This window comes from Mycobacterium sp. TY814 (genome assembly GCF_030755175.1).
Taxonomy (GTDB): Bacteria; Actinomycetota; Actinomycetes; order Mycobacteriales; family Mycobacteriaceae; genus Mycobacterium.
The window spans coordinates 576,716-634,386 of the sequence record NZ_JAUFRY010000002.1; the positions used below are offsets into that span (position 1 = coordinate 576,716).

General features: G+C 67.2%; 47 protein-coding genes (2 of these 47 running past the window's edge). 26 read left to right on the forward strand and 21 right to left on the reverse strand.

Translation table 11 applies throughout. The features are described 5' to 3' along the window. The 5 genes from QXH22_RS16285 to QXH22_RS16305 all read right to left on the reverse strand — a co-directional run. A protein-coding gene (locus QXH22_RS16285; RefSeq protein WP_306248459.1) for a hypothetical protein crosses the window boundary here: on the reverse strand, positions 1-175 show its 5' end (the start). Its footprint begins 203 nt before the window's first position; only the first 175 of its 378 coding nucleotides appear in the window; the start codon lies at positions 173-175; its stop codon lies off the left edge, out of view. A gap of 89 nt (positions 176-264) precedes the next feature. Further along, a complete protein-coding gene (locus tag QXH22_RS16290; RefSeq protein ID WP_306276899.1) occupies positions 265-3,054 on the reverse strand; it encodes an RND family transporter in 2,790 nt (929 codons plus the stop codon). A gap of 35 nt (positions 3,055-3,089) precedes the next feature. Next, positions 3,090-3,488: an MmpS family transport accessory protein gene (locus QXH22_RS16295; RefSeq protein WP_306248698.1), complete on the reverse strand. Its 399-nt coding sequence runs from the start codon at positions 3,486-3,488 to the stop codon at positions 3,090-3,092. A gap of 35 nt (positions 3,489-3,523) precedes the next feature. Continuing rightward, positions 3,524-3,961 carry a hypothetical protein gene (locus QXH22_RS16300; RefSeq protein ID WP_306276296.1) on the reverse strand — a complete coding sequence of 146 codons (438 nt, stop codon included), beginning with the start codon at positions 3,959-3,961 and terminating at the stop codon, positions 3,524-3,526. Between the two features lie 120 nt (positions 3,962-4,081). Next, positions 4,082-5,737, reverse strand: a complete 1,656-nt coding sequence (locus QXH22_RS16305) for a (2,3-dihydroxybenzoyl)adenylate synthase (RefSeq protein ID WP_371934274.1) — start codon at positions 5,735-5,737, stop codon at positions 4,082-4,084. Between the two features lie 145 nt (positions 5,738-5,882). Here QXH22_RS16305 and mbtG point away from each other — a divergent pair, with 145 nt between their 5' ends. Together mbtG and QXH22_RS16315 are read left to right on the forward strand one after the other, a co-directional pair. Further along, positions 5,883-7,175, forward strand: coding sequence for an NADPH-dependent L-lysine N(6)-monooxygenase MbtG (gene mbtG, locus QXH22_RS16310; protein ID WP_306248466.1), 1,293 nt, complete (start codon positions 5,883-5,885; stop codon positions 7,173-7,175). Beyond that, positions 7,156-7,365, forward strand: a complete 210-nt coding sequence (locus QXH22_RS16315) for an MbtH family protein (protein ID WP_306276298.1) — start codon at positions 7,156-7,158, stop codon at positions 7,363-7,365. The genes mbtG and QXH22_RS16315 overlap by 20 nt, the downstream gene beginning before the upstream one ends. On the opposite strand, the gene nbtC is transcribed toward QXH22_RS16315, so the two are convergent. The 4 genes from nbtC to QXH22_RS16335 are packed head-to-tail and all read right to left on the reverse strand — an operon-like array spanning position 7,362 to position 13,128. Beyond that, positions 7,362-10,385: a nocobactin polyketide synthase NbtC gene (nbtC, locus tag QXH22_RS16320; RefSeq protein ID WP_306276900.1), complete on the reverse strand. Its 3,024-nt coding sequence runs from the start codon at positions 10,383-10,385 to the stop codon at positions 7,362-7,364. The two genes, QXH22_RS16315 and nbtC, sit on opposite strands and share 4 nt — an antisense overlap. A gap of 11 nt (positions 10,386-10,396) precedes the next feature. Then, positions 10,397-11,689 (reverse strand): polyketide synthase, encoded by a 1,293-nt coding sequence (locus QXH22_RS16325; protein ID WP_371934242.1) that lies wholly within the window; start codon positions 11,687-11,689, stop codon positions 10,397-10,399. Then, entirely contained in the window at positions 11,686-12,444 is a 759-nt protein-coding gene (locus QXH22_RS16330; RefSeq protein ID WP_306276299.1) for a thioesterase II family protein, read from the reverse strand. Before QXH22_RS16330 ends, QXH22_RS16325 begins: the two co-directional genes overlap by 4 nt. A gap of 45 nt (positions 12,445-12,489) precedes the next feature. Beyond that, positions 12,490-13,128, reverse strand: coding sequence for a GNAT family N-acetyltransferase (locus QXH22_RS16335; protein WP_306276300.1), 639 nt, complete (start codon positions 13,126-13,128; stop codon positions 12,490-12,492). 236 nt (positions 13,129-13,364) lie between these two features. Here QXH22_RS16335 and QXH22_RS16340 point away from each other — a divergent pair, with 236 nt between their 5' ends. From QXH22_RS16340 to QXH22_RS16350, 3 genes are read left to right on the forward strand one after another with little or no spacing between them, the layout of a single operon-like run. Then, positions 13,365-18,380 (forward strand): non-ribosomal peptide synthetase, encoded by a 5,016-nt coding sequence (locus tag QXH22_RS16340; protein WP_306276901.1) that lies wholly within the window; start codon positions 13,365-13,367, stop codon positions 18,378-18,380. A gap of 9 nt (positions 18,381-18,389) precedes the next feature. Further along, positions 18,390-22,913, forward strand: coding sequence for a non-ribosomal peptide synthetase (locus QXH22_RS16345; protein ID WP_306276301.1), 4,524 nt, complete (start codon positions 18,390-18,392; stop codon positions 22,911-22,913). After that, on the forward strand, positions 22,910-26,425 hold the full coding sequence (locus QXH22_RS16350; protein WP_306276302.1) for an amino acid adenylation domain-containing protein: 3,516 nt from the start codon (positions 22,910-22,912) through the stop codon (positions 26,423-26,425). The genes QXH22_RS16345 and QXH22_RS16350 overlap by 4 nt, the downstream gene beginning before the upstream one ends. Here the strand turns inward: QXH22_RS16350 and QXH22_RS16355 are convergent. Then, entirely contained in the window at positions 26,422-27,798 is a 1,377-nt protein-coding gene (locus QXH22_RS16355; RefSeq protein WP_306276303.1) for a SagB family peptide dehydrogenase, read from the reverse strand. The two genes, QXH22_RS16350 and QXH22_RS16355, sit on opposite strands and share 4 nt — an antisense overlap. 190 nt (positions 27,799-27,988) lie before the next feature. Between QXH22_RS16355 and QXH22_RS16360 the strand changes: the two genes are divergently transcribed. Next, entirely contained in the window at positions 27,989-28,489 is a 501-nt protein-coding gene (locus tag QXH22_RS16360) for a hypothetical protein (RefSeq protein ID WP_306248478.1), read from the forward strand. 63 nt (positions 28,490-28,552) lie between these two features. Here QXH22_RS16360 and QXH22_RS16365 read toward each other — a convergent pair whose 3' ends face one another. Beyond that, positions 28,553-28,861, reverse strand: a complete 309-nt coding sequence (locus tag QXH22_RS16365) for a type II toxin-antitoxin system VapB family antitoxin (protein WP_306248480.1) — start codon at positions 28,859-28,861, stop codon at positions 28,553-28,555. A 170-nt stretch (positions 28,862-29,031) separates the two neighbouring features. Between QXH22_RS16365 and hrcA the strand changes: the two genes are divergently transcribed. The 4 genes from hrcA (at position 29,032) to QXH22_RS16385 (ending at position 32,601) form a co-directional block, all read left to right on the forward strand. Next, on the forward strand, positions 29,032-30,063 hold the full coding sequence (hrcA, locus tag QXH22_RS16370; protein ID WP_306248483.1) for a heat-inducible transcriptional repressor HrcA: 1,032 nt from the start codon (positions 29,032-29,034) through the stop codon (positions 30,061-30,063). 71 nt (positions 30,064-30,134) lie between these two features. Further along, positions 30,135-31,286, forward strand: coding sequence for a molecular chaperone DnaJ (dnaJ, locus tag QXH22_RS16375; RefSeq protein ID WP_306248484.1), 1,152 nt, complete (start codon positions 30,135-30,137; stop codon positions 31,284-31,286). A 15-nt stretch (positions 31,287-31,301) separates the two neighbouring features. Then, on the forward strand, positions 31,302-32,084 hold the full coding sequence (locus QXH22_RS16380; protein ID WP_306276304.1) for a 16S rRNA (uracil(1498)-N(3))-methyltransferase: 783 nt from the start codon (positions 31,302-31,304) through the stop codon (positions 32,082-32,084). Further along, entirely contained in the window at positions 32,077-32,601 is a 525-nt protein-coding gene (locus tag QXH22_RS16385; protein WP_306276305.1) for a nuclear transport factor 2 family protein, read from the forward strand. Before QXH22_RS16380 ends, QXH22_RS16385 begins: the two co-directional genes overlap by 8 nt. On the opposite strand, the gene QXH22_RS16390 is transcribed toward QXH22_RS16385, so the two are convergent. After that, a complete protein-coding gene (locus QXH22_RS16390) occupies positions 32,590-33,228 on the reverse strand; it encodes a maleylpyruvate isomerase family mycothiol-dependent enzyme (RefSeq protein WP_306276306.1) in 639 nt (212 codons plus the stop codon). The two genes, QXH22_RS16385 and QXH22_RS16390, sit on opposite strands and share 12 nt — an antisense overlap. Beyond that, on the reverse strand, positions 33,218-34,102 hold the full coding sequence (locus QXH22_RS16395; RefSeq protein ID WP_306276307.1) for an alpha/beta hydrolase: 885 nt from the start codon (positions 34,100-34,102) through the stop codon (positions 33,218-33,220). The genes QXH22_RS16390 and QXH22_RS16395 overlap by 11 nt, the downstream gene beginning before the upstream one ends. A gap of 70 nt (positions 34,103-34,172) precedes the next feature. Here QXH22_RS16395 and QXH22_RS16400 point away from each other — a divergent pair, with 70 nt between their 5' ends. From QXH22_RS16400 to era, 5 genes are all read left to right on the forward strand, one after another. After that, a complete protein-coding gene (locus QXH22_RS16400) occupies positions 34,173-34,832 on the forward strand; it encodes a TetR/AcrR family transcriptional regulator C-terminal domain-containing protein (RefSeq protein WP_306276308.1) in 660 nt (219 codons plus the stop codon). A 53-nt stretch (positions 34,833-34,885) separates the two neighbouring features. Beyond that, positions 34,886-35,944 (forward strand): PhoH family protein, encoded by a 1,059-nt coding sequence (locus QXH22_RS16405; RefSeq protein ID WP_306248496.1) that lies wholly within the window; start codon positions 34,886-34,888, stop codon positions 35,942-35,944. Positions 35,945-35,962: 18 nt separating this feature from the next. Continuing rightward, on the forward strand, positions 35,963-36,499 hold the full coding sequence (ybeY, locus tag QXH22_RS16410; protein WP_306248499.1) for an rRNA maturation RNase YbeY: 537 nt from the start codon (positions 35,963-35,965) through the stop codon (positions 36,497-36,499). Then, positions 36,496-37,782 carry a hemolysin family protein gene (locus QXH22_RS16415; protein ID WP_306248501.1) on the forward strand — a complete coding sequence of 429 codons (1,287 nt, stop codon included), beginning with the start codon at positions 36,496-36,498 and terminating at the stop codon, positions 37,780-37,782. The genes ybeY and QXH22_RS16415 overlap by 4 nt, the downstream gene beginning before the upstream one ends. A gap of 73 nt (positions 37,783-37,855) precedes the next feature. Then, positions 37,856-38,755 carry a GTPase Era gene (gene era, locus QXH22_RS16420; protein WP_306248502.1) on the forward strand — a complete coding sequence of 300 codons (900 nt, stop codon included), beginning with the start codon at positions 37,856-37,858 and terminating at the stop codon, positions 38,753-38,755. Here era and QXH22_RS16425 read toward each other — a convergent pair. Beyond that, a complete protein-coding gene (locus QXH22_RS16425; RefSeq protein ID WP_306248504.1) occupies positions 38,744-39,061 on the reverse strand; it encodes a hypothetical protein in 318 nt (105 codons plus the stop codon). The two genes, era and QXH22_RS16425, sit on opposite strands and share 12 nt — an antisense overlap. A 1-nt stretch (position 39,062) precedes the next feature. Further along, the gene (locus QXH22_RS16430; protein WP_306248506.1) at positions 39,063-39,719 is read right to left on the reverse strand and encodes a DJ-1/PfpI family protein; all 657 of its coding nucleotides are present in this window, start codon (positions 39,717-39,719) and stop codon (positions 39,063-39,065) included. Positions 39,720-39,795: 76 nt separating this feature from the next. Between QXH22_RS16430 and QXH22_RS16435 the strand changes: the two genes are divergently transcribed. Then, positions 39,796-40,740 carry a GlxA family transcriptional regulator gene (locus QXH22_RS16435; RefSeq protein WP_306248508.1) on the forward strand — a complete coding sequence of 315 codons (945 nt, stop codon included), beginning with the start codon at positions 39,796-39,798 and terminating at the stop codon, positions 40,738-40,740. A gap of 15 nt (positions 40,741-40,755) precedes the next feature. On the opposite strand, the gene QXH22_RS16440 is transcribed toward QXH22_RS16435, so the two are convergent. Further along, a complete protein-coding gene (locus QXH22_RS16440; RefSeq protein WP_306248510.1) occupies positions 40,756-42,732 on the reverse strand; it encodes a PE domain-containing protein in 1,977 nt (658 codons plus the stop codon). A 206-nt stretch (positions 42,733-42,938) separates the two neighbouring features. Beyond that, positions 42,939-44,438 (reverse strand): amidase, encoded by a 1,500-nt coding sequence (locus QXH22_RS16445; protein ID WP_306248512.1) that lies wholly within the window; start codon positions 44,436-44,438, stop codon positions 42,939-42,941. Between the two features lie 61 nt (positions 44,439-44,499). Here QXH22_RS16445 and recO point away from each other — a divergent pair, with 61 nt between their 5' ends. From recO to QXH22_RS16460, 3 genes are read left to right on the forward strand one after another with little or no spacing between them, the layout of a single operon-like run. Beyond that, positions 44,500-45,297, forward strand: a complete 798-nt coding sequence (gene recO / locus QXH22_RS16450; protein WP_306248514.1) for a DNA repair protein RecO — start codon at positions 44,500-44,502, stop codon at positions 45,295-45,297. Next, positions 45,281-46,180 (forward strand): decaprenyl diphosphate synthase, encoded by a 900-nt coding sequence (locus QXH22_RS16455; RefSeq protein WP_371934243.1) that lies wholly within the window; start codon positions 45,281-45,283, stop codon positions 46,178-46,180. The genes recO and QXH22_RS16455 overlap by 17 nt, the downstream gene beginning before the upstream one ends. Next, positions 46,180-46,590, forward strand: coding sequence for a hypothetical protein (locus tag QXH22_RS16460; protein WP_306276311.1), 411 nt, complete (start codon positions 46,180-46,182; stop codon positions 46,588-46,590). The genes QXH22_RS16455 and QXH22_RS16460 overlap by 1 nt, the downstream gene beginning before the upstream one ends. A gap of 18 nt (positions 46,591-46,608) precedes the next feature. On the opposite strand, the gene QXH22_RS16465 is transcribed toward QXH22_RS16460, so the two are convergent. Both QXH22_RS16465 and QXH22_RS16470 read right to left on the reverse strand, forming a co-directional pair. After that, positions 46,609-47,007 carry a Fur family transcriptional regulator gene (locus QXH22_RS16465; RefSeq protein WP_306248520.1) on the reverse strand — a complete coding sequence of 133 codons (399 nt, stop codon included), beginning with the start codon at positions 47,005-47,007 and terminating at the stop codon, positions 46,609-46,611. Then, positions 47,004-47,402, reverse strand: coding sequence for a metalloregulator ArsR/SmtB family transcription factor (locus QXH22_RS16470; protein WP_306276312.1), 399 nt, complete (start codon positions 47,400-47,402; stop codon positions 47,004-47,006). Before QXH22_RS16470 ends, QXH22_RS16465 begins: the two co-directional genes overlap by 4 nt. 176 nt (positions 47,403-47,578) lie before the next feature. On the opposite strand from QXH22_RS16470, the gene QXH22_RS16475 reads away from it, so the two are divergent. The 7 genes from QXH22_RS16475 to QXH22_RS16505 all read left to right on the forward strand — a co-directional run bounded on the left by QXH22_RS16475 (position 47,579) and on the right by QXH22_RS16505 (position 54,974). Further along, entirely contained in the window at positions 47,579-48,994 is a 1,416-nt protein-coding gene (locus tag QXH22_RS16475) for a glycine--tRNA ligase (RefSeq protein ID WP_306276313.1), read from the forward strand. A gap of 942 nt (positions 48,995-49,936) precedes the next feature. Then, positions 49,937-51,118, forward strand: a complete 1,182-nt coding sequence (locus tag QXH22_RS16480) for a PPE family protein (protein WP_306248526.1) — start codon at positions 49,937-49,939, stop codon at positions 51,116-51,118. Between the two features lie 79 nt (positions 51,119-51,197). Continuing rightward, the gene (locus QXH22_RS16485; protein ID WP_055579135.1) at positions 51,198-51,482 is read left to right on the forward strand and encodes a WXG100 family type VII secretion target; all 285 of its coding nucleotides are present in this window, start codon (positions 51,198-51,200) and stop codon (positions 51,480-51,482) included. A gap of 233 nt (positions 51,483-51,715) precedes the next feature. Further along, a complete protein-coding gene (locus tag QXH22_RS16490) occupies positions 51,716-52,912 on the forward strand; it encodes a PPE family protein (RefSeq protein WP_306248528.1) in 1,197 nt (398 codons plus the stop codon). Between the two features lie 960 nt (positions 52,913-53,872). Then, positions 53,873-54,202, forward strand: coding sequence for a hypothetical protein (locus QXH22_RS16495; RefSeq protein ID WP_371934244.1), 330 nt, complete (start codon positions 53,873-53,875; stop codon positions 54,200-54,202). A 129-nt stretch (positions 54,203-54,331) separates the two neighbouring features. After that, positions 54,332-54,628: a type VII secretion system ESX-5 protein EsxJ gene (esxJ, locus tag QXH22_RS16500; RefSeq protein WP_306248531.1), complete on the forward strand. Its 297-nt coding sequence runs from the start codon at positions 54,332-54,334 to the stop codon at positions 54,626-54,628. Between the two features lie 61 nt (positions 54,629-54,689). Further along, on the forward strand, positions 54,690-54,974 hold the full coding sequence (locus QXH22_RS16505; protein WP_065142966.1) for a WXG100 family type VII secretion target: 285 nt from the start codon (positions 54,690-54,692) through the stop codon (positions 54,972-54,974). A 152-nt stretch (positions 54,975-55,126) separates the two neighbouring features. Here QXH22_RS16505 and QXH22_RS16510 read toward each other — a convergent pair whose 3' ends face one another. Together QXH22_RS16510 and QXH22_RS16515 are read right to left on the reverse strand one after the other, a co-directional pair. Next, positions 55,127-57,130, reverse strand: a complete 2,004-nt coding sequence (locus QXH22_RS16510) for a TPM domain-containing protein (RefSeq protein WP_306276317.1) — start codon at positions 57,128-57,130, stop codon at positions 55,127-55,129. 55 nt (positions 57,131-57,185) lie between these two features. Beyond that, a protein-coding gene (locus tag QXH22_RS16515) for an esterase family protein (protein WP_306276318.1) crosses the window boundary here: on the reverse strand, positions 57,186-57,671 show its 3' portion. It continues 468 nt past the right edge of the window; the window shows 486 of its 954 coding nt (coding positions 469-954); its start codon lies beyond the right edge, outside the window; it ends in the stop codon at positions 57,186-57,188.

The window sequence follows — 57,671 nt, forward strand, 5'->3', positions numbered from 1 at the left end:
GTGGCAGCTTCAGGATCCACACCGACAGTGCCGCCTGTCCCACGGAAAACAGAGCTACCGCGAGAATGAACGCACCCGCCGACAAAGAGGACCCTGGAACCACCCACACGGCGAGTAACAGTCCGATCGCCCACGCCGCCATCAATACCAAATCACGCAGCAATCCTTGCCTCATGAATTAAGTCTATGACTCTCCTGAGGCTCGGCCTATAGTCCGAGAAACAATTCTCCTCGAGCCTGAATCGTTAGCGAGAATCCCAAAACTCAGCTGACGCTCTGCCGCCCGGGCCGCAACGGGCGGGAACGCACCAGTGTCGGCCACCAGAACCACGGCCCGAGAATCCTGATGAGGCAGGGCACGACGAACGAACGCACGATCAGCGTGTCGAGCAGCAGGCCGATGCACACCGTGGAGCCCATCTGACCGATGGTGCGCAGGTCGCTGCTCAGCATCGCCAGCATGGTGAATGCGAACACCAGCCCCGCGGACGTGACGACACCACCGGTGCTGCCGAGCGCACGGATGAGACCGGTGTTTATCCCGGCGTGCACTTCGTCCTTGACCCGCGCGATCAACAGCAGGTTGTAGTCAGAACCGACCGCCACCAGGATGATGAACGTCAGCGGCAAAATCAGCCAATGCAGGTGCAGGCCGATGAGATGCTGCCAGAAGAGCACGGAAAGCCCGAACGCGCCGGCGTAGGAGAATGCCACCGTGGCGGGAATAACCATGGCGGCGAACAAACTTCGCGTAATCACCATCATGATCAAGAAGATCAGCACGAAAGCGGCGATCGCCGCGATGAGTAGGTCGTTGGCGGCGTAGGCCTTGATGTCCTTGTCGTTGGATCCCGAACCGCCGATATAAACCCGCGCGCCGGCCAGCGAGGTCTCTTTGAGGATGGTGGTGATGGCGCCGGGGAACTGGTCGACGTGTTCCACCCCTTCGGGGCCCATGGCATTCCCCTCGTGGGTGACGATGAACCGCGCGGCCTTGCCGTCCGGTGACATCAGCAGCTTTATGCCGGTCTTGACGTCTTCGTTGTCGAAACCTTCCCGGGGAATATAGAAAAAGTCGTCACTGCGGGCGGCGTCGAAATCCAGGCCCACGTTGACCGAGTCGTTGAACGTCTGATCCGTCTGCATCGCCTGCAGGTCTGCGGATCCGTAGGACTTGACCAGGAGCGCGGCCAACGCCTCGGTGTCATCGGCGGTCAGTTTGAGCTGAGTGATGATCTGCGGCACGATCCTGTCGATCGCCTCGATGGAGGCTTTGGCGGCGTTGATGTCTTCGGCCAGCTTGTCGATGTTGTCGAGCGCGTCGAACACCGATCTGAACGCCCAGCAGACGGGGATGTCGAAACAGTGGCGTTCCCAATAGAAGTAACTCTTGATCGGCCGGAAGAAATCGTCGAGATTGGAGATCTGCGAATTCATCTGGTCGGTGATCTGTTGCAGATCCGCCACGGTGAGCGCTGTCTGATGCAGCTGGTCCGACATCTGCTGGAAGAAGTCAATCTCCTTGCGCAACACCGCGACAGAGTGAGTTTGGATCTGGGCTTGTTCGTCGGTGTTGGCGTTCTGCTGCATGCTGAACGGGAGCTGTTGACCGCTCCCGCTGCCCTGAGTGGTGAACAGATAGGGAATCTTGGCATGTTCCAGCGGCCGACCCATGGGCCTGGTGATGCTTTGCACCATCGCGACTCCCGGCAGTCGGATGAGACTTCGGGCCACCCGGTCCAGCGAGATGAAATCGGCCGAGTTTCGCATGTCATGATCCGTCTCGATCATCAACATCTCGGAGAACAGCTTGCTTTTGGGGAAGTGCCGGTCTGCCGCCGCAAAGCCGAGGTTGGCGGGTGCATCGGCCGGCTGGTACTGACGGTCGTCGTAATTCTGCCGGTAGGTCGGCACAAAGACCGCCCCGATCATGACGATGGCGGAACTGGCCGCCAGGATCGGCACCGGCCAACGCACCACGCTCGCCCCGATCCGGCGATACAGGGTGGCCTTTGCCTTCGATTTCGGATCGAAGAGACCGAACAGGCTGCCCACGGTCAAAATGGCCGGCCCGAGCGTCATCGCCATCGCGATGGTGAACAGCATGCTGATGGCAACCGCCGGCCCCATCGTGTGGAAGTAGTTGAGCCGCGCAAAAGTCAGGCAGTAGCAAGCGCCCGCGATGGTCAGCCCCGAGCCGATGACGATGGGCGCGACACCCTTGTAAGCGATGTAGTACGCGTCTTCCCTGCTTTCGCCGGCCTGTCGTGCCTCGTGATACCGGCCGAGCAAGAAGATGCCGTAGTCAGTCCCCGCCCCCAGAGTCAGCGCGATCACGATGTTCACGGCGAACGACGAGAGTTCGATGTAGCCGAAGTGGCCGAGGGTCGAGATCACACCCTTAGCGACCAGCATCTCGATCAACACGCCGGCCAGAGGCACCAGCAGGGTGGAGAAGCGGCGGTAGACCAGCAGCAGCATCGCCAGGATCAGGAAGATCGTCACGATGGTGACGTTGTTCAGGCTTGCGTTCGCGATGCTCAGCGTGTCCGACGCGAGCGGAGCCGCGCCGCTGACGTACACCTTGAGCCCGGGTGGCGGCGGGTCCTTCTTGATGATGTCCCGAACGGCATTGACCGACGCATTGGCTTGTATCTGGCCGATGTCGCCGGCCAGGCGAAGCAATACGTAGGTGCACTTGCCATCGACGCTTTGCGCTCCCGCCGCCGTGAACGGCTTGCCCCACAAATCCATCACGTATTGCACATGTGCGGTGTCGCGCTTGAGCCGAAGCATCAGATCGTCGTAGTAGTGATGGTCCTGGTCGCCCAGCAGCCGGTCGGCTTCGAACACGACCATGGTCAAGTTGGTCGAGTTGGATTCGTGGAACTTCTCCCCGATATGCAGCAACGCCCGCTGCGACGGGGCGTAATGCGGGACCATCGGTCCGGCGAGCTCCTCGGCCACCTTCTCTACCTGCGGCACAAAGGTGTTCGTTGTCACGGCGATCAGCGCCCAGCAGACGATGATCGGGATAGCAAGGGCGCGAACCATTCTCGGGAAGAACGGACGTTTGCGCCGGTGCTCGCTCATGCGGACTTCACTATGCAGAAGACATGGGCGTCCTGATGGTCATCGGACTGCTCGTTGCGGACCACACCATCCACCCGGATCCGGCAGCCGAGCTGACCGCCGTGAACCTGCGCCGAGATGCTGCCCGAAACCACGGTGAGCGTGGTCGTTTCGGTGTGTGACCACGGCAACGTCGTGATGTCGACCCGATGCGGATGCCCGTCGACGTCCGCGTAGACGAGCATCCCCCCGTCCCCGACGGAGCCGAACAACTCATAGGTGAGCTGTTTGGGGTTGAAGTCCGGGGGTGCCTGCGGCCCGTTGACGGTGGGGACGGGGGCGGGCTCGGAGAACTGGTGCACCTTCCACATGCCAATCAGGCCGGCACCGACCACGACGACGGCGACCAACGGCATCCAGGCGCGCTGCAACACAGCCCGGCGGGTCGCCATCAGGCCGGCACCGCCGTCCGCAGCGGTCTTTTCAGTCTCCTGCTGCTGAGCATGCGAAGCGCGAGGTTGGTGGAGGTCAGCATCGGGATCACTCCGAGAAATGTCCGCTCGGAGGGTCTGGCTCCGTGCAGATGTTCGAGGCTGCCGAAGACGTAGAAGCACCCGAGCATAAAGATCATCCCCGGGATGGCCAGGGCCATCGGCGAACTGCGGTCGGCGACGATCTGTCTGGCGTATGCCAACTCCTCGGCCGACATGGGTTCGCGTTTCCGCAGTTTTCGGATGACGGCTGTCGAGCTGCCTAGCTCTTCGCTCAGCTGAGTGGACTGCCGAACGCGCAGTCGTCTGACGTACAGCGAGGCAATGGTGGCCATCACCAGCATCAGCGCGAGGGAAATAACAGTCAGATAGCCGAACAGACCGGGAATCACGCGCATGTTCCCTTCCCCTCCGCCAGTAAACTTAGAGAACACTACCGTCTGCTATCGACGATTTCTAGAAGGTACCCCACGGGGCCCGCTTCGCTCAACGGCGGGCGGGGTCTGAGCAGTGCAGGGCTATGACGGCGTGAGCCGGGCGACGATGGCCTTCTTGTCGATCTTGCCGATTGCGGTGGTGGGTAGTGCCGCGAACGCGACGAGTTGGTCCAAGCGGGCGTGGCTGGCCAGCCCGCGCCGGTCCAGATGGCTGTTCAATTCCGCCAATGTCGCCGGCCGGTTGCTGAAAACGACTGCTGCACAGATTCTTTCGCCAAGATCAGGATCGGGCAGCGGGACCGCCGCCACCGACCAGACATCGGGGTGGGTCAGCAGTTGCTCTTCGATGTCCTGCGCGCCGATGGTCTCGCCGCACCGGCAGATGACGTCTTTGATCCGGCCGGTGACCACCAGGTAGCCGTCCTGGCGCAGCCGAACCAGATCTCCGCTGCGGTAGAAGCCCTCGGGGTCGAAGCTGCGTGCGTTGTCGCGCTCGGCGCGGAAGTAGCCGTTGATCGTGTAGGGCCCGCGCACCAGCAGTTCACCCTCGCCGCCCGTCGGCACCACTGCGCCGGCCGCATCGACGATGCGCACTTCGTCGGCGGGGCTGAGCGGCCGGCCCTGGGTGTGTTCGAGGATCTCCGGCGGGTCGTCCAGCCGGGTGTAGTTCAGTAGTCCTTCGGCCATGCCGAACACCTGCTGCAGTCCCGGGCACAGCGCCTGGCGGACCTGGCGAGCGTCCTCAGGTTCCAGCTTCGACCCGCCGATCTGCAACAGCCGCAACGTCTTCGGCGTCACCGGCTCCCAATCACAGGCCTGCGCCCACAACTTGGCCAGTGCGGGAACCAGCGCGGTGACCGTGACGCCGTGGCGCTCGATGGCGGCGAAAGCGGCCTCCGGGCTGGGATCGTCACCGAAAACCACCGTCGCTCCGACGGTGATCGCGCCCAGGATGCCGGGGCAGGCCAGCGGGAAGTTGTGCGCCGCCGGCAGCACGGCCAGGTAGGTGTCGGCGCTGGTCAGTTCGCACAGTTGCGCGCTGGCGGTGGCGTTGTAGACGTAGTCGTCGTGCGTTCGGGGAATCAGCTTCGGCAGGCCGGTGGTGCCACCCGACACCAGCAGCAGCGCCGGGGATGCGGTGTCGACCAGCGGTTCCGGCGCGCTCCGGCCGGGCCGGCCGCACAGGACCGACCACGGCAGGAATGGACCAGGGTCCCCGTCGACGACGACGTGTCGCAGTCCCGGACATGCGGCGATCAGCTGCTCCGCCAGCTGCCGGTAGTCGAATCCGGCGGTGATGTCGGTGATGACCGCTCCGACCGCCCCACTGATCCGGGCGAAGTGAGTCAGCTCCGCCAGCCGGTGGCCGGGCAGGCACATCACCGGAATGGCGCCGGCACGAAGCAATCCGAACAACGCGACGGCGAAGCGGCGGGAATTGGGTAGCTGCACCAGCACGCGGTCGCCGGGGCCAAGGCGAAGCGCGGCGAACCCGGCGGCGGCCTCATCGGCCAGTGCGTCCAGTTCGGCGTAGGTGTGGCTGCCGGTGGCATCGACCACCGCCGGCCGGTCGGGCCAGCGCGCCGCCGCTTCTCTCAGCAGCGCCCCGAGGCTGCGGCCGGACCAGTAGCCGGCGGCGCGGTAGGCGGCGGACCGGTCCGGCGGAAACGGCACGAACCCGTCATGCGGACCAGAGTCAGAAGACAAGTCGACAGCTCCCTTGGGGCGGGGGTGTATGGCCCGCGAATATAGGGTAGCGTACACAAAGTTAGGACAGGCTGAGCTAAGCCGGGAGGTGGGGTTGTGGGCGGCGCATCATTCGCCGGCGCACTGGCAGGCGGGCGACGCCGTCACCGTGCCTCAGAGTCGCGGTGGGTGCTCGATGGGTGAAACGCTCGCGATCGTCGGGGCCGGTGCAAAAGCCGTCGCCGTGGCCGCCAAAGCGGCGGTGCTGCGCGAGATGGGCGTCGAAACACCCGACATCGTCGCCCTGGAGCGCTCCGGCGTCGCGGCCAACTGGGTGGCCGGCGGTGGTTGGACCGACGGCCGGCAGCGGCTGGGAACCAGCCCCGAGAAAGACGTCGGCTTCCCGTACCGCTCGTCGCTCGTGCCGGGGCGCGACACCGAGGTCGACGAGCGGATGATGCGCTGGAGCTGGCAGGCATACCTGGTTGCGATCGATCAGTTCGTCGGTTGGGTGGACCGCGGCCGGCCCGCTCCCACGCACGACACCTGGGCGCGGTATCTGCGCTGGGTCGCCGAGATGGTCGGCCTGAAAGTCGTTCGGGGCGAACTGATTCAGATGTCGGTGCAGGGACCGCGCTGGAATTTGCGCACCCGCGACGCGACACTGGCGGCGGATGCGGTGATGATCACCGGGCCGGGTCAGCCGCAGCGGTCCATCCTGTCGGGCGATCCGCGGATGTTGTCCATCGCCCAGTTCTGGGAGCGGACGTCGCGACACAACCGGATCGTCGCCGAGAACGTGGCGGTGATCGGTGGTGGAGAGACCGCCGCGTCGATGCTCAATGAGCTCTTCCATCATCGTGTTTCGACGATCACGGCGATCTCACCCCAGGCCACCCTGTTCACCCGCGGCGAGGGATTCTTCGAGAACTCGCTGTTCTCCGATCCCACCCACTGGCGCAGTTTGACGCTGGCCGAACGCCGCGACTGCATAGCCCGCACCGACCGTGGGGTGTTCTCGGCCCGCGTGCAGGAATTCCTGCTCGCCGACGAGCGGATCAAGCATCTTCGCGGCCGGGTGGCGAAGGTCGTCGACCGCCACGAGCGCATCTGGATCACGCTGCAGACCGACCACTGCGGTGAAATGCAGGAAACCGTGCATGATTTCGACCTTGTCATCGACGGTTCGGGCGCCGACGCGCTCTGGTTCCTGCCGCTGCTGAGTCAGGACGCCGTCGATCTGCTGGAGCTGGAGTTGGGTGGCCCATTGACGGGCGAGCGGATCGAGGAGTCGATCGGTCCGGACCTGGCCGTGGCCGGTGTCACCCCGAGGTTGTTGCTGCCCAATCTGTCCGGACTGAATGAAGGTCCAGGCTTCCCGAATCTCAGTTGCCTGGGGCTGCTGTCCGACCGGGTGCTCGGTGCGGGTGGCGCCGCCGCCAATTCGCCGATCGGGAGAAGTGGTGCCGGTGCATACCAGCCCGTTTGACGACGCCGCCGGGCTGTTCTCGGTGGTGGTCAATGCCGAGGATCAGCACAGCTTGTGGCCGGTCGCCGTGCGAGTTCCCGCGGGCTGGCGGGTCGTCCTCGGCGAGGCAACCCGCGCGCAGTGCCTCGACTACGTGGAACGTAACTGGGCCGACATGCGCCCGCGAAGCCTGCGTGAGGCGGTCGGCTAAGCGTCCAGCTTGGCCAGGACTTCCGCGATCGACGCCCCGCCCAGCAGGTCGGCGACCTCCAGGTCGTGATTCAGCTCCATCTTGACGCGCCGCCGGAATTCCAGTGCCTGCAACGAGTCCAAGCCAATCGCCACCATCGGGATACCGGTGTCGATCGCCTCGACGCTGTCGGCCCCGATGGCTTGCGCCAACAGGCTCACCAATCGGTGCGACAGCCCGGACGTGATCTCCCGGTCCCGCGGGGGCGGTTCGGCCGTGCGGGGCGCGGCCGAATTCAGTTTCGACAGCAGCGAACCGCGGCCGCAGGCGTCCAGCACCGATCGTGCACGATCCAGCTCGAACGCGGCGATGATCATGTTGTCCCGCAACCCCGTCACGTCCACCGCGAGCGCGTCGGCTGGGTGCATCGGCACCACTCCCAGGCCGGCCAGCATCGACGATCCGGATTCTTCGAGATGGACCGCCCAGTGACCCCACTGCACCGAAACGCAATTCAGCCCCTCGGCCCGCAGCTGGTGCGCCATGGCGTCGAGCATGCGATTGCCTGCCGCGTACAGAGCCAGGCCGCGCCCGCCGACCGACGCCGAGATCGAGGAGCACAGCACCACGCGGCAGTCCGCCGTGCGGGGGAATGTGTCGAGTATCCGGGCGATGCCCACCACTTTGGCCTGCAGCGCGTGGTCGACCGCCGCGGCGGTGATGTCCGGTAGCTCGATGCCCGAATACTCCACCGCGGCATGGATGATCAGATCCGCAGGCGTGGCGGAGGTTGCGAGCGCCGTCACCGCCGCGGCGTCGTGGAGGTCGCATGCGGCGACCCGGATCTCGGTGCCGGTGGCCGCCCGGATGCCCTGCAATCGCTGTGTCACAGCGGCGGTTTCGCCGGACCGGTTCAGCAGGGTGATCGCGCGGGCACCCCGGCGGGCGAAGTGGTCGCAGAATTCGAGTCCGAGCTTGCCGGTGCCGCCGACGATGAGGACGTGGCCGGGTTCGGCGGTGCCGGTCGGGTTCGCGTCTACGCCCACCACCCGCTTGGCGTAGAGGGCGCCACCGCGCAACGCGAGTTCGGATTCCTGCGCGGTATGCAGCGCGGCGAGGATCGCCACCGCGTCTGCCGGGCCGGCGGGAGCTGCGTCCGGGATATCGAGGTGGCGGAATCGGGTGCCCGGGTGTGCGGCGCCCACGCAGCGGAATCCGGCGCTGGCCCCCGCGTGTGCCGGATCGGGTGGCGGATCGCCGGCCAGCACCGTCTCGCCGCCCACGGTCACCAGCCAGTAGTCGGTGATTCCCTCCACCGCGCCCGGCCACCATCCACGTTGGGTGAAGAAGTCCGCCACTGCGTCCACCAATCCGGCCGCGTCACGTCGCGGCGTGGCCGGAAGAAGGACGACGCAGGTATCGAGATCTCCTGCGGCGGTGCGTATCTGGTCGGCACTGAGCACCCGCGCCGTGGCCCCTACGTCACCGGCGGCGACGGTCAGCGTGGCGGCGAGGTCCGCGGCCGCGCCGGTGTGGTCGATGATGCCGATGGTTCGCGGCGGCACCAGAGGGCGCCGGGACAGCCGCACCCACTGCTCGGCGAGCAGTCGTCGCCGATCGGGTGCCGGCGGGGTGGCAACCGGGGCGGCGACGGGCGCCCTGCGTGCCGCCGGGGACAGGCCCTGTTCGTAGGGCATCCAGAGCGTGATCTCGTTCATGGGCGTGTTGGGGAAATCGCGCAGCGGCAACGGGGGAGGGCCGTCGGACTGGATGGCGAGGCCGTCCCAGGAGTAGTTCAGGTCATGCAGCGCACACCGGAGCACATTGCGGGTGAACTCGGTGAGATCGGTGTCGGTGCGGGTCGACGTGCCGACTACCGTGCGCTCAGCGTCAGCGGCCGCCAGGTTCTCCTGGATCGCCAGCTGCAATGTCGGATGTTCGGCGAGTTCGACGTAGACGTCGATGTCGAACGACTGCGCGGCCGCGATCGCCTTGTCGAAGCGAACGGTGTTGCGCAGGTTCCAGAACCAGTACTGGTCGGCGGACTGGTCCGGTGCGATCGGACCGCCGAGCGTGGCGCCGACGCAGGCGATGTCGCTGTCGGTGAATGTCAGGCTGGACAGCTCGCGACGGGTACCGGCACGCAACTGTTCCTGGAGGTCGTTGATCAGACCGGTATGCGCCGGATACTGAACGCGGATCAACCGGGCGAAGACGTCGCGGGCGGTGCAGGTGTCCACGATGCTCTGCACGGCCGCTCGGTCGCCCGAAATGCCATGCATGCCAGGTGAATTGACCACCGAGAGCTGCGCCCAGCCGGGGCAGCGGGCCAGCAGGTCCTCACACGTCTCGCGGTCGGCGGCCAGCACCGCCATCGCGTAGTCACCGGCGGTGAACTCGTCGGCGGCGCGTGCCCGCAACGCGATCACCTGGACGGCGTCGGTCAGGGTGATCAGGCCGGATACATAGGCTGCGGCGATCTCGCCCTGGCTGTGCCCGACGGTGATGGTGGGCGCGACGCCGAATGATCGCCACATCGCCGCCAGCCCCGCCATCTGGGTGAACAACGCGGGTTGGACCGTGCTCGCGTCGTCGTCTCCCGCGAACTGGTCGTCGAGCAGGTAGCTCAGCGGGGACGTTCCGGTCGCGTCGGCGAAAGCCTGTGCGCACCGCTCGACCTCGGCCCGGAACGCCGGAATGGCCTCGTAACACCGCCTGCCCATGCCGGGCCGTTGGCTGCCTTGTCCCGGAAAGACATACGCGTAGCGGCGGGCCGTCGCGGCCGTATCGCCACGCATGACCAGGCGGTGCTCGCTGCCGTCGACGATCGAGTGCAGCGCCCCGACCAATTCGCCGCGGTCACGCACCGTCGCCAGAACGCGGTGCTTGCGGGCGATCCGGGTGCGAAAAAGCATGTCCGCGATCATGTCTGCGGTGGTTTCGGGGTGATCCCCCAGGTAGGCGAGCAGGGCGGCGGCGTCGACCGGTATGAGGTCGGGCGTATCCGAGGACAGCAGCACGGGGATGGCGCCGTTCGGCAGCCGGTAGCCGCTCACGCGTCGCTCTCCGCGGTCATCGCGACGATCGCGTGCGCGTTGGCGCCGCCGGCCCCGAACGACGACACGGCGCCGTAGCGAACCCCGTCTGTGGGTTGCCATTCGGACAGCTTGGTGGCCAGCCGGATGCCGGTCAGGTCCCAGTCCACCTTCCTGGACGGGTTGTCCGAGAACAGCGTTGGGGGAATGAAGCCATATTGTCCGGCGAGCAGGACTTTGATCAGTCCGAGAATTCCCGCTGCCGCTTGGGCGTGCCCGGCGTTGGACTTGATCGAGCCCAGCAGCGCCTCGGATCCGGCCGCGCCGTACGTCTTGAACAGCGCGAGCAATTCCACCGGGTCACCGGCAAGCGTTGCGGTGCCGTGCCCTTCGATCATGCCCACGTCCGCGGGATCGATGCCGGCGGCATCCAGCGTCTTGCGCACCACCTGTTCCTGGGCGTGCACCCGGGGGACCAGGATCGGTTTGCCTTTGCCGTTGTGGTTGGTGCGGGCGGCCAGAATGCGTCCGTAGATGCGGTGGCCGAGTTGCCGGGCGCGCGATTCCCGTTCCAGCAGCAGCATTCCCGCGCCTTCACCCCAGACGGTACCGGTGGCGTCCTCGGAGTAGGCGCGGCAATGGCCGTCGTCGGACAGCGCGTGCAGCTTGGCGAACTCGAAAAACGCTGCCGGCGAACCGAGTACGCACACGGCGCCGGCCAGCGCCCATTCACACTCGTCCATGGCGATCGCGTTGACGGCCAGCTGCAGTGCCGTCAGCGAGGATCCGCAGGCGGAGTCGATGCACATGGACGGCCCGGTCAGGCCCAGGCCGTGCGAAATGCGGCCGGCCCCACCGAGTTGGCCCATGCCCACGGCGCGGTGCCCGCTGTAGTCGTCGGCGACGGCGGTCCGGGTGCCGTATTCGGTCATGGACATGCCGACGTAGCATCCGCCGAACTCCCCTTCGACCGAGCCGGGGTTGATGCCGGCGTTCTCCAGCGCCCGCCACGCGACCCGCATTGCAACCCGCTGCTGCGGGTGCATCACCAGTGCCTCGCGGTGGGTGATGCCGAAGAACGGCGGGTCGAATTGTGCTGCGCCGGAGAGGAATCCACCGGAGTCGGGGACCCGGCCCCAGCCGTCCGTTCCAGACAGCGACAGCAGATCGTCGACGGGCCAGCCGCGGTCACGCGGAAACGGGGAGAGCAACTCCCGCTGGTCGCACAGTGCCTGCCACAGGGCGGCCGGGGTGTCGATGCCACCCGGGGTCTCGACAGCCAACCCGGCCACCACGACCGGATCGGTCACTGCGTCTGCTCCGGTTGTGCGCAGCCGGCCAGCAGTTCGGCGACGGCCTCGACGTGATCGTTGATGAAGAAGTGTCCGCCGTCGAACATCGTCACTTCGGCACTGCCGGTGTGCTTGCCCCACCCGTAGAGATCGCCGAGCGTGACGATGGGGTCCTGGTCACCGCCGAGCGCGTGGATGTGCGCCGAGATCGTGACGTCGTCCGAGCAGGTGTACGCATCGCAGGCGCAATAGTCGGCCTTGATGACGGGAAGCGCCAGCCGCATCAGATCGCGGTTGCCGAAGACGGCGGAGTTGGTGCCTTCCAGCGCCGTGAGGTGGTTGAGGATCGACTCGTCGTCGGTCGGATGCGGTGGCTTGGTGACGGCGTTACCCGGTGCGACGGCAGCGGAGACATAGAGTTCTCGCACGTCGATGCCCCGGGATTCGGCGATCCGAACGAACTCGAATGCGACCCAGCCGCCCATGCTGTGCCCGAAGGCCACCACGGGACCGCTGCCGCGGTGCTCCGACGTCACGAATTCTTCGAAGGCGCCGGCCGCGATCTCCGGCAGCGAAGTCAGCGGCGGTTCGGCGGCGCGGTCCTGACGGCCCGGGTATTGGAAGACCAGGACGCGGAAATGCCTGCTCAGCGCCTTGGAGAAGGAGCGGTAGGCCGAGGCGCCGGCGCCGGCATGCGGGAAGATCAGCAGTGTCGGGCTCTCGGGCGAATCAGGTTGGTGAAACTGCCTGATCCAACCCAGCGTGCGCGGCATGCAGCTCTACCTCTCCTCTTCAAACTAAGCGAAGGCTAACATAACCTATCGGGCGCCGCGGACTCGGGTACCGCCGCTGACCTCAGGATTCGCTCGCCCAGATGCGCCTCGGGGCTCGTCGCGCGGACGTATCAGCAGCGCCGCCCGCTTCTGGGGCAGGTCGATGTCCATGACGTGGCGGAAGCCCGCCAATGCGGCGACCCGGATCAGGCGCTCATTGGTGGCATCCGGTTCACCGATCACCCGGGTGGCGAGCGGGTCCGCATCCAGCTGCCAGCCGGAGACCACGCGCAACAGATCCGCCGCCAGGCGCCGTCCCCGGCACTCGGCCGGACCGAGCAGCAGGTGCACGCCGGCGTCGTGTTCGCGGGCGTCGTAGTACTGGGCAACCGGGTCGAGGTCGGCGCGGTAGAGCTCCCAGTAGCTCATCGGGACGCCGTTCAGCTCGCCCACATACGGGGTCGAATGCGTGCTGAGTTGCTGTTCACACAGGTAAGCCGCCACCTGCTCGCGCGGCCATGCCTTCTTCCAGTACCGCGCCACCTCGGGGTCGTTCATCCAGGAGTGCAGCGCTTCGAGGTCGCGGTCCAGGTCCAGCGCACGCAGCGTGAAGATGCCCGGGGTGCCGTCGTGCTCCGGCGTCGCGCGACGGTGCAGAAGATTCAGCGCTTCCGCTTCTGGCACGTTCCCTCCTGCACCGGCACCTGGCGCGGGACTGCCCGCATACAGGCTTCAACTTAGCGAAGGCTAACATAAGCTGCTGGACGTGGGTCGAGGCGGAACACCCGAACGGAGGAGGACGTCTGTGCGCATCGTCGCCTGCTGCCATGGCGCCTCTTACGTGCGCGGCAGCCGCCTCGAATCCGACCGCAGCCCACGGGCGCGCGCCGCGTAAGACGATCTCAGGAGTGAAACCGACCATGGCCCCCGACGCCCAGACTGTGCAGCAACGCCGACGCGAGCTGCTGCGGCAGCGGATCGCCGAAAGTGGCCTGGCTGCAACTGAATCGGCCGACCGGCCGGTCATCTCGGCCGGAGAGCGCTACGTTCTGTCCCCGGGACAACGCCGAATGTGGTTCGTGCAGGCCATGAACCCCGCCGATGCCACGCTGAACATCTGCGTCGCCTATCGCCTGACCGGCCCGGTGGACGAGACGCGTCTGCGGGCGGCTTTCGCTGATGTCGTTGCTCGGCATGCCAGCTTGCGCACCACCTATGGTGTGGACGCCGAGGGTGAGCCGTATCAGGTATTCCGGGACGACGTCGACGTGCCCTGGCACAGCACCGATCTCTCGGGCCACGGGCACCTCGAGGCGCTGGCGCACAGCGAGTTCGGCCGGCCGTTCGATCTCGAGCGGGAACTGCCGCTGCGGATTACCCTCGCGCGGACCGCCGTGGACGAATTCGTACTGCTGCTGGTGGTGCATCACATCTGCTGGGACGACGACTGCTGGGCCGTCTTCTTCACTGAGCTCAGTGTGGCGTACAACTCGTCTCTCACCGGTTCGGCGCCGCAGTACATCGCGGTCGAGGTGCTGGACGGCTCACCGCAGTGCGACGACACCGACGTCGGCTTCTGGCGTGACACCTTGTCTCCGTTGCCCGATCCGCTGGAGCTGCCGGGCCCCCCGGCGCCGAACCCGTCCACCCGGGCGCGACACCGGACCGCAGCACTGCCCGCGGACCTCATGTCGCGGCTCGACAATTTCGCCCGGGAACGCGCTGCCACCCCGTTCATGGTGTTGCTGGCCGCCTACGGCGCATTGATCCGCCGTTACACCGGTGCCACGGATTTCCTGGTATCCGTTCCGGTCACCGAGCGGCGGGCCGCCGCCGCAGGGGCGATCGGATACTTCGGGAACACCCTGCTGTTGCGTATCCGCGTGCGCCCCGAGGACACGTTCGCCGCATTGGTCGAGGCCGTGCGGGACACCTGTCTGGAAGCCTTCGCCCATCAATCGGTCGGGATCGATCGCGTTGTGCGCGAGCTGAATCCGGAACGCAGCGCCGGGCACGACGGGCTGAATCGACTGGTCCGGCTGGGCTTCAGCATGCGCAAGAGCGTCGCCGGGCTCCAACTCGGGGGCGTCAGCACCGCACAGCTGGAACTGGGTGCGGTGACCGCACCGATCCCGCTCGCACTGGCGGTGGTGGCCGACCCGCTGGGGATGTCCGCCGAGATCGAATACCAGACCGACGTGTTCTGTGACGAGCTTGTCGGCCAACTGCTGCGGCACTATCGGGAGCTGCTCACCAGTGCGCTGGGGGCGCCGGGACGCCGGGTCGACACGCTGGATCTGCTGGATGGCGCGGAGCGGCAAGTCCTGCTGAATCAGTCCCACGGAATCCTGGTCGAACGGTCGGCGAGCACCGCGGTCGCCGCCCTGGAATCGGCTGCCGCCGCCACTCCGGACGCCGTGGCCGTGGTGTTCGAGGACACCGAGCTCAGTTACGCGCAGGTACACGCCCGCGCGAATCGCCTGGCGCACTGGCTGATCGGCAACGAGATCGGTCCCGACGACATCGTCGGCCTGCGCATGACGACGTCGGTCGACTTCGTCGTCGCCGTGCTCGCCGTCCTGAAGGCCGGCGCCGCCTACCTGCCGATCGACCCGGCATTTCCCCCGGACCGCATCGACTACCTGCTCACCGACGCCGCGCCCACGATGGTGATCGGGCACGAGGACTTCGCCGCGGCCGAAGAGGCCGCCGCCGCATTGCCGGACACCGCGCCGACCGACGCCGACCGGGTCCGCCCGTTGCGCCCCGGCCACCTGGCCTATGTCATCTACACCTCCGGTTCCACCGGAGCGCCCAAAGGCGTTGCGGTACCGCATCATGCCCTGGCCGAGCACATGGCGGGCTTCCTGGAGGAATGGAGCCTGACCGCCACCGACCGCTTGCTGCAGACCTCCTCGGTGAGTTTCGACGCGTCGGTGATGGAGATCTTCGCGCCGTTGTCCGTCGGCGCCCGGCTCGTCGTGCCGAAAGCCGATGCCTTCAGCGATGTTTCCTATGTCGCGGAGCTGATCAGCCGGCACGGGGTCACCGTGCTGCACATGGTGCCCTCGATGTTGAGCACGCTGTTGCTGCTGCCGCAAGCGAGCCAATGGCGGCAGTTGCGCCATGTGCCGGTCGGCGGCGAAGCGCTGCCCGGTGAGGTGGCCGACAGGTTCGCCGGTCACTTCGATGCCACCCTGCGCAACCACTACGGTCCGACGGAGGCGGTCATCTGCGCCACGCACATGCCCGTCGAGGGACACCAGGGTGCGGGTGTGGTGCCCATCGGCGTGCCGAACCAGAATGTCTATGCCTACGTGCTGGACCACGAATTGCAGCTGGTTCCGGCCGAAGTGGTCGGCGAGCTGTACCTGGGCGGTGCCCAGCTGGCCCGCGGGTATCTGGGGCGTCCCGGTCTGACCGCGCAACGGTTCGTCGCCGACCCGTTCAATCCGGGGATGCGGCTGTACCGGACCGGGGATCTGGTCCGGCGCAACCTGGCCGGGAACCTGGAGTTCGTCGGCCGCGCCGACGAGCAGGTCAAGGTGCGCGGCTTCCGGATCGAACTCGGCGAAGTCGAATCCGTGATCGCCGCGCATCCGGCGGTGGGACACTGCCTGGTTCTCGCCGAGGAGACCGAAGTGGGGTCGCGGCTGGTTGCCTACGTGGTGCCGGCGACCGGACCGGACGGCCGTCGGATAGAGCTGGAAATCAACGACATTCACGCCCATGCCGCCGGCATGCTGCCGCAGTACATGGTGCCGACGGCGGCCGCGGTAATCCCCGAGATCCCACTGACCGTGCACGGCAAGCTGGACAAACGGGCACTGCCCGCACCGGCCCCGGTGCATGCTCGTCGGTACCGGGCACCGGTGACGGCGACGGAGCGCCGGGTGTGCTCGATCTTCGGCCACCTCTTCGGGTTGGAGCGGGTCGGCGTCGACGACTCGTTCTTCGATCTGGGCGGCCACTCGCTGCTGGCGGCCCGCCTCGTCGCGCAGATCCGTGCCGAGGTCGGGGTGGACTGCAGCGTTCGCACCGTCTTCGACGCACCTACGCCGGCCGGCCTGGCGAACCGGCTGGGCGAGCAGTTCCGCGCCGCGTTCGGCATCGACCTCGACAGTGTCGACGTAGACGACGAATTCGACCTGTCGGCAGCCCCGTCGGGCCGCCCGGAACTCGTCGCGACGATTCGGCCGGAACGGCCACCGTTGTCCTACTCCCAACTGGCCATGTGGTTCCAGCACCGGATGAGAGGCGCCAACGACGTCTTCAACCTCGGACTCACCCTGCGGTTCACCGGCTCCCTGGACGTCGCCGCACTGACCGCTGCGCTCAACGACGTGGTGGCGCGGCATGAGGCGTTGCGCACGGTTTTCGTTGAGCACGAGGGCATTCCGTATCAGTCGGTGCACCCCACGCTGCGGCTGGACCTGCCGGCCGTCGAGGTGGGCGCCGAACACGTCGAAGCGAGAATCGCGGAGCTGCGTGGCTACCTGTTCGATCTGACGTCCGGTCCGCTGATCCGGCCCACCCTGCTGGTGATCGATCCCCGGACGCACGTCCTCGTCATGCTCATCCACCACATCGTCACCGACCACACGTCGCTCGGCGTCATCTACGAAGACCTCGTCACCGCGTATCAGGCCCGGGCGACGGGCCGGGTGCCGCAGTGGGAGCCGCTGCCGTTGCAGTTCGTCGATTATGCGCTGTGGCAACGGGATACCTTCGACGCCCCAGGCGAGTGGGCGGCGGCCGAGTTGGCCCATTGGTGCGAGGTGCTGGCCGGACTGCCCGCCGAAATCCCGATGGCGGCCGATCGCTCGCGTCCGCTGGTGGTGGGCCGCCAAGCCGAGGTCGTGACGTTCACGGTGCCGGCGGCGCGGCGTACCCAGCTGACCCAGCTCGCCGAGCAGGTGGGCGCCAGCGAGTTCATGGTCTACGAAGCCGCACTCGCGGTGTTGCTGCACCGCGTCGGCGCAGGAACTGATATCGCGATCGGCACACCGGTCGCGTCCCGTGATGACCTGGCGGTGGCCGGGGTGGACGGACCGTTCGCCAACGTGCTGGCGTTGCGCAACGACCTGTCGGGCGATCCCAGTCTGCGCACCGCGCTCGAGCGTTGCCGCACCACCGTTCTGGATGCGTTGTCCCATCAGGAACTCCCCATCGACCGGCTGGTCGAGGCACTCAACCCGCCCCGCTCGAGCGCCCGAAACCACCCGTTTTTCCAGTGCTCGCTGCATTTCCGCACCGAGGACTGGGCCCAGTCGCCGCGTGAACTCGCGACCGCCGGAACAACGGTTGTACCGATCCCCATGGAGTTCGAGGTCTCGCTGCTCGACCTCGACGTCAGCGTGAGTGTGCAGCCCGGCGGGGGACTCGAGGTACGGATCCTGGCCAGCGCCGATCTGTATGAGCCGCAGACGGTTCGGCACCTCGCCGACGGTTTCGGCGCCGTACTGGATGCATTCGTGACGGCGCCGGACCGGCCGGTTTCGGGCCTGGAACTGCTGCCCACCGATGTCATGGCCGCGCTGTCGGCGCCGCCGGCACCCCGGGAGATTCAGCGGGCCAATGTGGCGAACGGGTCGCCGGAAACCGAGCGCGCGTTGATTGCTCTGCTGGAAGAGCTGCTGGAGATCTCCGGTGTGGACCGGGAAGACAACTTCTTCGCGCTCGGCGGCGACAGTGTCATCGCCGTGCAGATGTCGGCGCGCGCCAACGCCGCGGGACTTGCCCTGGCCCCGGCGATGGTCTTCGAGTACATGACCATCGCCGAGGTGGCCGGCGCGGTGGACGCCGCCACGAATGCCGCTGCGGCGCAGTCGGTTTCCCGGGCCGGGGAACCGGTGTCGCAGAGCGCGCCGATGAGCGCGTCGGGTCTGGACGCTGACGCCCTGGCCGCGCTGACCACCTCCTGGCAGCGGCAGTAGCGAGGGACCGTGACGACGAACTCCCCGCCACAGATCGAGGATGTGCTGGCGCTCAGCCCATTACAGGAAGGGCTGTTCGCGCTGTCCCGGCTCGCCGAGGACCGCCTCGACATCTACACGATGCAGACCGTGGTCGACATCGACGGACCGCTGGATGCCGAGCTGTTGCGCCGCAGCGCGGCCGCGATGTTGGTGCGCCACCCCAACCTGCGCGCCGCGTTCTGGGACCGTGACGTGCCCAGGCCGGTTCAGATCGTGCCCACCCACGCGGAGCTGCCGTGGTCTGAACGCGTCGCCACGCCGGCGGAATTCGATGCGATAGCCCGTTCGGAGCGGCACCGACCCTTCGACCTGAGTCGCGGCCCCGCCCTGCGCGTGCTGTTGCTCACGGTGCCCGGTGAGACCCGGCGGCGGATGATCGTCACCGCCCACCACATTCTGATGGACGGGTGGGCACTCGGTGTGTTCTTCACCGAGATGCTCGCGGTGTACCAGGCGGGAGGCCGTCCGGACGCCTTGCCCGCGGCGCGCCCGTACCGCGACTACATCGCCTGGCTCGCAACGCAAGACAGGGCGGCGGCCACCAGTGTGTGGACGACGTATCTGCAGGGGGTGTCCGGTCCGCTGATGCTGGCCGACAGCACCGTCGTCGCCGGCGTCCCGGAGAAGTCGGATCTGCGGCTTTCGGTGCAGGACACGGCCGCGCTGCGGGACTGGGCCGGCCGCAACGGGCTGACTCTCAATACGGCGGTGTTGTTCGCTTGGGCCGTGGTGCTCAGCCGGCTCACCGACCGCCGGGACGTGGTCTTCGGTACCGTCGTCTCCGGCCGCCCCGAGCAGCTGTCCGGTGTCGAGACGATGGTCGGGATGTTCATCAACACCGTTCCGGTGGTGCACACCGTGGCCGCCACCGTCCCGGTCGTCGAGCAATGCGCACGGCTGCAACGTGATTCGTCGGTGCTGCGCGGGATCGGCTACCTGAGCCTGTCGGAACTGCAACGCGCCCACGGCCGTGGCAGCCTGTTCGACACACTGTTCGTGTTCGAGAACGCGCCGCTGCAGGACGCCGTCCGCCCGGTCACCACCCCGGACGGCGCGCGCTTCGCCCCGGTCGCCGGCGAGAGCCTGACCCACTATCCGCTGACCGTGGTGTCACACCTGATCGAGGATGAGCTGATCGTGGTCGTGGAGGCGATACCGGACGCGCTGCCACACCTTTCGGGTGCACAGATCGGCGAGCGCCTGGCCGCGGTGCTGCGCCAACTGCCCGGCATCGGCGACCGAACCCCCGACGCACTGGACGTTCTGACCGTGGCCGAACGTGCCGGGTGGGAGTCCCACGCCGAGGTGGTTCGGCCACCGCAGGGCACGGTGTGGGAAGCGTTCGAGCGGCAGGCACGCGCCACCCCCGAGGCGGTCGCGTTGACCACCGGCGCGGGCGAAAGCTACAGCTACGCCGAACTGCACGCCGCGGCGGCGCGGCTCGCCGGAGAGCTGGGCGAGCGGGGGATAGGCCCGGAATCTGTTGTTGCGCTGGTGCTCCCGCGCTCCGCCCAGTCGATCGTGGCGGTCTTCGGGGTGCTGGGCGCCGGTGCCGCCTATCTGCCAGTGGATGTCGCCCTGCCGGCCGCGCGGGTGGAATCCATGCTGCGGCAAGCGCACCCGGCGCTGGCGATCACCGACACCGGCAGTGTCGATCTGGTCGCTGCGCGGCTGCCGACCCTGGTGATCGACGACCCGGCCGTGGCCGAACACATCTCGGGTCGCCGCGCTGTCGCTCCGGCGGCGCGACGCCGACCCGGGAACAGTGCCTACGTCATTTTCACCTCCGGCTCCACCGGGGAGCCGAAAGGTGTGATCGGTACCCATACCGCGCTGTTGAGCTACCACGCCGACCACCGCGACCGCGTCTACCGGCCGGCCATGCAGCGCCTGGGCCGCCCGATGCGCATCGCTCACGCCTGGTCGATGAGCTTCGACGCCTCGTGGCAGCCCATGGTGGGTCTGCTCGACGGACACGCGATCCACCTGTTCGACGCGGAGGAGATGCGCGACGCCGACCGGCTGGTCAAGGCGATGGCCGAATACCAGATCGACATGATCGACACCACCCCCTCGATGCTCGTGCAGTTGCGGGCGGCGGGACTGCCGGACCACCACCTTGCGGTGCTGGCATTGGGCGGCGAAGCGATCAACAGCGTGCTGTGGCAGCAACTGTGTTCGCTGCCGGCCGGCGCTGTGTACAACTGCTACGGGCCCACCGAGACGACCGTCGAGGCTGTGGTGGCCGCCGTGCGCGACTACCCCGCACCGACCATCGGCACGCCAAACGCCGGAACCCGTTGCTACGTCCTTGATTCGGCCCTGCGCCCCGTTCCGCACGGCGTGGTGGGCGAGCTCTATCTGTCCGGTAACCAGCTGGCCCGCGGCTACGCCGGCCAGCCGGCGATGACGGCCGCACGCTTCGTGGCCGATCCGTTCCGGCCCGGGCAGCGCATGTACCGGACCGGCGACCTGGTTCGCCGGCTGCCGCACGGCGGCCTCGCCTATCTGGGACGCGGCGACACCCAGGTCAAGATCCGCGGATACCGCGTGGAGATCGCGGAGATCGAGGGAGCGCTGCGCGCCCAGCCGGGCGTGCATGACGCGGCGGTGTCCGTGGTGCGGCGGGCTGGCGGCGCAACGCTGGTCGGTTTCGTTGTTTGGCAGGACATCACGGGACCGCCACCGGCCGCGCTGCGCGCCGCGCTCGCCGATCGGCTCCCCGCATACATGGTCCCCGCGCGGATCGTGGCGCTGCCCACGCTGCCGGTCAATGCCAACGGCAAGCTTGACGGTCATACCCTCGACGAGTTGGCGCGCGACGAGCTCGCTCCGGTATCCGGCGGCGCGGAAGCGCCATCCACCGAAAGCGAACGCGTGCTGTGCGAGCTGTTCGCCGAACAGTTCAACGGGGTGACACCGCACCTGGACGACGACTTCTTCGAACTGGGGCTGGACAGCATCGTCGCGATCGGCCTGGTGCACAAGGGTAGGCGGCGCGGGCTCCCGCTCAGCCCGCGAATGCTGTTCACCGCACCGACGATTCGTGAGCTTGCCGCCGTCGTCGATACCGCGGACGAGGCCGAAGCGGCGCCCGCCGACGCCGGCTACGGTGAAGTGCCGCCGCTGCCGATCGTGTCCTGGGTGAACGAGCACGGCAACTACCGGCGGTTCACCAACACGGTTCTGCTGCGGCTGCCGACCGGGGTCGACCACGCCGCGATAGAGCAGTTGCTGCAGCTCGTGCTCGATGGGCACGAATCGCTGCGGTCGATCCTGAGCGATACCCCCGACGGGCCCCGGCTTCTCACCCGGGAACCTGGTGTGGTCCGCGCCGCCGACCTGCTCTCCCGGGTGCCATTGTCCGCGACGACCGACGCGGCGGCAGTGGTGAGAACGTCGGCGCGCCGGGCGATCGAGGAGATCGACCCCCGCGCCGGCGAGATGATGCGCGCGGTGTGGTTCGACGGTGCCGATCGTCAGATGCTGCTGCTGACCATCCACCACCTGGTGGTGGACGTGGTGTCCTGGCACATTCTGCTCAGCGACATCACGGAGGGCTGGCGATCGGTGCGCGTCGGTGCCGCCCCGAAGGCGTTGCCGGAGTTCACGTCCTACCGCCGGTGGTCGGAGTTGATGTGGGAGCGGGCGGCGGCGCCCGAGGTGATCGCCCAGCGCGAGTACTGGAGTGCGCAGCTGCGCCAGCCCGATCCCGCCCTCGGTGAGCGCCACCCGGACCCGACCCGCGACACCTGGTCCACACTGCGCGTCACGACCGTGGTGGCACCGGTCGACGTCAGCGAGCGGCTAGTGATGACCCTCAACCGCGACGACCGGATGCGCGAAATCCTGTTGTGCGCCGTGACGGTTCTGCTGGCGAGCTGGCGACGCCTGCGGGCGCAGGATCCGAGGTCGGGAGCGCTCATCGCCCTGGACAGCCACGGACGCGCCGATGCCCTGCTGGACACCGACACCACGAACACCGTCGGGTGGTTCACCTCGGCATTCCCCGTACGACTCGGAGTGGGTGCGGCCGCGGTCGACATCGAGCGGCTCGAGGCCGATCCCCAATCGGCCCGGCTGTTGCTCGACTCGGTGACCGCCTCCGTTGCTGCCGTTCCGTATGACGGCCTGGACTACGGATTGCTTCGCTATGTCAACCGCGTCCCGGAACTGCAACACGCGCTGGAACCGCAGGTGTTGTTCAACTACCTGGGCCGCTTCGACCTCGGGGTGGTCACCGACGCACCGTGGACGCTGATCGACGGACACGAAATCGACGCGTTGCCAGTCGATCCCGAGCCCGACCTGCCGCTGCGTTTTGCCCTGAACATGAGTCTGCTGGTGCGCGGTAGCGCGGCCGGTCACGAGCTGGTCAACACCATCCTGTGGAGTGAGGCGCTGTTCGGACCGGCAGATATCGACAGTCTGATCCAACTGTGGCAGCGCACCCTGGCCGCGCTTGCTGCCGGACTGGAAGCCACGGCGTGACACAGGAAGGATCATCGACGGTGTTCGGCGACGAGTGGATCAGCAGGGACGAGATCAAGGCCACCATCGCGGCCCAACTCGGCTGCTCCGCCGACGAAGTCGCCGATGACGACGATCTCATCCAGCTGGGGCTGAACTCGATCCGCATGATGGCGATGGCCGGTGGCTGGCGCAAGCGCGGTGCCGCCGTGACCTTCGCCGAGTTGGCGGCGAACCCCACGGTCGGCGCGTGGCACGCCCTGCTCAGCGGCGAATCGGCAGGACCGATTATGCCGCCGGTAGCGGAAGAACCCACGCTCGACGACGAGGCGCCGTTCCCCCTGGCTCCCATGCAGCACGCGTACTGGATCGGCCGATCCGACGAACAGGAACTGGGCGGAGTCGCGGCCCATCTGTATGTCGAATTCGACGGCGGCGCCATCGATGCGGTGCGGCTCGAACGCGCCGTCGCCGACCTCGTCGCCACCCATCCCATGCTGCGCACCCGATTCCTCCCGGACGGAACGCAGCAGACGTTGCCCCGGCCGGGTCGCCCGGTGTTCACCGTGGTGGATCTGCGGGGTCAGGAGCCCTCGACCGTCGATGCGGTACTGGCGGAGATGCGGGATCGAAAAACCCATCAGCGGTTGGCAATTGACGATGGTCATGTCATCGACGTCACGTTGACCCGCTACGATCCGGATCGCAGCCGGTTGCACCTGGACGTCGATATGCTGGCCGGCGACGCGATGAGTTATCGCGTGCTGATCTCCGAACTGGCCGGACTGTACCGGGGGGAAACGCCGTCGGCTCCCGGTTACAGCTATCAGCGCTACCGCATCGAGAACGAACAACGCCGAGTCAATGACGCGACGCGCGAACGGGACCGGCAGTGGTGGCAGCGGCGCCTGCCCGAGATGCCCGGAGCGCCCGAACTTCCCAACGCGCCGGCGGGCGACCGGGAAGTGCCGCACCGCACCGCGCGATACGACCACTGGCTGACGCCGGACGCCAAGAACCGGCTGATCTCCGGCGCACACACTCGCGGTGTCACCCCTGCCGTGGCCCTGGCGGCGGTTTTCGCCGACACCATCGGCGGGTGGTCGGCCCAGGACCGCTTCGTCCTCAACGTTCCGCTGTTTCACCGCGAACCCGTGCACCCCGACATCGACCGGGTGATCGGTGATTTCACGTCGTCGATCATGCTCGAGGTAGACGTCAGCGAGAACATGTCGGTCGCCGACCGGGCCCGGGCCGTACAGCGCACCATGTACGAAAGTGGTTCGCACGCTTCATACTCCGGCTTGGAGGTGCTGCGTGATCTGGGCCGCCGGCGGGGCGAACCGGTGTTGGCGCCGGTGGTCTTCACCAGCGCGCTCGATCTCGGCGAACTGTTCGGGGACACCGTCATCGAGACATTCGGCGACCCGGTGTGGATCATCTCGCAGGGCCCCCAGGTGTTGCTGGACGTCCAGATCACCGAACTGCGTGGCGGTTTGTTGATCAACTGGGACGTCCGGGAGTCCGCATTTCCGGCCGGCATGGTCGGCGCCATGTTCGCCAGGTTCATCGCAGCGGTCGGACGCCTGGCCGAGGGCGACGCAGGCTGGGAGGCCGAGGCCGCAGTGCGGCTACCCTGCGCGCAGGCCACGGTGCGGGCGGCCGTCAACGCCACTGACGGTCCGGTCACCGGACGGTGTTTGCACCAGGGCTTTTTCGAGTACGCCGACGCTCACCCGGACGACCCGGCCGTGGTGTGGGGGCTCGGCGAGGCGGCCGGCGCCTGGAGCTACGCGGAGTTGTCGCAGAGCTCGCGCGCGGTCGCCGGTGCGCTGCGCGCCTGCGGGGTGCAAGTCGGCGACGCCGTCGCGGTCCAGCTGCCCAAGGGGCGCGACCAGGTTCTGGCCGTGCTCGGCGTCCTGGCCGCCGGCGCGACCTATGTGCCGATCGGCTACGAGCAACCGGACGCGAGGCGCGCCAAGATTCTGCAGAGCGCCGATGTCGTCGCGGCGCTGAGTGTTCCGGGTGCCGACTTCGGTGCGGGCATTGCGTGTGTCGACATCGATGCCGCACGACATCATCAAGAACCGTTGCCCGACATCGTGGTACCGGACCCCGAGGCGATCGCCTATGTGCTGTTCACCTCGGGATCGACCGGCGTCCCCAAAGGAGTCGAGGTTGCGCACCGCGCCGCGATGAACACCATCGACGCCCTCAACGAGTGGTTCGACGTCGGCCCGGGGGATCGGGCGCTGGGTGTCTCGGCCCTGGAGTTCGATCTGTCCGTCTACGACATCTTCGGCATGTTCTCCGCCGGCGGGGCTGTCGCGGTGGTCGACTCCGGGCAGCCGGGAGCCGCCGATATGTGGGTGGAAGTGATTCGCCGGCATCGGGTTTCGATCCTCAACTGCGTTCCCGGCATCCTGGACATGATCCTGGAGGCCGGCGGAAGCGGCCTCGGCGACTCGCTGCGGGCGGTGCTGCTCGGGGGAGACTGGGTAGGAGCCGAGCTGGCCCGCCGGTTGCGGAAGCTGGCTCCGCGCTGCCGGTTCGCCGGCCTCGGGGGGGCAACGGAGACGGCGATCCACAGCACCATCTGCGAGGTGCCGGGTGAGCCGCCGGCTCACTGGTCCACGGTGCCGTTCGGTGTTCCGCTGCGCAACGTCCGCTGCCGGGTGGTCTCACCCTCCGGCCGCGACTGCCTGGATTGGGTTCCGGGTGAACTCTGGGTGGGCGGTGCGAACGTCGCGGCAGGCTATCGCCACGATCCGCGACGCACCGCGGAACGGTTCGTCGAGCACGACGGTATCCGCTGGTACAGGACGGGTGACCTGGCGCGGTACTGGCCCGACGGAACCGTCGAGTTCCTCGGGCGCGCCGACCATCAGGTGCAGATCCGCGGCTACCGTGTCGAACTCGGCGAGGTGGAGAATGCGCTGCGTGGCGTCCCGGGCGTTCGCCATGCCGTGGCAGCTCTTGTCGGCGCCAACGCACCCATGCTGGTCGCGGCCGTGGCGGGAGGCGCGGAGGGTGAGATCGACGGGGATGTCGCCGGCGCGGTCGCAGAGTTGTTGCCGAGCTACATGATCCCGGCCAGCATCGAAGTCCTCGAGCGGATTCCGCTGACGGCCAACGGCAAACTGGACCGTCGCGCCGTCGTCGCGCTCCTGCAGCCGCAACCCACCGAACGTGACACCGCCCCGCGCACCGACCTGGAGGCCGCGCTGAGCGAGATCGTTGCCGAGGTGCTGGGCCTGGACGGTCCGAAATCGGTTGGGGTGCAGGATGACTTCTTCGCACTGGGGGGCGATTCGGTGCTGGCGACCGCCGTCATCGCCCGCGTACGAGAGTGGCTGGACGTCGATCACGCGGTGGTGACCGACCTGTTCGCCACCCGCACCGTCGCAGGATTCGCCACCCGGCTGGACAGCCGCGAAGCCGCCCGTGGCACGCCGCAACGACTGGCCCTCATCGCCCGCCACTACCTCGACATCGCGGCGCTCACCGACGAGGAGGTCTTGGCGCAGGACTAGGGAATTCGGGAGCCGACGATGATGCTGCCGACACTGCACTCCTGACGCTCGTCGACTCCGGTGGCTGCGGTGAAAGCCGCGGTGTCGGAGAACCCCTGCGCGCATACCCCGAGCCCCATGGCGGTCGCCGCCAGATAGATCGTCTGCATCAGCACGCCGACGTTCTTGAGGATGGTGGCGTAGGCGATCTGCTCGTAGGTCCACATCAGCCGGCCGCCGCGGGCCGCGATGACCAGCAGCACCTGCGGTTCCGCGCCACCGGACAGCGTCGCCGCCGCCGGCCTGATCAGCTGGGAAGTGGCCGGCGCATCAGCCGCGGCGACCCGGTGCAGCGCGTGGTCGAACGAATCATAGTGATACACACCAGGTTCCAGTCCGGCGACACTGCGCACCACCGGATAGACCTCGAGTTCATAGAGCCCCCCGCCGGAGGGATACGGCCGGGACAATAATTCTTCGCCCGCGTCCACCGCCTGGGTCGCGCGCGTCCGTGCGGTGCGATAGAGCAGCTCACCCAGCTGCGCGGCGGTGATCGGTCGCTCGTCGTCGAAAGTCCTTGTGGTGAAACGGTCTTCGATCACCGCTGCCAGCGGTGGGTCCTGCGAGCGTCGGGCGGCAAGGTCGGGAACCGGCAGTGCGACCGGTTCGCCCGGATAGGCCCGTCGGCGCCCCGGCGGTTGCGCGAACCGCCCTTTCGCCCATTTCGTCGGGCCGAAGTCGTCCCAGGTGAGCGTGCGCTGCCCCAGCGTGCTGCGACGGTGAAACCACAAATCCGGTGCGGACCAGCTCAGCGCCTCGAAAGAGGAGGTCTCCTCCTCAGGGCCTACCAGCACGCCGGCCCAGCGCAGGTCGTCGACGAACTGTGCGGCGACCGTCGCCGGCAGATCGGGACAATCCGAGGCGCGCCCGCCGAGCAGCGGGAGCAATCGCGGCTGGTGGATGCGAACATCACACCAGCCCAGCGGGTTCTCCAGCACCAAGCCGTCCGAATCACTGTGCAGCACCGAAAATTTGGACATGATCGAGCCATCCGGCATCGGAGCCGGCCGCGCCGGAGGTTGACCGAACGGAACTATCGAGTAGAGATCCGTCCCCTCGTCGCACACCGTGACGGTCAGGTAGCCGCGGGTGGCGAGGTGGTCGATCAGCGCTTCGATGCCGCGGCTGTCGGCCGCCGCGCCCTCGGCGAGCTCGGTCACCGACCCCGGTCCGGCGTTCAGGTATTTCAGCGCCTTCGTCTGCTGGGGGGTCAACCGTGCCAGCTTTTCGCTGTGCGGGGGCTTGAGCAGTACCGCTCCGGCACCGGTCGTCAGACACGTGACGCCGGACCGAAACGCGAATCTGGTGTGCCCCGGGTACCTGCTGGCGAACATTCGGCCCCTCGGATTCATAGCTTGCGCACAGCCACGTCACAGCCGGTGCAATCGGGTCCGCGGCAGCGTGGACGTAACATAAACAAGCTACCAAACGAAACATCAGTCACAAGATGCGCAAATACACCACACGCGAGCGGTTCGGCACAGCGAGGTCCGCACGCTCCGCGCGAATTCGAGGGGGATCCGCATGACCATCAAGTCACTGGCAGTCGGTGCCGCAGCCGTAGCTGCAATCGGCGCCGCAGCCGCCGGGGTGACGTCGATCACCAGCCCCGCCGCATACCAGGTGCAGCCCGTCGTTTTCGGTGCGCCGCTGCCGCAGGACCCGGCACCGGCGCCGGCCGGCCTGCCCACCTCGGCGCAGCTGACCGGCATCCTCACCAGCCTTGCCGACCCCAACGTGCCGTTCGCGAACAAGAGTGATCTGGTCGAGGGCGGTATCGGCGGCACCGAGGCGCACATTGCCGACCACGAGCTGAAGAAGGCCGCGAAGAACGGCGACCTGCCGTTGTCGTTCAGCGTGGCGAACATCCAGCCGGCCGCCCCCAACTCGGCCACGGCCGACGTGGCCGTCTCGGGTCCGAAGCTGTCGCCGCCAATCACCCAGAGCGTGACGTTCGTCAACCAGGGCAGCTGGGTGCTGTCGCGCAGTTCCGCGATGGAGCTGTTGCAGGCCGCCTCGCGCTGACCCGCGACCAGACGCACAAGCCCCCTTTTCCAGCCCGAAAAGGGGGCTTTTGCGTCTGCTGGGCTAATTCGGCGCGCCCATATCCATGTCGTAAACCCGGGCGTGCAGCACCACCCGGTTGCGCAGTGCCGCACGCACCGCGCGGTGCAGGCCGTCCTCCAGGTAGACGATGCCGCGCCACTTCACCGCATGCGGGAAAAGGTCCCCGTAGAAAGTGGAGTCCTCCGACAACAGGCGGTCCAGCGCCAGCACGGTCGTGGTGGTGACGAGTTCGTCGAGGCGGATCTGCTGCGGTGGAATCTGTGACCAGTCTTTATAGGACAGACCGTGTTCGGGATACGGCTTGCCGTCGCGCACTCCCTTGAAAATCATCGCTAGTCGCTTTCGCCTGGGTTACGCGTGCTTCTCGACCGGACCACCTGGAAAGGCTATCTGCCGCACCGAACAGGTGCGGCGTCAGCCACGGATCAGCCTTTGGCAGGTCAGATCCGGTTGAGACCGTAAAATGAACGCGGCCGGCTTAGAGATGGGGGTGATGGGCAATGGGTAGCGCTGATGAGCGTCGCTTTCAGGTTCTGCACGCCATCGTCGCCGACTTCGTCGCCACGCACGAACCGATCGGATCGAAGTCGCTGGTGGAGCGCCACAACCTGGGCGTATCCAGCGCAACCATCCGCAATGACATGGCGGTGCTCGAGGCAGAGGGTTACATCACCCAGCCGCACACCAGCTCCGGGCGGGTCCCCACGGAGAAGGGCTACCGCGAGTTCGTCGACCGCCTCCACGACGTCAAACCGCTGTCGTCGGCAGAGCGGCGCGCGATTCAGGGCTTCCTCGAGTCCGGTGTCGACCTCGACGACGTGCTGCGACGCGCGGTGCGCCTGCTGGCCCAGTTGACTCGCCAGGTGGCCGTGGTGCAGTACCCGACGCTGTCCACCTCGACCGTCCGGCACCTGGAAGTGATAGCGCTGACCCCGGCCCGCCTGCTGATGGTGGTCATCACCGACTCCGGACGGGTGGATCAGCGCATCGTCGAGCTCGGCGATGTCATCGAAGACCACCAGCTCTCCCAACTGCGGGAGATGCTCGGTCAGGCGCTGGTCGGCAAGCGGCTGTCCGCGGCTTCGGTCGCGGTCGCCGACCTCGCCGGCCGGCTGCACGCCGGCGACGGCCTGGGCGATGCCGTCGGTCGCTCTGCGACGGTGTTGCTCGAATCGTTGGTGGAACACACCGAAGAACGCCTGCTGCTGGGCGGTACCGCCAATCTGACCCGCAATGCCGCCGATTTCGGCGGGTCGCTGCGTTCCATCCTGGAGGCGCTGGAAGAACAGGTGGTGGTGCTGCGGCTGCTGGCAGCCCAGCAGGAGGCCGGCAAGGTCACGGTGCGCATCGGGCATGAGACCGAGGCCGAGCAAATGGCCGGCACCTCGATGGTGTCCACCGCATACGGCACCCATGACACTGTCTACGGCGGCATGGGTGTGTTGGGGCCTACCCGGATGGACTATCCGGGAACTATGGCCAGTGTTGCCGCGGTTGCTATGTATATCGGCGAAGTGCTGGGTGCTCGATGAGCGCGTACCCGGGACAAAAATTTTGGATGGCCGCCTGACTGGCGGTCACAACCAGCCTAGAAAGGCGAATCGTGGCACGCGATTACTACGGGCTACTCGGCGTCAGCAAGGGCGCCAACGACGCGGAGATCAAACGCGCCTACCGCAAGCTCGCGCGCGAACTGCACCCTGACGTCAATCCCGACGAGGAGGCGCAGGCGCGATTCAAAGACATCAGTGTCGCCTACGAGGTGCTCAGCGATCCGGAGAAGCGCCGCATCGTCGACCTGGGCGGCGACCCGATGGAGAACGCCGCTGCCGGCGGGGGCGGGTTCGGCGGCTTCGGCGGTCTCGGTGACGTCTTCGAGGCGTTCTTCGGCGGTGGCGCGGGGTTCGGCGGCGGTGGGGGCCGCGGTCCGATCGGCCGGGTGCGGCCGGGTTCGGACTCGCTGCTGCGGATGCGGCTCGACCTCGAGGAGTGCGCGACCGGGGTCACCAAGCAGGTCACCGTCGACACCGCGGTGTTGTGCGACCGATGCCAGGGCAAGGGCACCAACGGCGATTCCGCGCCCGTTCCCTGCGACACCTGTGCCGGTCGCGGCGAGGTGCAGACCGTGCAGCGTTCGCTGTTGGGTCAGATGCTGACGTCGCGGCCGTGCCCCACGTGCCGCGGGGTGGGGGTGGTGATTCCCGACCCGTGCTACCAGTGCATGGGCGACGGCAGGGTGCGTGCCCGCCGCGACATCACCGTCAAGATCCCGGCCGGCGTCGCCGAGGGGATGCGGGTCCGGCTCGCCGCCCAGGGTGAAGTCGGTCCCGGCGGTGGACCGGCCGGCGACCTCTACGTCGAGGTGCACGAGCAGGCCCACGACATCTTCGCCCGGGAGGGCGACAATCTGCACTGCACCGTGTCGGTGCCGATGGTCGACGCGGCGCTGGGTGTGAGCGTCAGCCTGGACGCCATCCTGGACGGCACCAGCGAGATCGTCATCCCCCCGGGCACGCAGCCGGGCGCGGTGATCACCCTGCGCGGCCGCGGGATGCCGCAACTGCGGTCCAGTACCCGCGGCGACCTGCACGTGCACGTCGAGGTGGTGGTTCCCACCCGGCTCGACCACCACGACACCGAACTGCTGCGCGAGCTCAAGAACCGCCGCAACCGCGACGTCGCCGAGGTGCGCTCGTCACACGCCAACAACGGTGGGCTCTTCAGCCGACTGCGCGAAACCTTCACCGGCCGCTGACCTTCCGGGGCTCCCATGGTGGCCACGCTGTTCTACGTGGATGCGCTGCCGGAGGTCGGCGCGCTGGCCGTGGTGGACGGCGACGAAGGTTTTCACGCGGCCACCGTGCGCCGGATCCGGCCCGGCGAGGAGCTGGTACTCGGTGACGGCGCCGGCGCGGTGGCCCGCTGTGTGGTGGAAGACGCTGGGCGCGAGGGACTTCGGGCCCGCGTGCACGCGCGCTGGACGCTGCAGCGCAACGCGCCGCCGGTGACCGTCGTGCAGGCGCTGCCGAAATCCGAGCGCTCCGAGCTGGCCGTCGAGCTGGCCACCGAAGCCGGTGCCGATGCCTTCGTGGCCTGGCGCGCGGCGCGCTGCGTCGCGAATTGGGAAGGCGCGCGGGTGCAGAAGGGCCTGCGCCGGTGGGCGGCAGTGGCACGCTCGGCGGCGCGGCAGTCCCGCCGGGCGCACATCCCGCCGGTCGAGGGAGTGCTGTCCACCAAAGAGCTGATCGTGCGCGTCAAGGCCGAGGTCGCTGCTGGCGGCACGGTGTTGGCGCTGCATGAGTCGGCAACCCACAGGATCGCCGATGTGGCGGTGGCGCAAGCGAACTCGCTGATGTTGCTGGTCGGCCCGGAGGGCGGCATCGCGCCGGAGGAAATCGCCGCGCTGACCGGCGCTGGCGCGGTGACGGTGCGGTTGGGCCCCACCGTGCTGCGCACCTCGACCGCGGCCGCGGTGGCCTTGGGCGCATTGGGCGTGCTGACAACGCGCTGGGACGCACCACCACTCGATGGCGAAAGGAACGGTCATGAGTAGCGCCGCACCCGATTTGAGCGTGGTCTTCGACGAGCACGTCGCCAGTGAGTTCGTCACCAGGGACGTGCAGGCGACCATGGCCACCATGACGGCCGACCCGTTCGTCAACCACGTTCCCACCATGATGGGTGGCGTCGGCGCCGCCGCGGTGGCCGACTTCTACAGCCGGTACTTCATCGGGCACTGGCCCGAGGACACCACCATCACGCCGGTCTCCCGTACCGTCGGCGAAGACCGCGTGGTCGAAGAGATGGTCGTCTCGTTCACCCATGACATCCCGATGCCGACGTTCCTGCCGGGGGTGCCGCCGACCGGTCGCCCGGTGCTGCTCCCGCTGGTCGTGGTGATGGGCTTCGAGGGACCGCGCGTGGCATACGAGCGGATCTACTGGGATCAAGCCTCGCTGCTGGTGCAGGTCGGCGTGCTGGATCCGGCGTCGCTGCCGGTCACCGGAGCCGCCCAGGCGCACAAGGTGCTCGACAAAGATCTGCCGTCGAATACGCTGCTAGCCCGCTGACACGCGTTCGCTCAATGCGTCGACGCCGTCGCCGCTCAGCCGGTCCAGTGCCCACGGCCGCCCGGCAAGTGCCGACGCCAAATGCGCGGCGGTGCCGCTGACGGTCCGTGTGCCCTCGCCGTGGGTCCAATCCGCATCGGCCGCTCGCAGCCTCAGACCCCGGGCCCGTGCGGCCGCCGGTACAAACGGATTGGGCACCCGCACCTGAGTGTCGAGCACGGCAACCAGCGTCGGGAGCGGAATGCCTGGTTGCCTGCCCAGCGCGAGAACGATATCGAGTTCGTGGATGACGTGGTCTCCCAACAACAGTCGTCGGGGAAACACCCGCCCGACACCGCGCGGCCGGTGGATCAAGGCCAGGTACTCGTCGATCAATTCGGCAGGACTGCGCCGCTGCGCCAGGCCGGCGGCCAGCGCGGCGTTGGCGCTGTCGAAAGATCCTCGGTGGCCTGCCATTCCGACAGCGAGTTCCCGCAACGACGCCCGGTAGCCGACGACCAGGTGTGCCAGCACCTCATGGTTGCTCCATTCGGTGCACAGGCTCGGCAGCGGCCATTCTGCGTCAGACAGGCTGCGGGCGACACCGACAAACCGAATATCGTTGCGGACCAACATGTCACGCGACACAGAGGTGCTCCTGGAGAAACGCCGTCTGGTCGGTGAGAAGCCGGCTGAGCAGCGGTGGATGGTAGATCTGGAAATGGTCGCCGCCGTAGTGCCTTGCGATGCCACGCGGCGCCCGCCGGGCCACCTCCTCGGCATGACGCGGATCCATCAACGTCTCCCGCTGGGAGACGCACACCAACAGCGGCGCCCCGATGCGGCGCGCCCCACGCTTGGCGCTGGTGACGGCGATTCCGACGACGCAGGACGCCGCGATGCGGTTGTCGAACGATCCGCCGGGATCGACGGTGGAGTTCCAGCCGTCCTCGGCTCCGGCAACGGTGACGGCGGCGATGCTGCCCGGTGGGCCCACGATCGGGACATACCGGCGGCGGCGTCCCAGCGCGCCCCGCGCGGCATCTGCCACGACCGCCGGACCGATTCGCAGCGTCGACGCGAGGCCCAGCCGCCGTAGCGTCGCCGGTCCGTCGACGATCGGGCACTGCACCACCACGGCGGCGATGTCGTCGCGTTCGGCGGCTACCCGCAGGACGTGCATCGCTCCCAAACTCGTACCCCATAGCGCAACCCGGTCCGCATCAATGTCAGGCAGCGCCCGGACGAACTCGATCGCAGAGATGAGGTCCTCGCGGTGACGGCGCAGACTGAGCCTTTGTCGCGGAGTGCCGTCCGAGGCTCCCAGGCAGCGGTAGTCGAAGGCCAGGGTGGCCAGCCCCGCGTCGGCGAAATGCCGCTCATAGCGGGATAGCGCCATGGTGTGGTTGGCGCCCAGTCCGTGTGCCAGGACGACCGCTGGGTGCGGACCAGCACCGGGCGGGCGGGTGAGCCACGCGGCGCAACGGGTGCCATGGGACTGGAACTCGGTGGTGAGGTGCATCAATCCTCCAAAACGTACGATGTACGTGTTGTATCTTACGTACGATGTACGTGTCAACGGGGAGGGCTAGATGGCGCGGGCGCGCTTTACGGTTGCCGACATCGCCTCGGCCGCATTGCAGATTGTCGATCGGGACGGCCTGGGCGGGCTGAGCATGCGGTCGCTGGCAACCGTCCTCGAAACCGGCCCCATGACGCTGTACAACTACGTCAGGGACCGCGCTGAGCTTGAGGAGCTGGTCGCCGAGGCGGTGATCAGCGAGGTCAGGGTTCCGGCGCCCACCGACGATTGGTGTGCGGACGTCCGGGCGATCGCCGTGGCGATGTGGCAGACGATGCGACGGCACCCCAATGCCGTCCCGCTGGTACTCACCCGCCGCACCGTGTCGCCGTCGAGTTATGTGGCCGCAGACCGGCTGATCGGCGCACTCAAGCGAGCAGGACTCGCCGACGAGGACCTGCTGGCGAGCTTTCGGGCAGTGCTGGGACTGGTCATGGGAAGTGCCCAAGCGGAATTGGCGGGTCCGCTGGCCGGCGATGGACGAGACCGGGAGAACACCGCGGTGGCGGCGCGCATCGGCGGTCTGGCCGGTGCCGAACACCCGCACATCGCTGCCTTGGCGCAGGTCAGCCAGCAATCGACGGCCACGGCCGATTTTGAACGGGGCGTTGGCATCGTGTTGGCGGGCATCAAATCGCTGGGAAGCGGTCACCCGACGGCGGTAGACTGAGCCGGTCGTTCCAACCAAGCCCTATACGCCAGAAAGCAGGCAGCAGAAACCACGTGACGCCCCGCGAGACCCGCGCCGCTGATGCTGGTGTAGTCAGGCAGGCAGACGCCCAAGTTCGCAGCAGCATCGATATTCCGCCCGACCTCGTCGTGGGCCTGCTCGGTAGGGCCGACGAGAATTTGCGGGCCCTGGAACGGTCGCTGAAGTCCACCCTGCATGTCCGCGGCAACACGGTCAGCATGTCCGGCGAGCCGGCCGATGTCGCGCTGGCGGAACGGGCCGTCTCGGAACTGGTGGCGATCGTGTCCCGGGGCCAGGCGCTGACCCCGGAGGTGGTGCGGCACAGCGTGGCCATGCTCGTCGGCACCGGAAACGAGTCGCCGGCCGAGGTGCTCACCCTCGACATCCTGTCCCGCCGCGGAAAGACGATCCGGCCCAAGACCCTCAATCAGAAGCGCTATGTCGATGCGATCGACGCCAACACCATCGTCTTCGGGATCGGCCCGGCCGGTACCGGCAAGACCTACCTGGCCATGGCCAAGGCCGTGCACGCGCTGCAGACCAAGCAGGTCACCCGCATCATCCTGACCCGCCCCGCGGTGGAAGCCGGTGAGCGTCTCGGCTTTCTGCCGGGCACTCTGAGCGAAAAGATCGACCCCTATCTGCGCCCGTTGTATGACGCGCTCTACGACATGATGGACCCCGAACTGATCCCGAAGCTGATGTCGTCCGGGGTCATCGAGGTGGCGCCGCTGGCGTACATGCGTGGCCGCTCGCTGAACGACGCGTTCATCGTGCTCGACGAGGCGCAGAACACCACCGCCGAACAGATGAAGATGTTCCTCACCCGGCTGGGCTTCGGCTCGAAGATGGTGATCACCGGCGACGTCACGCAGATCGATCTGCCCGGCGGCGCCCAGTCGGGCCTGCGGGCGGCGGTCGACATCCTCGACGACATCGAGGACATCGAGATCGCCGAGCTGACCAGCCAGGACGTCGTCCGTCACCGCCTGGTGTCGGAGATCGTCGACGCCTACGCGCGGTACGAGGAGCCGGCCTCCGGCCTGAACCGGGCGGCTCGGCGGGCATCCGGCATTCGCAATCGTCGATGATGTGTGCGTGAGCGTCTTATGAGTATCGAGGTATCGAACGAGTCGGGCATCGACGTCTCCGAAACCGAACTGGTCAGCGTGGCGAAGTTCGTCATCAACCGGATGGACGTCAATCCGGCCGCCGAGCTGTCCATGGTGCTGCTGGACACCGCGGCCATGGCCGATCTGCACATGCGCTGGATGGACCTGCCCGGGCCGACGGACGTGATGAGCTTCCCCATGGACGAGCTCGAGCCGGGGGGACGCCCCGACGCGCCCGAGCCCGGCCCGGCCATGCTGGGTGACATCGTGCTGTGCCCGGAATTCGCCGCCGAACAGGCCGCCGCGGCGGGCCACAGCCTCGGGCACGAACTGGCGTTGCTGACCATCCACGGCGTGCTGCATCTGCTCGGCTACGACCACGGCGAACCCGACGAAGAGCGGGAGATGTTCGCCCTGCAGGACCGGCTGCTCGAGGAATGGGTGGCCGATCAGGTCGAGGCCTATCGCAACGACCGGCAGAACGAACGGGACCGCCGGCTGCTGGACAAGTCAAGGTTCTTCGACCAGCCGTGACCAGCTTTTATCAGCTGCTCGGCGTGATCGTGCTGATCGGTCTGGGCGGAATGTTCGCTGCGCTGGATGCGGCCGTCAACACGGTGTCGCTGGCCCGTGTGCACGAGTTGGTCCGCGACGAGCGGCCCGGCGCGCGGTCGCTGCTCAAGGTGATGGCCGACCGGCCGCGCTACATCAACCTGGTCGTGCTGCTCCGGATCGTCTGCGAGATCACCGCGACCGCACTGCTCGCGGTGTATTTCCAGCAGCACTTCAGCGTGGGCTGGGGTTTGTTCTGGGCCGCGGCCATCATGGTGGTGGTCAGCTTCGTCGTCATCGGCGTCGGCCCGCGCACCCTCGGCCGGCAGAACGCGTACTCCATCTCGCTGGCGACCGCGCTTCCGCTGCAAGTGATTTCCTGGCTGCTGATGCCGATCAGCCGGGTGCTGGTGCTGCTGGGTAACGCACTCACCCCCGGTCGCGGGTTCCGCAACGGGCCGTTCGCCTCGGAGATCGAGCTGCGCGAGGTCGTCGACCTGGCTCAGCAACGCGGCGTGGTCGCCGCCGACGAACGCCGCATGATCGAGTCGGTTTTCGAACTCGGCGACACCCCGGCGCGGGAGGTGATGGTGCCGCGCACCGAGATGGTGTGGATCGAGGGTGACAAGTCGCCGAGTCAGGCGATGGCGCTGGCGGTCCGCAGCGGATACTCGCGCATCCCGGTGATCGGCGAGAACGTCGACGACATTCTCGGTGTGGTCTATTTGAAAGACCTTGTGCGGCACATCTTCTACTCGACCGACCGGGGCCGGGGGAGCACCGTGGCGCAGGTGATGCGCCCGGCGGTGTTCGTGCCGGACTCCAAGCCGCTGGACGCGCTGCTGCGGGAGATGCAGCGCGACCGGAATCACATGGCGCTGCTGGTCGACGAGTACGGGGCGATCGCCGGTCTGGTGAGCATCGAGGACGTGCTCGAGGAGATCGTCGGCGAGATCGCCGACGAATACGACCAGGCCGAGACGGCTCCAATAGAAGAGTTGGGGGACAAGCGCTTCCGGGTCTCGGCACGGCTGCCGATCGAGGATGTAGGCGAGTTGTACGGGGTGGAGTTCGATGACGATCTCGACGTCGACACGGTGGGCGGGTTGCTGGCACTGGAACTGGGCCGCGTCCCGCTGCCCGGCGCCGAGGTAGTGTCGCACGGCCTGCGCCTGCAGGCTGAAGGCGGCCGCGACCACCGGGGCCGGGTGCGGATCGGCACCGTGCTGCTGAGCCCGGTGGAAAATGAGGAGGACATCCAGTGACGCCGAACGTGCACCCACGGCGCGAAAGCGCGCCCGAAAACGCCGTGTGTTCACGTTCGACGAAGGCCGCGGCGTGAGTGAGTTCCGTTCCGGCTTCGTGTGTTTGATCGGCCGCCCCAATACCGGCAAGTCGACACTGACCAACGCGCTGGTGGGCGCGAAAGTGGCGATCACCTCGATGCGCCCGCAGACCACGCGGCACACCATCCGCGGCATCGTGCACCGCGAGAACTTCCAGATCATTCTCGTCGACACCCCCGGTCTGCACCGGCCCCGCACGTTGCTGGGTAAGCGGCTCAACGACCTGGTCCGCGACACCTACAGCGAGGTGGACGTCATCGGGCTGTGCATACCGGCTGATGAGCAGATAGGCCCGGGCGACCGGTGGATCGTCGAGCAGATCAGCTCGGTTGCCCCGAAGACCACCGTGGTGGCCATCGTCACCAAGATCGACAAGGTTCCCAGGGACCGGGTGGCCGCGCAGTTGGTGGCGGTCAGCGAGCTGCTGCCCAACGCCGCGGAAATCGTTCCGGTGTCCGCGGTTTCGGGCGATCAGGTTGACGTGCTGATCGATGTGCTGGCCGCCGCGTTGCCGCCCGGCCCCGCGTATTACCCCGACGGTGAGCTCACCGACGAGCCCGAGGAGGTGCTGATGGCCGAGCTGATCCGCGAGGCCGCACTTGAGGGTGTGCGCGACGAGCTGCCCCATTCGCTGGCGGTGGTGATCGAGGAAGTGGAGCCACGCGAGGACCGGGACGACCTGATCGACGTGCACGCGGTGCTCTACGTGGAGCGCGACAGCCAGAAGGGCATCGTGATCGGCAAGGGTGGCGCCCGGCTGCGGGAGGTGGGCACCGCGGCCCGCACCCAGATCGAGAAGCTGCTGGGCACCAAGGTTTACCTCGACCTACGGGTCAAGGTCGCCAAGAACTGGCAACGCGACCCGAAACAGCTTGGCCGCCTAGGGTTTTAGACGCCGTCTGCCGGCCACGGCCGAGCGCGGTAACCGGCCGGCGCGGGAATGCCCGCTCAGCACGTCGCCAGCCTGCAGCACATCGAAATCCAGGTTAAGCCGCATCGGCCTGCGCACCGATTGCCGCCAGGTCAGCCGCGTGCCGTCTTGCCCTGGCGCGCTCGAAACATCCTGCAGTGCAACGGTTTCGTCCTTGTAGGTGGCGGTGCCGGTGAGGCCCGCCGGTTCCTGGGTGAACACGTAGTGCACCTGCAGAGTGCCTATCGGAGTTTTGATGGTGACGTCCCAGTCGCCCTCGACGCTCAACTCACACCTCCCGTGGTTCCCGGCCGGCATTGCGCCACACAACCCCTCGTCGCTCGTACTCGAAGAGCTCTTCGACGGCGTGCGCGATCCGTGGGCCGTACCACCGGTCCAGCAGATGCAGCGCCAGGTCCAGCCCGGACGTCACCCCGCCCGAGGAGACCAGGTCGCCGTCGTCGACCACGCGGGCGGCCACCGCGTTGACCCCGGCCGCGTCCAGCAAGTCCAGGCCCAGGTGATGCGTCACCGCGTGGCGGCCCTCGATCAGTCCCGCCATCGCCATGATCACCGACCCCCCGCAGACCGCGGCCATGGTGATCTCCGGATTCTGAAAAGCTCTGGCCAACAACGGATTCAACTCCGTTCCGGCGGCCCGTGCCAGCAACACCGGAATGGTTTCCACGCCGTCGTCGGGGTCACCCGCGATCGGTCCGCTGGCGCCGGGCACCAGTACGCAACCCGCCCGATCCGGATCGAGCGCCGCGGTGGCGGGCAGGGTCAGGCCGAGGGTTCCGCTGGTGACGTTGCGGGCACCCTGCGCGGAGACCAGCGACACGTCCAGTTCGCCGCCGACGAACTCGCTGCCCGCGGCGAGCATTTCAAAGGGGCCGATGACATCCAGCGGGTCGAAGCCGTCGTAAAGCACTATTTGCGCCTGCATTCCGGCAATGGTGCTCGGTGTCGGCGTCGCGGACCAGTGGCCAAGCAGCCATTATGCGCCGGTATATTGCCAATCCATGCACGCAGTCGCCGTTCTTGCCGAACCGGACGTCATCGCGTTCGACCTGGCCATTGCGATAGAGACGTTCGGGCGCGCCCGGTTGGCCGACGGCGGACCCGGCTACCGCGTGCGCGTATGCGGTGCGCAACCGGTCGTCGCCGCCGGGCCGATCGGGATCACCACCGACTTTGGACTCGACGAGCTCTTGACCGCCGACACCATCATCGTGCCCGGACGCAACGACGTCAGCACCCCCGTCGGCGACGACGTCAGCACCGCGCTGAAAACCGCTTATAGCAAGGGAATTCGGATAGCGTCGATCTGCAGTGGGGCCTTCACGCTGGCTGCGGCGGGAATACTGGACGGCAGACGCGCGACTACGCACTGGATGGCGGCCGAGTTCTTCGCGGCCGCCCATCCTGCTGTCCGGCTCGACGCCGACGCGCTGTACGTCGACGAAGGCCAGATTCTCACCTCCGCCGGCGCATCCGCGGGCCTGGACCTCTGCCTGCACATGGTGGCCCGCGACTACGGGTCGGCGGTGGCTGCCGACGCGGCTCGGTTGGCGGTAGCGCCGTTGCACCGTACCGGCGGCCAGGCGCAGTTCATCGTCCGCAACCGGCGCGAAGCCAATACCGAACTCGACGCGGTGTTGGCCTGGATCGAGAACAACGCGCACCAGTCCCTGACCCTGGCAGACCTCGCGCGGCACGCGTCCACCAGCGTACGAACGCTGAACCGCAGCTTCCGGCGCGAGACCGGTCAGACGCCCATGCAGTGGGTCAACGGCGTGCGGATCCGCCACGCCCAAGAACTTCTCGAGGCGACCGACGACAGTGTCGAAACCATCGCTCGCCGAGTCGGATTCGCTTCGGCCGCGAATTTTCGCGAGCAGTTCCGCCGCATGTCGGGCGTCGCGCCACTGAGCTACCGCAGCACCTTTCGCGAGCGTGCGGGCTGACTGCGCAGCGGGTTTCTATGCGTAGAAGGGGTTGAGGATCGGCGGGATGATCTCGTTGCCGGTCACGCCGGTGAGCCGGACGAAGATCTGAGCGGGAATGTTCAGCGCCTGATAGACGCCCGCACCCAGCCATGACACCGGTAGCTGCAGGAACTGCGGCACCGAATCGACGATGCCCTGAATCGGGTCGAACACCAGGTACGGGATGGTGGCTGCGACGGTGCGCGCGTCCAGGTTGTAGTTCACGATGGGATCCGGCCAGCCCTGGGCGCCGAAGTCGGCGCTGACCGCACTGAACAGGTTGGCACCGGGATTGACGTAGGTGCCGTCGAAGACGGGGGACGTCAGAGGCGCACCCTGCATGTACGCCGGCGGGGTGATACCGAACTGATCGAGAATCGTCGGCGTCGTGCTGACGATCTGCCACGAGTTGTTGATCAGACCGTTCTGGCTGGGCAGAACAGAACCGGCCTGATCCCAGATGAGGAATGTCGCGGTCTCATACGGTGATTGGAAGCCGTGGCCGCGGTTGAACTGGTTGGGGTCGATGTGACCGTGGTCGGTGACCATCAGTACATCCCAATTCTCGCCGTTGTTGATCTGCCAGTCGGCTACCGACCCCAGCAAGCCGCTGCCGCTGCCCAGCGTGCCGTTGCCGTAGTTGCCCAGGTTGGTGTCCATGTTGCGGAGGGCCGCGGCGTACTCGGGGGAGCCGCCGCCATAGGCGTGCCCCACTTCGTCAACGCCGACAAAGTAGGAGAAGATGAAATTGCCCTTGGCTGGGTTTGCCGCCGTGATGGCGGCCTGGCTCAGATTGCCGACTTGGTCGTTCGATGCGAACCAGAGCGGGTCGTTCTCCGAGTGTCCGACAAAGGTGATCTTGTCGGCTGGGAATGCACCGGCGCCCGCGATATCGGTGATGACCGGCCAGTTGGCGATCACCGTGGTGTCGATGTTGTTGCCGTAGGCGGCTTCGAGCTGGTTGTACACCGTCGGCCAGTCGTCGTATGTCCACGGCGTGAAGACGTTGTTGGTGACACCGGCGGTCTCGCTCCACACGCCGGTCTGAATGGTCGTCCACGAGGGGTTCGACACACTGGTGTGCCCGACGATCGTCGACGCGGAGGTGACGCCATCCGACATGAAGGCGCGGAAGTTCACGTTGAGGGGGTCGGCCAGGACCCTGCTCAGATTCGTGCCGTCGGTGCCGATCAACAGGAAATTTCGGTCCGGCGCCAACATCTGCAGGATATTGGCTTCTTCGGGGGTGACCATGTTCAGGTAGGTTCCGGGGCTGCCGGGCGCGCCCGGGTCGCCGAAGAAGGACAAGGCATATCCGCCGATCCCACCGGTGCCGGCGGGGACGAACACACCGCCGTAGCCCCCGGTGCCACCTGCTCCGCCGTTACCCCACAACAACCCACCCGTGCCGCCGGCGCCGCCGGTCCCGGTCCGGAAGCCGCCGGTACCTCCGACGCCACCGTTACCGATCAGGCCTGCGTTGCCGCCGCGTCCACCGGTCTGGCCTGCCAGCCCGGCAGAGCCACCCGCCCCGCCGTTACCCCAGAGAATGCCACCGTCCCCACCGGCCTGCCCGGTACCGGGCGTGCCGTCGTACCCGTTGCCGATCAGTGGACGGCCCAGTAACAAGTTCGTCGGCGCGTTGATCGCGCCCAGCACCCCGTCGACGACCGGCTGCAACGGGCCGGCATTGATCACCTCCGCGGCCGCGTACGCCCCGCCGGCCGAGTTCACCGCAAGCACGAATTGCTCGTGGAACGCGGCCACCTGCTTGCTGAGTGCCTGGTAGTCCAGGGCGTGGCCGGAGAACAGCGACGCAATCGCAGCCGACACCTCGTCAGCGGCAGCAGCCAGCACCGTGCTGGTCGGAGCCAGCGCCGAGAGGTTGGCCGCAGTGATCGACGAGCCGATGCCCGCGGCTTCAGCCGCCGCCAACGTCAACACATCCGGTGTGGCGAGTAGATACGACATCGTTGTCCTCCAACCCGTTGATTGAACGGCCACCGGAACATGGGGCGCAGCCCATAATTACACGCTGCCAATACTTTGGACGCGAAGAAACAAAAGATTTGTGTAGAACCTGAAACGGTGCGGCTGCTGACCGCCGGTCGAACCGGCTCAACTGCGCTCACCTACCCCGCGGGGCAGACGCCAAACCCGTTGCGGTATCGGGGGATTCAGCCCCGCGGCTCCGGCACGCTGTGCAGTGGAGGGGTGCTGTTGCCAGTGTTCCACCAGACCTTGGGTTGTTTGGATGCCCAGCCGCTGAGCGCCTCGAGTTCGGCGGCCAGTGAGATCAGCATGCCTTCGCTGTTGGCCGGGCCCATCAGCTGCACACCGATGGGCAGTCCGTCTGAGGTGAACCCCGCCGGCACGTTGATCGACGGCCAGCCCAGCACGTTCCACGGCCAGGCGTACGGGCAGGCGGCGATGACGGCGCGGTCGGTGGCGATGCCACTCAACCGGTCGAAGGCCCGCGCCAGCGGAGGTGGCTGCGCGGTGGTTGGTGCGAGCACCACGTCGACGATGTTGAAGATCGACCCGACCCGGCGCTGATCGGCGGCCTCGTGGCGCCGCGCGGTGCGCAATGTCGCCTGCGACAGCATGTGCCCGGTGCGCATATTGGACAGCGTGCGGGGGTCCCAGTTGACGTTCTCGCCGAGCCGTTCGCCCCAGCCCCACAGTCCGGCCATCGATCGGGCCAGAAAATCCCACGACAGCCGCACGCCGTAGTCCGGGTTGCCTTTGACCACGGTGTGGCCGAGCAATTCGAGTTGCTCGCCCACCTTCTGAATGGCGGCCAGGATCTCCGGATGCAACTTGGCCCGGAAGAAGGTGTACGGAATGCCGGTCGACAGCGCGATCCTCAGCGGCCCGGGTGCGATGCCGACGTAGTCGGACGCCGTGAGTGGGGGAGGTTTGTGCAGATCGCCCTCGACGTTGCCGGATGCCGCGTCCAGCACCAGTGCCGCGTCGGCGACGGTACGGGCCAGGACGCCGTTGACGGTGATGCCGTTGAAGGACTCCGGCTCCGGCCAGGTGGAGATGCGGCCGCGCTGCGGCTTGATGCCCACCAGATGCGTCCATGCGGCCGGGATGCGGACGCTGCCGGCTCCGTCGGAGCCGATTGCCGCGGTCACCAGGCCCGCGGCCACCGCGGCTGCGCTACCACCCGACGAACCGCCCGGGGTGTGCCGGCGCGACCAGGGGTTGCGGGTGTGCCCGAAACCCGGCCCGCTGGTGAACGGCCACTGACCCAGTTCGCAGGTGTTGGTCTTGCCGACGATCACCGCGCCGGCCGCTTTGAGGCGACGCACCACCTCGCTGTCCTGGGCGGCAGGCGGGACGTACCCGTCGGTGCCGTACGCCGTTGGGACGCCGGCAACGTCCACGTCGTCCTTCACCGCGATCGGAATGCCCAGCAGCGGTGCAGTGTCGCCGGCGGCGCGGCGCCGGTCGGCCGCCGCCGCATCGGCCAGCGCCGACTCGGTGAGCACCACCCGGAACGCGTTCAATGTGGACTGGCTCACATCGATGGCGTGCAGGGAGCGGCGGACCAGTTCGGCGGCCGTCACTTTCCGGGTCGCCAGCTGGTAGAGCAGGTCGGTTAACGTGGGCAAGCGCCGGTTGCCGGAGCCGGAATCGACCCCAGAAACGGACCCAGAAGCGCCAACCACGGGGTACGAGACTATCGGCGCGGATCCCCGCGATGTCGCGGCGGGGTGCAAAACTGTTGTGATGCGGCTGTATCGAGACCGGGCTGTTGTGCTGCGGCAGCACAAGCTCGGTGAAGCCGACCGGATCGTCACCCTGTTGACCCGTGATCACGGTCTGGTCCGTGCGGTGGCCAAGGGTGTGCGGCGCACCCGCAGCAAATTCGGCGCGCGGTTGGAGCCGTTCGCGCACATCGACGCGCAGCTGCACCCGGGCCGCAACCTCGACATCGTCACCCAGGTCGTCTCGATCGATGCCTTCGCCACCGACATCGTCAACGACTACGGCCGTTACACCTGCGGGTGCGCGATGCTGGAAACCGCCGAACGGCTGGCCGGAGAGGAGCGGGCGCCCGCGCCGGCGCTGCACCGGCTCACGGTGAGTGCGCTGCGGGCGGTCGCAGACGGGCGCCGCCCCCGTGAGCTGTTGCTGGATGCCTATCTACTGCGGGCCATGGGGACCGCCGGATGGGCGCCGGCCCTGACCGAGTGCGCCCGCTGCGCCACCCCGGGCCCGCATCGCGCGTTCCACATCGCCGCCGGCGGCAGCGTCTGCGCACACTGTCGTCCGGCCGGAGCCACCACGCCGCCGCTGGGTGTGCTGGATCTGATGTCGGCATTGCACGACGGCGATTGGGAAGCCGCCGAGCAGTCACCGCCGTCGCACCGTAGCTATGTCAGCGGGCTGGTGGCCGCACATCTGCAATGGCATCTGGAGCGGCAACTCAAAACGCTGCCGCTGGTGGAGCGGGTCTACCGGGTGGATCACACGGTTGCCGAACGCCGCGCCGGGTTGATCGGGCAGGATGCCGAGTGTGGCTAAGAAGGCCGAACGACGCAATCCCACCGACTTCCCGCAACTTCCCCCCGCCCCACCGGACTATCCGACCTTCCCCGATACCTCGACGTGGCCCGTCGTTTTCCCCGAACTGCCGCCGGCGCCGGGCGGGGGACCGCGTCGGCCTCCGCAGCACACCTCCAAAGCCGTCGCACCCCGCATTCCCGCCGCCCAGTTACCCAACCATGTCGCCATCGTGATGGACGGCAACGGGCGCTGGGCCACCCAGCGCGGGCTGCGTCGCACCGAGGGGCACAAGATGGGCGAAGCGGTGGTCATCGACATCGCTTGTGGCGCAGTCGAAATCGGGATCAAGTGGCTCAGTCTTTACGCGTTCTCGACGGAGAATTGGAAGCGGTCGCCCGAAGAGGTCAAGTTCCTCATGGGCTTCAACCGTGACGTGGTGCGGCGGCGGCGGGACATCCTGAACGAGATGGGCGTGAAGATCCGCTGGGTCGGCTCCGCACCACGGTTATGGCGCAGCGTCATCAACGAACTCGCCGTCGCGGAGGAAGTGACCAAGAACAACGACGTCATCACCATCAATTACTGCGTCAACTACGGCGGCCGCACGGAGATCGCGGAGGCCGCCCGAAGAATCGCGGCCGAAGCCGCGGCCGGTCGGCTCAACCCGGATCGTGTCAACGAGTCGACGATCTCCCGTCACATGCAGCGACCCGACATCCCCGATGTGGACCTCTTTCTGAGGACGTCGGGTGAGCACCGGTCCAGCAATTTCATGCTGTGGCAGGCGGCCTACGCCGAGTACGTCTTTCAGGACAAACTGTGGCCGGATTACGACCGCCGCGACCTGTGGGCGGCCTGCGAGGAGTACGCGTCCCGCAACCGCCGGTTCGGGAGTGCCTGATGGCCGCGCTGCCGGATCGGCTGGCGTCGATACTCGGGGAAATACTGTCCGTGGAGGTCGAGTCCGACGGTGCGCTCACCGTCCGCCACAACGGCACCTTCGCGTCTCTGCGGGTGGTGCGCATCGCCGACGACCTCGACCTGATGTCGCTGACACAGGTGCTTGCCTGGGATTTGCCGTTGACCAAGAAGATCCGCGACCAGGTGGCCAGGGAAGCGCGGGAGGTGAACTTCGGCGCGCTGACTCTTCTGGAGAAAGCACCCGTGAAGGGAACCCGTGGCGCGAAAACCGGTGACGTGATGCTGCGCTACAACTTCCCCGGCGCCGGCCTCACCGACGACGCGCTGCGCACCCTGATTCTGCTGGTGCTCGACACCGGCGCCCGGATACGCGGCGAACTCACCGCCTGACCGTCGGCGCGGAAAGCGTCAGCGGCAGTCTGAACAGGTGCCGAAGATCTCGATGGTGTGACTCACATCGGAGTATCCGTATTTCGCGGCCACCTCGGCCGCCCACGACTCGACCTCGTGGTCGCCCACTTCGATGGTGGAACCGCAGCTGCGGCACACCAGATGGTGGTGATGATGCTCGGAGCACCGGCGGTACACCGACTCTCCGGTGTCGGTGCGTAGCGTGTCGACCATTCCCGCCGCGGCCATCGACTGCAGCGTGCGATAGACGGTGGTCAGGCCGATGTTCTCACCGCGACGACGCAACTCGTCGTGCAGCTCCTGCGCCGAACGGAACTCGTCGAGCGTTTCCAGCAGCGTGGAGATGGCCGCTCGCTGGCGGGTGGAACGGACGGTGGTTCCTTCACTGGACGTCACGGTGCGTCCTCACCGGCGTGGGCCACCGCGTCGACCACGATATGGGCGAGGTGGTGGTCAGCCAGCCGGTACATCACTTCGCGGCCGGACCGCTCCCCGGAGACCACCCCGGCAGCCTTGAGGATCTTCAGATGCTGGCTTACCAGCGGCTGCGGGACACCCAGCGCGTCGACCAGTTCGTGCACACAGCGCTGGGATTCGCGCAGCTGCAACACGATCGCGATCCGCACCGGCGCGGCCAGCGCGCGCAGCAACTCGCCGGCGGCGTCCAGGATCTCCCGCTGGGGCGGCGTCGGGTAGGCCGGATGCGAGGCGACACCGTCAGCGCTGTGCTCGTGATGACCGGCCAGTTCGTCATCGGCGGCAGGGGCGGAACTCGTTCGGGGCGACGTCACCGTGTCGAGTCACCACCTTTGGAGGTTCGAGGCATTCGGGTTGCTGCGGCGGAGTCGGTCAACAACCAGCCCGCGGCTGCCCTCCACTGTCACATGCATGATGATGCATGTCAAAGACCGGACGCCGATCGCTACCATGACGGGTGATTTGCGGGCACCGGTCGTGGTGCACGTCTATGCCAAGTCCTCCGAAGGGAGCGCACACCCTCGTGGCGTCCGTCATCGAAACCGTAGTCAACCTGGCCAAGCGGCGCGGCTTCGTCTTCCCCTCGGGTGAGATCTACGGGGGCACCAAGTCGGCCTGGGATTACGGGCCGCTGGGCGTGGAGCTCAAGGAGAACATCAAGAAGCAATGGTGGCGCTCGGTCGTCACCGGTCGCGACGACGTCGTCGGGCTCGATTCCTCGATCATCCTGCCGCGCGAGGTGTGGGTGGCATCCGGTCACGTCGAGGTGTTCAACGACCCGCTGGTCGAATGCCTGAACTGCCACAAGCGGCATCGCCAGGACCACATGCAAGAGGCGTATGCCGCCAAAAGGGGCGGTGATCCCGATTCGGTGCCGATGTCGGAGATCGTCTGCCCGGACTGCGGGACCAAGGGGCAGTGGACCGAGCCCCGCGAATTCAACATGATGCTCAAGACCTACCTGGGGCCGATCGAGACCGAGGAAGGGCTGCACTACCTGCGCCCGGAAACCGCGCAGGGCATCTTCGTCAATTTCGCCAATGTCATGACGACCGCGCGCAAGAAGCCGCCGTTCGGGATCGGGCAGATCGGCAAGAGCTTCCGCAACGAGATCACCCCGGGCAACTTCATTTTCCGGACCCGCGAGTTCGAGCAGATGGAGATGGAGTTCTTCGTCGAGCCGTCCACTGCCAAGGATTGGCACCAGTACTGGATCGACACCCGCCGTCAGTGGTACGTCGACCTGGGCATCGATCCGGAGAACCTGCGACTCTACGAGCACCCCAAAGAGAAGCTGTCGCACTACTCCGACCGCACCGTCGACATCGAGTACAAATTCGGTTTCCAGGGCAACCCGTGGGGCGAGCTGGAGGGCGTCGCAAACCGTACGGACTTCGACTTGTCAACGCACAGCAAGCATTCCGGCACCGAACTGTCGTTCTTCGACCAGGCCACCGACACCCGCTACACGCCGTATGTCATCGAACCCGCAGCCGGCCTGACCCGCTCTTTCATGGCGTTCCTGATCGACGCGTACACCGAGGACGAGGCGCCCAACGCCAAGGGTGGGGTGGACAAGCGTGCGGTGCTGCGACTGGACCCACGGTTGGCGCCGGTCAAGGCGGCGGTGTTGCCGCTGTCCCGGCATGCCGACCTGAGCCCGAAGGCCCGCGACCTGGCCGCCGAGTTGCGCAAATCCTGGAACATCGACTTCGACGACGCCGGAGCGATCGGCCGGCGCTACCGCCGCCAGGACGAGATCGGTACCCCCTACTGCGTGACCTTGGATTTCGACTCGCTCGAAGACAACGCGGTCACGGTGCGAGAGCGCGACGCGATGACGCAGGAGCGCGTGACGATCGACAACGTGGCCGACTACCTGGCTGTGCGACTCAAGGGCAGCTAGCGCAGTCCTCCCGCATCGTTCTCGTGAGCGCCTGAAGCCGCGGTGGGAAATTGCGGGTCAGTGAAATCACGTTCGCGCGTGAATTCTTCCCTGTTCGCGCCCGGAGTCAATTCTTCGTGAATGTATTGCGGCGCGGGGCGGTGTCCTTTCTGAGAGCCAGCCGCGGCCGCGCCAATCGGAGCGGGTGCGGCGTCATTTCTCGCGTCGGATTAATCGATTCCTGCTGAAGCGGCCCGGAGCCGCGTCAACACCGGCTCCTCTAATGCCGAAGTCGCCCGCACCGGGAGGTGCACCACCGCTTGCGCGGCGCGGGAATCTATTGAAGGCAGACGCCGGGCTGGGCGCAGGCCGGGATCGCCCGGCATCGCGCTGCAGTCCGGCCGCGGTGCTGACGACCGCGCGGCCAGCGGCAATTCCGGTTGGCAGGGTGCGGGATTCGGTCACCGGTGCTGCGTCGGCACGAACGTCACCATCGCGATCGGCGGCGACCCGACATCCCCGACCCCGGGCGGGGGTCACCCGGGCCTCCACGCCTCGGCAAAGCAGCGCGAAGGACCTTCTCGTGACGGGCGACGCGAGCTCAGGACTTCCCGTGTTCGGAACGAGGAGTTCGGCTGCGCGCAATCTTGGTAACGGTCTGTCGATGAATTCGGGAATATGCTCCGGGAAGCGCAGATGACGGATTCTGGAATGGCATTTCAGAGTTTATCGGCAGGTCCCCGTGCACCCGCATTCCGCGGTGCCGGTGTCGAATTGGTGGACACCCGGCTGGACAGATGTCCGGAGAGGCGCAGGTCAGCACGGCCCTAACAAATTTTTCGACGCGATTTTGGCGAAACTACAGACTTTTGCTGTGATCTGGCTTACGATCCGCCCAGGGGCTGGTTCGTGTTGCGAGCCGCCCGTGACTGGTCGGATCGGTTCGCTGGGGTTGGGGTTGCGATGATTTTGGACTTTGCGTGGTTGCCGCCGGAGATCAACTCGCTGCGGATGTTCGCGGGATCGGGCTCGGCTTCGCTGCACGGCGCGGCTGCAGCATGGGAGGGTTTGGCGTCCGACTTGTCGGCCTCGGCGTCGTCGTTCAATGCGGTGATCGCGGGTTTGACCGGTGGGCCGTGGGCCGGTCCGGCGTCGGCGTCGATGGCGGCTGCGGCGCTGCCATACGTGGACTGGCTGGGTACCGCGGGTGCGCAGGCTGCTGCGGCGGCCGCTCAGGCGCGGGCGGCGGCGACGGCGTTCGAGGGTGCGTTGACGGCGACGGTGCACCCGGCGGTGGTCGAGGCCAATCGCACCTCGTTGCTGACGTTGATCGCGACGAACTTCCTCGGGTTGAACACCCCGGCCATATTCGCCAATGAATTCGATTACGTGGAGATGTGGGCCCAGGATGTGGCCGCGATGCTCGGCTACCACGGTGGCGCGACGGCGGTGGCCGAGAGCCTGACCCCGTTCTCTGTTCCGCCGCTGGACCTTGCCGGTATGGCGGCCAATATTGGTACGCAGGTGACTGGCTTTGCGACCACTGCATCGGCTGCTGTCAGTCCGATGCTGGAGAGCGCCGTGGCCGCGGGTTCGGGCCTGGCAGTAGGTGTGCAGTCGGCTGCGGCGGCGTTTCCTGTGCAGTCGGCGATGTCGTTCATCCAGGCCGGGGCGATGCCCGCCAGCATGCTGATCGGCCCGCTCATGCAGGCAGGGCAATCTGCCACCAGCACGGCTGGACTGGCCGGCGCAACGGCTGCCGCCGATCTCGCGGACGTGCCGAAGTTCGTTGGCGACATCGCTCCCGCCGCGAAAGGCCTAGGTGGTGCCGCGCTTGGTGCCGGGATGGCGGGGGACTTGGGCAAAGCGCACCTGGTGGGCGCAATGTCCGTGCCGCCGAGCTGGCAGGGTTCGGTCCCCAAGGGAATGGCCAGCTCGGCCATGTCCGGCCTGGGTGCGGCGATGCCCAACCCGGCGGCGATGGCCGGGGCGGCCGGGGGTGGTATGCCAATGATGCCGATGCCGATGGGCATGGGTGGTGGCGCAGGAGCCGGTATGCCTGGCGGCATGATGGGCCGCGGGGGTGCTAGTCCGCATGTGGTGCAAAACCGGCCGAGCGTGATTCCGCGGACCGGCGTCGGATAAACATGAGTTTGTCGGGTTCGAATTAAATTCATATGTGGGCTTCTCGGTGGATGCTGAGCAGCCGGGAAGGATTCACCCGATGACCATCAATTATCAGTTCGGTGACGTCGACGCCCACGGTGCGCTGATCCGCGCGCAGGCCGCCAACTTGGAGGCCGAGCACCAGGCCATCGTTCGCGATGTGCTGGCTGCCGGTGACTTCTGGGGCGGCGCCGGTTCGGTGGCTTGCCAGGAGTTCATTGCCCAGTTGGGCCGCAATTTCCAGGTGATTTACGAGCAGGCCAACGCTCACGGCCAGAAGGTCCAGAGCGCCGGCAGCAACATGGCGCAGACCGACAGCGCCGTCGGTTCCAGCTGGGCCTGACCCACCGTCCGGGCGGACGATTTTTGGCGTCCGGGACCGGTCGGAAACCGAATATACTGGGCGAGAATCTAAGTCGATTCAGCGCGCGAATACCAAAATGTAGCCAGTTTGGCGAAAGCCCAGACTGCTGCATCGGATTGTTTTACGATCCGATAGGGGCAGGCTCGCGGGTCGGGTAGAAGTGATGATGGAGTGATGGAGCCGTTGGCGCGGCTGGCTGATATGGGGTTGCGATGATTTTGGACTTTGCCTGGTTGCCGCCGGAGATCAACTCGCTGCGGATTTACGCCGGGGCCGGGTCGTCTCCGCTGCACGTCGCGGCGGCCGCGTGGGAGAGTCTCGCGGCGGATCTGTCGGCCTCGGCATCGTCGTTCAATGCGGTGATCGCGGGGTTGACCGGTGGGCCGTGGGCTGGTCCGGCGTCGGCGTCGATGGCGGCTGCGGCGTTGCCGTATGTCGATTGGCTGGGTACCGCGGGTGCCCAGGCTGCGGCGGCGGCCGCTCAGGCGCGGGCGGCGGCGACGGCGTTTGAGGGTGCCTTGACGGCGACGGTGCACCCGGCGGTGGTTGAGGCCAACCGGGTGTCGCTGGTGACGTTGATCGCGACGAACTTCCTCGGGTTGAACACCCCGGCCATATTCGCCAATGAATTCGATTACGTGGAGATGTGGGCGCAGGATGTGGCCGCGATGCTCGGCTACCACGGTGGCGCGACGGCGGTGGCTGAAAGCCTGACCCCGTTCTCCATTCCGCCGGTCGATCTGGCCGGTTTGGCCGCCAACGTCGGCGCGCAGTTCACCGGCTTGGCCACCTCGGCGTCCGCGGCAGTCAGCCCGGCGGTGCAAGGAGTCATGGCGGCGGCTCCCGGGGTGGTGGCGGGCGTGCAGTCCGCTGCTGCGGCGGTCCCGGTGGATATGGCGATGTCGGCCGTCCAGATGGGCGCGATGCCGGCCAGCATGTTGATCGGCCCGCTGATGCAGGCCGGCACATCCGCTTCCAGCACGGCCGGACTGGCCGGTGCGTCCACGGCCGCCGGGCTGGTTGACGCACCGAAGTTCGTCGGTGACGTCAACCCGATGAAGGGCCTCGGCGCCGGCGGTGGCGCCGGCCTCGGTGGCGGCATGTCGGCGGGCTTGGGTAACGCGCGGCTGGTGGGTTCGATGTCGGTGCCGCCGACGTGGCAGGGTTCGGTCCCCAAGGGAATGGCCAGCTCGGCGATGTCGGGCTTGGGGGTCAACGCCGCGGAGATGGCACAGGCAGCCGGCGCTGCGGGCATGGGCGCCGGCGGCGGTATGCCGATGATGCCGATGCCGATGGGCGGTGCCGGTGCAGGTGGCGGTATGCCCGGCGGCATGATGGGCCGCGGCGGCGCGAGCCCGCACGTGGTGCAGAACCGGCCGAGCGTGATCCCGCGGACCGGCGTCGGATAAGCCGGGCGATCTCAGGCGCGGGCGACGTACGGGGGTGCGTCGCCCGCGCTTTTCGTTGCGGCGCTTTTCTCAGCATGCTGGGGTCAGCGCGGTGGCGCGCCGGTCAGATGTGGCCGATGCCGCGAGTCGTCAGGAACACGCCCAGCAGCCCGACCCGACCGCGATGCCGCCGAGCCGGAACGCGGCCAGAGGCGCCGGGGCCCGTGGCCGCGACGACAGGTGACGCTCATTCCGATCCGTACCGGGTCTGATACCAGCGCGGAGCCTGTGCCGGAGCGCCGTTTTTCCGGGTGACGGGACATATTCCGCGCCGCGGATGATTTCTGGCGCGGCACTAAGAGAGACGTGGCCGGAAAGGGTTTCCGGAAACCGTCGCGGCCGGCGCTGACCTCGCGCAATGCGCGGCGTTCAATAAAGGCGACGCTGCGCGAATTGTTTTTATGAGAGATCGATCAGGAATTCTGCATTGACTAAATTGTTCCTTCGGCTTCCTTTGTCGATCCGATCTGCGTGGCAGCGATACCGCCGTCCGGCGTCGGGCCGTGTCGGCACCGGGCTGATCCCGGTGCACCCGGTGACTTACCGTCCCACCGATGCAGCGGCGCGCTTCGAGGGTGCGCGGGGCTCCGTCTCAGCGGGGGCATCGGGCCCTGCTCCGTTGGGTCAGAGCGCCGGCGGCGATGTGCCCGATCCGCGCTCTCGGCCCGGTCCGGCAGAGCTCGGAGACGGCCCGAACCGGGCCGCACACGTGTTCGGCTCAGCCAGATATGAAGTTGACAGGTGTCCACACCTCGGGGCGGATCCTGCGGAAAACCGTGACCAGAGCGGATACGGCGCCTGAGCGACGGTGAATTCCTGGATTTGGGGGATTTTTGTTGCCGGATTGTCTTACGATGCTGGGGCTCGGGTATCTACCATGGAGCACGAAGAAGTTGAGATCGGCACTGAAAGGGGACAGGCGTGCTTTTGCCTCTTGGTCCGCCCTTGCCGCCCGATTCTGTGGCGGCGAAACGGGGCGAGTCGGGCATGCTAGGCGGACTATCCGTTCCGCTCAGCTGGGGCACGGCAGTTCCACCAGACGACTACGACCACTGGTCGAAGGAGTCTGAATCAGGTGTCGAGGACGTCGTCGCGGTGCCAGGTGCGGTCGATCCGGAACCGATCGAACCGGCCAACGACGAGTGGGATGAATGGGCGGAGTGGAAACAGTGGGAAGCGGAGAACGCTGAACCTCGTTTCGAGATGCCACGCGGAAGTAGCGTGGTCCCGCATTCGCCGGCAGCCGGATGAGAGAAAGGGAAAGACTGTCGATGTTTACGGGTGATTAGCGGATCCGGAAAGTCCGGGCCCGGTGATCACATCAATCAAACTGGTTGAGTTTCTAGCAACACATCCACGAACCCAAAGGAGATAGCCAAGATGGCAACACGCTTTATGACCGACCCGCACGCTATGCGGGACATGGCGGGCCGCTTCGAAGTGCACGCCCAGACCGTTGAGGACGAGGCCCGTCGCATGTGGGCGTCCTCGCAGAACATCGCCGGCGCCGGCTGGAGCGGTATGGCTCAGGCGACCTCGCTGGACACGATGGGCCAGATGAACCAGGCCTTCCGCAACATTGTGAACATGCTGCACGGAGTGCGTGACGGACTCGTCCGCGACGCCAACAACTACGAGCAGCAAGAGCAGGCTTCGCAGCAGATCCTCAGCAGCTAGCCAGATGGCGGCGAAAGCCGCTGCAGCTTAAAAACTTTCACAAACTAAGGAGACCAGTTCAATGACCATTAACTACCAGTTCGGTGACGTCGACGCGCATGGCGCGCTGATCCGCGCCCAGGCCGCCAACTTGGAGGCCGAGCACCAGGCCATCGTTCGCGATGTGCTGGCTGCCGGTGACTTCTGGGGCGGCGCCGGTTCGGTGGCTTGCCAGGAGTTCATCGCCCAGTTGGGCCGTAACTTCCAGGTGATCTACGAGCAGGCCAACGCTCACGGCCAGAAGGTCCAGAGCGCCGGCAACAACATGGCGCAGACCGACAGCGCCGTCGGGTCCAGCTGGGCCTGAGAGAAGTTCTCGGTTCGCGGCGGCGCATCGGTACGCCGGTGCGCCTGTCGCGGGCCACTTGAACTGAACAAGACTGCGCACGCCTACCCTGCGGTGGGCGTGCGCAGTTTTTTTGTGCTCAGGGTGCGGGCCTACCGTCTCGGGGTGCGGGCTCAGAACCGCCCGCCGCCACCCATGAACCCACCGCCGGATGATCCACCCGAAGAACCCGACGACCCGCCGAACGATGTCGGGCTCCAGCCTCCGAAGCCACCTCGCAGGCCGCCGCTGAGCAGGTCGCCGATAATGATGCCGCCGAGCATGGCGCCGGTGTCGCCGTCGCCGCGATGGGCATAGGCGCGCTGCGCCGCCTGGACGTCGGCATTGGCCAGTGACTGAGCCTGCGCGGCCAGCGTCGAAGCGCCGTTGGCGTATGCGATGGCTTCGGGCAGATTGTTCGACTTCCGGGCGTGAGCGGCCTCGAGCTGACGCTTGGCCTCGGCCAGCCGGGTACGGGCTTCCGGCCCGATGCTGCCGCGGCGGGTGTCGATGTACTCCGATACCGCATGGACCCTCGACTCGGCGGTGAACAGCGCCTGCTCCAAGGACCGTCTCAGCCGTTCGGCGTTCGCCTGCTCCTGCGCGACAGTGGTCAGCATCTGGTTGAGCTCCGCGTCGGCCTTGGACAACCGGGCAAATACGCCCAGTGGGTCGGCGGCGCTGCGGCCGCCGCCCGAGCTGTCCAGAGCGCGCGCGGCGGCGTCGCGTGCGGCTATCAGCTCACCGGTGTGCGCCGACTGGTTGCTCTGAGTCTTCTGTAGCTGCTCGTTGGCGCGCTTGATGGCTGCCTGGATGTCCGTCAGGACCGACGGCAGGTTCGCCACGGCGTGCTGGATGTCGTCGGCTGCGCTGTCGACCGCGTCGAGTAGCGAGCGTGCCTGCCCCAGAGCGGATTCGGCGGCGCGGACCGCGTCCACCAGGCGACTCTGCTGCCCGGCGACGGCCTGGCCGGCCAACTCACGGGCGGCGCCGATGTTGCGGTCGGCGAACTCCAGCCGCTCTCGGGCGGTGCTCACGTTCGCCGAGACGGACGTCAAAGCGGTAGCACCGAATTCGTTGTGCAGCTGGGCCAGGTGTCGTTCCGCAGGGTCGATCCGGGCGGTGAGTTCGACGAACTGCTGGGTCAGCGCATCGAGCCGGGACGGGGCGTTGATCACCAGATCGCGCAGCTGCTCGAACGCCTCGGTCTGTGATTCCAGTTCGCGGTCGGCATTTGCCGCCGACACGATCACCCGGGTGAGCAGTTCGCGGCGCTGCGCCGGTGTCTCGGGCATGCTGTCGTCGAGTTGCTGGCGCACCGTGAAGGCCTGCGCCAGAGCGGCTTTCGCTTTGTTCACGGCCTGGATGAAGGCATCGGTCCGTTCCTCCCCGAATTCCTCGATCGCCAGCGCGAGCTCGTTGGAGCTGGTGCGCACCGCGTTGTCGACCTCCACAACCTTGCTTCGGGACAAGTCGTCGAGGATGTCCAGCGGGACCGCGGCCAGCGCCGTCGCGTCCGTGGGGTCGACCCGCCGGGCGGCGGCGACGGCGTTGGCGCGCCGGCGGCGTGCGCGACGGCGCATCACCAGCAGCAGGATCACCACGGCCAGAACGATGAGGCCCAGCGCCCCCAGCAGCAGATAGCGGCCGGTCGAGCTCGGCGTCTGATCGAGTCCCTGTGCCGCGGCGATGGCCGCGGCGCTCCACTGGGCATTGCGCAGCGCGGGTTCGATCTGGTTGTGCCGCAGGCTGTCTACCTGACTCGGGGTGACGCCCTGCATCCCGTTGGGCACCAGAAATGAGTACGCCCGCCCGCCGGTGGACACCGCCAGCAGCGCGTCGTAGTTGCCCAGCTCGCTGGTCCGGAAGGTGCGCTGACCCCAGTTCTCCGCGCTTGCCCCGGAGAAGTTGTCGACATAGACCACCCAAAGGCGGATGTGCCGACTGGCGTAGAGCTTGTCCACGGCCGCGGTGACGGCGGCGCGATCGGAATCGCCGAGCACTCCCGCGTTGTCGGTGAGGTAGTCCGCCAACCGCAGCGGGGGTTGCGCCACAGCGGGGGGCGCCAACAGCGTCCCCCCGCCGAGCGCGACCGTCACCATCGTCAGGAACACGCCGATCAGGCGAGCAATGCGCATACCGCTAATTAAACGTCGGGGAAGCGCGGTGCGGTGACCGCGGTGTGGAAGACCGTCAGGCCGGTCCGCCCCCGCCGGCACCCAGGGTGCGCTGCATGTCGCCCTTCATGGCCACCAACTGCGCATTCCAATAACCCCAGCCGTGCTGGCCGCTGCCGTCGATGTTGAACGTCGCATTGTGGCCACCGGCCGCGTTGTAGGCGTTCTTGAAGTCGACGTTGCTCTGCAGCACCACCTGCTCGATGATCTGGCCCGGCAAGCTGCCGCCTCCGCCGCCCAACTCCGACGGGGTGCCGTTGCCGCTGTAGATCCACAGCCGCGTGTTGTTGCCGGCCAGCCTGCCGGCCTGCACGGTGGGATCGTGGCGCTGCCAGCCCGGACCACCGGACGGTCCCCACATGTCCTCGGGGTTGTAGCCGCCTTCGTCGTTCATTGCCAGCTTGATCAGGGTGGGCCCGTTGCCGCTGGACGGGGTCAGGTAGGCCGACAGCGCGCTGGCGTAGGCGAACTGCCCGGGATGGTAGGCGGCCAGGATCAGCGC

Bases quoted from the DNA above. Each gene is read 5' to 3' on its own strand.
- QXH22_RS16365 (WP_306248480.1), bottom strand. From the start codon at position 28,861: ATGATTTTCAAGGGAGTGCGCGACGGCAAGCCGTATCCCGAACACGGT.
- QXH22_RS16485 (WP_055579135.1), top strand. From the start codon at position 51,198: ATGACCATCAATTATCAGTTCGGTGACGTCGACGCCCACGGTGCGCTG.
- hrcA (WP_306248483.1), top strand. From the start codon at position 29,032: ATGGGTAGCGCTGATGAGCGTCGCTTTCAGGTTCTGCACGCCATCGTC.
- QXH22_RS16455 (WP_371934243.1), top strand. From the start codon at position 45,281: ATGCCGAGTGTGGCTAAGAAGGCCGAACGACGCAATCCCACCGACTTC.
- recO (WP_306248514.1), top strand. From the start codon at position 44,500: ATGCGGCTGTATCGAGACCGGGCTGTTGTGCTGCGGCAGCACAAGCTC.
- QXH22_RS16300 (WP_306276296.1), bottom strand. From the start codon at position 3,961: ATGCGCGTGATTCCCGGTCTGTTCGGCTATCTGACTGTTATTTCCCTC.
- QXH22_RS16480 (WP_306248526.1), top strand. From the start codon at position 49,937: ATGATTTTGGACTTTGCGTGGTTGCCGCCGGAGATCAACTCGCTGCGG.
- QXH22_RS16385 (WP_306276305.1), top strand. From the start codon at position 32,077: ATGAGTAGCGCCGCACCCGATTTGAGCGTGGTCTTCGACGAGCACGTC.
- mbtG (WP_306248466.1), top strand. From the start codon at position 5,883: ATGGGTGAAACGCTCGCGATCGTCGGGGCCGGTGCAAAAGCCGTCGCC.
- QXH22_RS16505 (WP_065142966.1), top strand. From the start codon at position 54,690: ATGACCATTAACTACCAGTTCGGTGACGTCGACGCGCATGGCGCGCTG.
- QXH22_RS16440 (WP_306248510.1), bottom strand. From the start codon at position 42,732: ATGTCGTATCTACTCGCCACACCGGATGTGTTGACGTTGGCGGCGGCT.
- esxJ (WP_306248531.1), top strand. From the start codon at position 54,332: ATGGCAACACGCTTTATGACCGACCCGCACGCTATGCGGGACATGGCG.
- QXH22_RS16290 (WP_306276899.1), bottom strand. From the start codon at position 3,054: ATGGTTCGCGCCCTTGCTATCCCGATCATCGTCTGCTGGGCGCTGATC.
- QXH22_RS16430 (WP_306248506.1), bottom strand. From the start codon at position 39,719: ATGCAGGCGCAAATAGTGCTTTACGACGGCTTCGACCCGCTGGATGTC.
- QXH22_RS16475 (WP_306276313.1), top strand. From the start codon at position 47,579: ATGCCAAGTCCTCCGAAGGGAGCGCACACCCTCGTGGCGTCCGTCATC.
- QXH22_RS16395 (WP_306276307.1), bottom strand. From the start codon at position 34,102: ATGCACCTCACCACCGAGTTCCAGTCCCATGGCACCCGTTGCGCCGCG.
- ybeY (WP_306248499.1), top strand. From the start codon at position 35,963: ATGAGTATCGAGGTATCGAACGAGTCGGGCATCGACGTCTCCGAAACC.
- QXH22_RS16435 (WP_306248508.1), top strand. From the start codon at position 39,796: ATGCACGCAGTCGCCGTTCTTGCCGAACCGGACGTCATCGCGTTCGAC.
- QXH22_RS16510 (WP_306276317.1), bottom strand. From the start codon at position 57,130: ATGCGCATTGCTCGCCTGATCGGCGTGTTCCTGACGATGGTGACGGTC.
- QXH22_RS16330 (WP_306276299.1), bottom strand. From the start codon at position 12,444: ATGCCGCGCACGCTGGGTTGGATCAGGCAGTTTCACCAACCTGATTCG.
- QXH22_RS16490 (WP_306248528.1), top strand. From the start codon at position 51,716: ATGATTTTGGACTTTGCCTGGTTGCCGCCGGAGATCAACTCGCTGCGG.
- QXH22_RS16360 (WP_306248478.1), top strand. From the start codon at position 27,989: ATGACCATCAAGTCACTGGCAGTCGGTGCCGCAGCCGTAGCTGCAATC.
- QXH22_RS16460 (WP_306276311.1), top strand. From the start codon at position 46,180: ATGGCCGCGCTGCCGGATCGGCTGGCGTCGATACTCGGGGAAATACTG.
- QXH22_RS16340 (WP_306276901.1), top strand. From the start codon at position 13,365: ATGGCCCCCGACGCCCAGACTGTGCAGCAACGCCGACGCGAGCTGCTG.
- QXH22_RS16355 (WP_306276303.1), bottom strand. From the start codon at position 27,798: ATGTTCGCCAGCAGGTACCCGGGGCACACCAGATTCGCGTTTCGGTCC.
- QXH22_RS16400 (WP_306276308.1), top strand. From the start codon at position 34,173: ATGGCGCGGGCGCGCTTTACGGTTGCCGACATCGCCTCGGCCGCATTG.
- QXH22_RS16380 (WP_306276304.1), top strand. From the start codon at position 31,302: ATGGTGGCCACGCTGTTCTACGTGGATGCGCTGCCGGAGGTCGGCGCG.
- QXH22_RS16295 (WP_306248698.1), bottom strand. From the start codon at position 3,488: ATGCCGTTGGTCGCCGTCGTCGTGGTCGGTGCCGGCCTGATTGGCATG.